Annotated in this window: 55 protein-coding genes (2 of these 55 running past the window's edge); 23 read left to right on the top strand and 32 right to left on the bottom strand. The window is 46.5% G+C overall.

Features of this window, described 5'->3' with window-relative positions:
* The 4 genes from ACW9SV_RS20475 to ACW9SV_RS20460 form a co-directional block, all read left to right on the top strand.
* Window positions 1–1,575: the 3' portion of an FUSC family membrane protein gene (locus tag ACW9SV_RS20475; protein WP_479558638.1), read on the top strand. The gene continues 585 nt to the left of window position 1, outside the view; the window shows 1,575 of its 2,160 coding nt (coding positions 586–2,160); its start codon lies beyond the left edge, outside the window; it ends in the stop codon at window positions 1,573–1,575.
* A 331-nt stretch (window positions 1,576–1,906) separates the two neighbouring features.
* Entirely contained in the window at window positions 1,907–2,437 is a 531-nt protein-coding gene (locus tag ACW9SV_RS20470; RefSeq protein WP_479558637.1) for a GAF domain-containing protein, read from the top strand.
* Between the two features lie 258 nt (window positions 2,438–2,695).
* The gene (locus ACW9SV_RS20465) at window positions 2,696–3,199 is read left to right on the top strand and encodes a Panacea domain-containing protein (protein WP_479558636.1); all 504 of its coding nucleotides are present in this window, start codon (window positions 2,696–2,698) and stop codon (window positions 3,197–3,199) included.
* The gene (locus ACW9SV_RS20460; protein ID WP_479558635.1) at window positions 3,180–3,572 is read left to right on the top strand and encodes a hypothetical protein; all 393 of its coding nucleotides are present in this window, start codon (window positions 3,180–3,182) and stop codon (window positions 3,570–3,572) included. Before ACW9SV_RS20465 ends, ACW9SV_RS20460 begins: the two co-directional genes overlap by 20 nt.
* A 121-nt stretch (window positions 3,573–3,693) precedes the next feature.
* On the opposite strand, the gene ACW9SV_RS20455 is transcribed toward ACW9SV_RS20460, so the two are convergent.
* The 5 genes from ACW9SV_RS20455 to ACW9SV_RS20435 form a co-directional block, all read right to left on the bottom strand.
* Window positions 3,694–5,274, bottom strand: a complete 1,581-nt coding sequence (locus ACW9SV_RS20455; RefSeq protein ID WP_479558634.1) for a DUF4394 domain-containing protein — start codon at window positions 5,272–5,274, stop codon at window positions 3,694–3,696.
* Between the two features lie 233 nt (window positions 5,275–5,507).
* Window positions 5,508–5,951 (bottom strand): SRPBCC family protein, encoded by a 444-nt coding sequence (locus ACW9SV_RS20450; protein WP_479558633.1) that lies wholly within the window; start codon window positions 5,949–5,951, stop codon window positions 5,508–5,510.
* 62 nt (window positions 5,952–6,013) lie between these two features.
* Window positions 6,014–7,009: a 23S rRNA (adenine(1618)-N(6))-methyltransferase RlmF gene (gene rlmF / locus ACW9SV_RS20445; protein WP_479558632.1), complete on the bottom strand. Its 996-nt coding sequence runs from the start codon at window positions 7,007–7,009 to the stop codon at window positions 6,014–6,016.
* A 121-nt stretch (window positions 7,010–7,130) separates the two neighbouring features.
* Window positions 7,131–7,547, bottom strand: coding sequence for an SRPBCC family protein (locus tag ACW9SV_RS20440; RefSeq protein ID WP_479558631.1), 417 nt, complete (start codon window positions 7,545–7,547; stop codon window positions 7,131–7,133).
* An 84-nt stretch (window positions 7,548–7,631) separates the two neighbouring features.
* Window positions 7,632–8,342 (bottom strand): class I SAM-dependent methyltransferase, encoded by a 711-nt coding sequence (locus ACW9SV_RS20435; protein WP_479558630.1) that lies wholly within the window; start codon window positions 8,340–8,342, stop codon window positions 7,632–7,634.
* A 236-nt stretch (window positions 8,343–8,578) separates the two neighbouring features.
* Between ACW9SV_RS20435 and ACW9SV_RS20430 the strand changes: the two genes are divergently transcribed.
* Window positions 8,579–9,649: a glycoside hydrolase family 43 protein gene (locus tag ACW9SV_RS20430; RefSeq protein ID WP_479558629.1), complete on the top strand. Its 1,071-nt coding sequence runs from the start codon at window positions 8,579–8,581 to the stop codon at window positions 9,647–9,649.
* Between the two features lie 187 nt (window positions 9,650–9,836).
* Here ACW9SV_RS20430 and ACW9SV_RS20425 read toward each other — a convergent pair whose 3' ends face one another.
* From ACW9SV_RS20425 to ACW9SV_RS20335, 19 genes are all read right to left on the bottom strand, one after another.
* Complete coding sequence (locus tag ACW9SV_RS20425; RefSeq protein ID WP_479558628.1) at window positions 9,837–10,880, bottom strand: alpha/beta hydrolase; 1,044 nt, start codon at window positions 10,878–10,880, stop codon at window positions 9,837–9,839.
* Between the two features lie 353 nt (window positions 10,881–11,233).
* Entirely contained in the window at window positions 11,234–11,755 is a 522-nt protein-coding gene (locus tag ACW9SV_RS20420) for a GNAT family N-acetyltransferase (RefSeq protein WP_479558627.1), read from the bottom strand.
* A gap of 50 nt (window positions 11,756–11,805) precedes the next feature.
* Window positions 11,806–12,675 (bottom strand): SRPBCC family protein, encoded by an 870-nt coding sequence (locus ACW9SV_RS20415; protein WP_479558626.1) that lies wholly within the window; start codon window positions 12,673–12,675, stop codon window positions 11,806–11,808.
* A gap of 195 nt (window positions 12,676–12,870) precedes the next feature.
* A complete protein-coding gene (locus tag ACW9SV_RS20410) occupies window positions 12,871–13,290 on the bottom strand; it encodes an SMI1/KNR4 family protein (RefSeq protein WP_479558625.1) in 420 nt (139 codons plus the stop codon).
* Window positions 13,291–13,385: 95 nt separating this feature from the next.
* A complete protein-coding gene (locus ACW9SV_RS20405) occupies window positions 13,386–14,105 on the bottom strand; it encodes a hypothetical protein (RefSeq protein ID WP_479558624.1) in 720 nt (239 codons plus the stop codon).
* A gap of 111 nt (window positions 14,106–14,216) precedes the next feature.
* Complete coding sequence (locus tag ACW9SV_RS20400) at window positions 14,217–14,768, bottom strand: hypothetical protein (RefSeq protein ID WP_479558623.1); 552 nt, start codon at window positions 14,766–14,768, stop codon at window positions 14,217–14,219.
* 104 nt (window positions 14,769–14,872) lie between these two features.
* Window positions 14,873–15,781 carry a class A beta-lactamase, subclass A2 gene (gene bla, locus ACW9SV_RS20395; protein WP_479558622.1) on the bottom strand — a complete coding sequence of 303 codons (909 nt, stop codon included), beginning with the start codon at window positions 15,779–15,781 and terminating at the stop codon, window positions 14,873–14,875.
* Window positions 15,782–15,892: 111 nt separating this feature from the next.
* Complete coding sequence (locus tag ACW9SV_RS20390) at window positions 15,893–16,675, bottom strand: fatty acid desaturase family protein (protein WP_479558621.1); 783 nt, start codon at window positions 16,673–16,675, stop codon at window positions 15,893–15,895.
* 159 nt (window positions 16,676–16,834) lie between these two features.
* The gene (locus ACW9SV_RS20385) at window positions 16,835–17,239 is read right to left on the bottom strand and encodes a hypothetical protein (RefSeq protein WP_479558620.1); all 405 of its coding nucleotides are present in this window, start codon (window positions 17,237–17,239) and stop codon (window positions 16,835–16,837) included.
* Window positions 17,240–17,325: 86 nt separating this feature from the next.
* Window positions 17,326–17,889: a hypothetical protein gene (locus tag ACW9SV_RS20380; protein WP_479558619.1), complete on the bottom strand. Its 564-nt coding sequence runs from the start codon at window positions 17,887–17,889 to the stop codon at window positions 17,326–17,328.
* A gap of 97 nt (window positions 17,890–17,986) precedes the next feature.
* A complete protein-coding gene (locus ACW9SV_RS20375) occupies window positions 17,987–18,331 on the bottom strand; it encodes a hypothetical protein (RefSeq protein WP_479558618.1) in 345 nt (114 codons plus the stop codon).
* A 95-nt stretch (window positions 18,332–18,426) separates the two neighbouring features.
* Entirely contained in the window at window positions 18,427–19,488 is a 1,062-nt protein-coding gene (locus ACW9SV_RS20370) for a hypothetical protein (protein ID WP_479558617.1), read from the bottom strand.
* Window positions 19,489–19,623: 135 nt separating this feature from the next.
* Window positions 19,624–20,082, bottom strand: a complete 459-nt coding sequence (locus tag ACW9SV_RS20365; RefSeq protein ID WP_479558616.1) for a hypothetical protein — start codon at window positions 20,080–20,082, stop codon at window positions 19,624–19,626.
* 674 nt (window positions 20,083–20,756) lie between these two features.
* The gene (locus ACW9SV_RS20360) at window positions 20,757–21,260 is read right to left on the bottom strand and encodes a YkgJ family cysteine cluster protein (RefSeq protein ID WP_479558615.1); all 504 of its coding nucleotides are present in this window, start codon (window positions 21,258–21,260) and stop codon (window positions 20,757–20,759) included.
* 320 nt (window positions 21,261–21,580) lie between these two features.
* Entirely contained in the window at window positions 21,581–23,146 is a 1,566-nt protein-coding gene (locus ACW9SV_RS20355; RefSeq protein ID WP_479558614.1) for an amidase family protein, read from the bottom strand.
* Between the two features lie 329 nt (window positions 23,147–23,475).
* Window positions 23,476–24,201: an aspartate/glutamate racemase family protein gene (locus ACW9SV_RS20350; protein WP_479558613.1), complete on the bottom strand. Its 726-nt coding sequence runs from the start codon at window positions 24,199–24,201 to the stop codon at window positions 23,476–23,478.
* Window positions 24,202–24,288: 87 nt separating this feature from the next.
* Complete coding sequence (locus tag ACW9SV_RS20345; protein ID WP_479558612.1) at window positions 24,289–24,900, bottom strand: DapH/DapD/GlmU-related protein; 612 nt, start codon at window positions 24,898–24,900, stop codon at window positions 24,289–24,291.
* Between the two features lie 122 nt (window positions 24,901–25,022).
* Window positions 25,023–25,469, bottom strand: coding sequence for a hypothetical protein (locus ACW9SV_RS20340; RefSeq protein ID WP_479558611.1), 447 nt, complete (start codon window positions 25,467–25,469; stop codon window positions 25,023–25,025).
* A 141-nt stretch (window positions 25,470–25,610) separates the two neighbouring features.
* Window positions 25,611–25,862 (bottom strand): hypothetical protein, encoded by a 252-nt coding sequence (locus tag ACW9SV_RS20335; protein WP_479558610.1) that lies wholly within the window; start codon window positions 25,860–25,862, stop codon window positions 25,611–25,613.
* 635 nt (window positions 25,863–26,497) lie between these two features.
* Here ACW9SV_RS20335 and ACW9SV_RS20330 point away from each other — a divergent pair.
* From ACW9SV_RS20330 to ACW9SV_RS20295, 8 genes are all read left to right on the top strand, one after another.
* A complete protein-coding gene (locus ACW9SV_RS20330) occupies window positions 26,498–27,412 on the top strand; it encodes a sugar phosphate isomerase/epimerase family protein (RefSeq protein ID WP_479558609.1) in 915 nt (304 codons plus the stop codon).
* A gap of 60 nt (window positions 27,413–27,472) precedes the next feature.
* A complete protein-coding gene (locus ACW9SV_RS20325; protein WP_479558608.1) occupies window positions 27,473–28,249 on the top strand; it encodes a 3-keto-disaccharide hydrolase in 777 nt (258 codons plus the stop codon).
* 51 nt (window positions 28,250–28,300) lie between these two features.
* A complete protein-coding gene (locus ACW9SV_RS20320) occupies window positions 28,301–28,771 on the top strand; it encodes a VOC family protein (RefSeq protein ID WP_479558607.1) in 471 nt (156 codons plus the stop codon).
* A 60-nt stretch (window positions 28,772–28,831) separates the two neighbouring features.
* On the top strand, window positions 28,832–30,184 hold the full coding sequence (locus ACW9SV_RS20315) for a Gfo/Idh/MocA family protein (protein WP_479558606.1): 1,353 nt from the start codon (window positions 28,832–28,834) through the stop codon (window positions 30,182–30,184).
* Between the two features lie 76 nt (window positions 30,185–30,260).
* Window positions 30,261–31,328: a DUF6807 domain-containing protein gene (locus tag ACW9SV_RS20310; protein WP_479558605.1), complete on the top strand. Its 1,068-nt coding sequence runs from the start codon at window positions 30,261–30,263 to the stop codon at window positions 31,326–31,328.
* Window positions 31,329–31,431: 103 nt separating this feature from the next.
* Complete coding sequence (locus ACW9SV_RS20305) at window positions 31,432–33,750, top strand: DUF7133 domain-containing protein (protein ID WP_479558604.1); 2,319 nt, start codon at window positions 31,432–31,434, stop codon at window positions 33,748–33,750.
* Window positions 33,751–34,076: 326 nt separating this feature from the next.
* A complete protein-coding gene (locus ACW9SV_RS20300; RefSeq protein WP_479558603.1) occupies window positions 34,077–34,703 on the top strand; it encodes an alpha-ketoglutarate-dependent dioxygenase AlkB in 627 nt (208 codons plus the stop codon).
* Window positions 34,704–34,838: 135 nt separating this feature from the next.
* Window positions 34,839–36,038: a porin gene (locus ACW9SV_RS20295; RefSeq protein ID WP_479558602.1), complete on the top strand. Its 1,200-nt coding sequence runs from the start codon at window positions 34,839–34,841 to the stop codon at window positions 36,036–36,038.
* Between the two features lie 201 nt (window positions 36,039–36,239).
* Here ACW9SV_RS20295 and ACW9SV_RS20290 read toward each other — a convergent pair whose 3' ends face one another.
* From ACW9SV_RS20290 to ACW9SV_RS20255, 8 genes are all read right to left on the bottom strand, one after another.
* The gene (locus ACW9SV_RS20290) at window positions 36,240–36,833 is read right to left on the bottom strand and encodes a hypothetical protein (protein WP_479558601.1); all 594 of its coding nucleotides are present in this window, start codon (window positions 36,831–36,833) and stop codon (window positions 36,240–36,242) included.
* A gap of 93 nt (window positions 36,834–36,926) precedes the next feature.
* The gene (locus ACW9SV_RS20285) at window positions 36,927–37,709 is read right to left on the bottom strand and encodes a hypothetical protein (protein ID WP_479558600.1); all 783 of its coding nucleotides are present in this window, start codon (window positions 37,707–37,709) and stop codon (window positions 36,927–36,929) included.
* A gap of 94 nt (window positions 37,710–37,803) precedes the next feature.
* Complete coding sequence (locus ACW9SV_RS20280; protein WP_479558599.1) at window positions 37,804–38,418, bottom strand: hypothetical protein; 615 nt, start codon at window positions 38,416–38,418, stop codon at window positions 37,804–37,806.
* A gap of 184 nt (window positions 38,419–38,602) precedes the next feature.
* A complete protein-coding gene (locus ACW9SV_RS20275; RefSeq protein WP_479558598.1) occupies window positions 38,603–39,154 on the bottom strand; it encodes a hypothetical protein in 552 nt (183 codons plus the stop codon).
* A gap of 124 nt (window positions 39,155–39,278) precedes the next feature.
* Window positions 39,279–39,617 carry a hypothetical protein gene (locus ACW9SV_RS20270; protein ID WP_479558597.1) on the bottom strand — a complete coding sequence of 113 codons (339 nt, stop codon included), beginning with the start codon at window positions 39,615–39,617 and terminating at the stop codon, window positions 39,279–39,281.
* A gap of 105 nt (window positions 39,618–39,722) precedes the next feature.
* The gene (locus ACW9SV_RS20265) at window positions 39,723–40,319 is read right to left on the bottom strand and encodes a hypothetical protein (RefSeq protein WP_479558596.1); all 597 of its coding nucleotides are present in this window, start codon (window positions 40,317–40,319) and stop codon (window positions 39,723–39,725) included.
* A 95-nt stretch (window positions 40,320–40,414) separates the two neighbouring features.
* Window positions 40,415–40,813 carry an energy transducer TonB gene (locus tag ACW9SV_RS20260; protein WP_479558595.1) on the bottom strand — a complete coding sequence of 133 codons (399 nt, stop codon included), beginning with the start codon at window positions 40,811–40,813 and terminating at the stop codon, window positions 40,415–40,417.
* Window positions 40,814–41,409: 596 nt separating this feature from the next.
* Window positions 41,410–42,957 carry a hypothetical protein gene (locus ACW9SV_RS20255; RefSeq protein WP_479558594.1) on the bottom strand — a complete coding sequence of 516 codons (1,548 nt, stop codon included), beginning with the start codon at window positions 42,955–42,957 and terminating at the stop codon, window positions 41,410–41,412.
* 146 nt (window positions 42,958–43,103) lie between these two features.
* Between ACW9SV_RS20255 and ACW9SV_RS20250 the strand changes: the two genes are divergently transcribed.
* The 10 genes from ACW9SV_RS20250 to ACW9SV_RS20205 all read left to right on the top strand — a co-directional run.
* Window positions 43,104–44,270, top strand: coding sequence for a 2-isopropylmalate synthase (locus tag ACW9SV_RS20250; protein WP_479558593.1), 1,167 nt, complete (start codon window positions 43,104–43,106; stop codon window positions 44,268–44,270).
* Window positions 44,271–44,297: 27 nt separating this feature from the next.
* The gene (gene leuC, locus ACW9SV_RS20245; RefSeq protein WP_479558592.1) at window positions 44,298–45,695 is read left to right on the top strand and encodes a 3-isopropylmalate dehydratase large subunit; all 1,398 of its coding nucleotides are present in this window, start codon (window positions 44,298–44,300) and stop codon (window positions 45,693–45,695) included.
* A complete protein-coding gene (gene leuD / locus ACW9SV_RS20240; RefSeq protein ID WP_479558591.1) occupies window positions 45,695–46,291 on the top strand; it encodes a 3-isopropylmalate dehydratase small subunit in 597 nt (198 codons plus the stop codon). Before leuC ends, leuD begins: the two co-directional genes overlap by 1 nt.
* On the top strand, window positions 46,279–47,397 hold the full coding sequence (gene leuB / locus ACW9SV_RS20235) for a 3-isopropylmalate dehydrogenase (protein WP_479558590.1): 1,119 nt from the start codon (window positions 46,279–46,281) through the stop codon (window positions 47,395–47,397). The genes leuD and leuB overlap by 13 nt, the downstream gene beginning before the upstream one ends.
* A 216-nt stretch (window positions 47,398–47,613) precedes the next feature.
* Window positions 47,614–49,335, top strand: a complete 1,722-nt coding sequence (gene ilvD / locus ACW9SV_RS20230) for a dihydroxy-acid dehydratase (RefSeq protein ID WP_479558589.1) — start codon at window positions 47,614–47,616, stop codon at window positions 49,333–49,335.
* Window positions 49,298–51,031: a biosynthetic-type acetolactate synthase large subunit gene (gene ilvB, locus ACW9SV_RS20225; protein ID WP_479558588.1), complete on the top strand. Its 1,734-nt coding sequence runs from the start codon at window positions 49,298–49,300 to the stop codon at window positions 51,029–51,031. Before ilvD ends, ilvB begins: the two co-directional genes overlap by 38 nt.
* A 21-nt stretch (window positions 51,032–51,052) precedes the next feature.
* Window positions 51,053–51,661 carry an acetolactate synthase small subunit gene (gene ilvN / locus ACW9SV_RS20220; RefSeq protein WP_479558587.1) on the top strand — a complete coding sequence of 203 codons (609 nt, stop codon included), beginning with the start codon at window positions 51,053–51,055 and terminating at the stop codon, window positions 51,659–51,661.
* A gap of 101 nt (window positions 51,662–51,762) precedes the next feature.
* On the top strand, window positions 51,763–52,824 hold the full coding sequence (ilvC, locus tag ACW9SV_RS20215; protein WP_479558586.1) for a ketol-acid reductoisomerase: 1,062 nt from the start codon (window positions 51,763–51,765) through the stop codon (window positions 52,822–52,824).
* A 133-nt stretch (window positions 52,825–52,957) separates the two neighbouring features.
* Window positions 52,958–54,229: a threonine ammonia-lyase IlvA gene (gene ilvA / locus ACW9SV_RS20210; RefSeq protein WP_479558585.1), complete on the top strand. Its 1,272-nt coding sequence runs from the start codon at window positions 52,958–52,960 to the stop codon at window positions 54,227–54,229.
* Window positions 54,230–54,964: 735 nt separating this feature from the next.
* A protein-coding gene (locus tag ACW9SV_RS20205) for a SusC/RagA family TonB-linked outer membrane protein (protein WP_479558584.1) crosses the window boundary here: on the top strand, window positions 54,965–57,671 show its 5' portion. Its footprint extends 653 nt past the window's final position; 2,707 of the gene's 3,360 nt are visible here — the first part of the coding sequence; the start codon lies at window positions 54,965–54,967; the stop codon falls past the right edge of the window.

Raw genomic sequence — 57,671 nt, 5'->3', positions numbered from 1 at the left:
CTGGAAGAAGGTTACCGTCAATTGATCTCGCAACAGGTGCTGGTAAGTGAAAAGCAGGATGGCCTGCGCGAGCTGCTCTTCAAAAGTCGGCAGCTGATGAAAGAATCTACCAATGTGGGCCGGGCTCTGGTAATGACGTTTGTAGACATGGTGGATCTCTACGAGCAGGTAACCGCCATCCATTATGACTACGCTACCATGCGGGAGAAATATGGACGCACAGGAATCTTGCCGGAATTTGCCCACTTGATTGAAGCCTTAGCCGATGAGCTTGATAACATTGGTTTTGCCATCCAGGCGAACCTACCCCACAAGAACATCCTGGATCTGACCCCCAAATTGGATCAGTTGAAAGCCCGCATTGACACCATTGAGGAGCAGGAAGGACAAACCAGCCATTTGGTTTTGAAGAAGGTGTTCGTGAACGTTAGAACCATTGGCCAGCGCCTTGCTGATATCAGGTCGTACTTCAAAGAAGACAAAGCCGAAGCTCTGAAAAAGACCCGGCTGCTGGATTCCTCCTTGTTTGTCTCGCACCAGACCCTGGACCCCAAGCTGTTTCTGAACAACCTAACGTTCAAGTCATCGGTGTTCCGGTTCTCCTTTAGGGTAGCCTTGGTGGCTTTGTTTGCCTATGTTTTGACCAAGTTGTTCCCGTACGGGCAGCACAGTTACTGGGTCCTGCTCACCGTTATCTTCCTCTTAAAACCGGCGTTCAGCTTAACCAAACAACGCAACAAAGAGCGGATTATAGGCACCGTAGTGGGTGGGGCGCTAGGGCTTTTGGTGCTGTATCTGGTGAAAGACCAGACCCTTCAGTTTGTGTTCATGCTCCTTTTCATGACCGGCTTCTACAGTGTGCAGCGCATCAATTATGTGTTGAGCGTAATTCTCATGACACCCTTCATGCTCATCTTGTTCAGTTTTCTGGGAGGCGGGGGCTTGACCATTGTGCAGGAACGGGTCATAGATACTGTGGTGGGCTGCGCCATCGCGTTTGCGGCTACCTACTTTGTGTTCCCCAACTGGGAGTCAAAGCAAGTGGGCCGCTTCCTGAAGCTGATGGTGCAGGCGAATCTACAATACCTGAAAGTCCTGGCAGACGGCCTTACCGGAAAAGAAGTCTCAGAGTTGCAGTACAAACTGGCGCGCAAGGAAGTGTACGTGAGTGCGGCGAACCTTTCGGCAGCGTTTCAACGCATGGCCGCCGAACCCAAAAGCAAGCAGCGCCACCGGCAGGAAATCTACCAGTTTGTGGTTTTGAACCATATCCTGTCCTCTTACATTGCCACCATCGTCTCGGCCAGGATGCGGCGTGAACCCATCACGTTTTCCAGGAGTATGCTCAAGCCCCTTCGCAGTGCCCTGTTCTCGCTCACCGAGGTGCTGCAAACCCTTGACCCGGCGTTCAAGGCGCCAGAAAGCAGCCTTCCCCTGTTAGAGGCGGAGGTGCCGGAAAAAAATGAGCTCTCCTCAGATGAACTGCTCTTGAAAGAACAGCTGGAGTTTATCCGGAAAGTGACCAGCGATATCTCCAAGATAACGTCGCAGTTGCAAGGGCAGGAGGTAGGTTGATTTCTGGGGACAAGCTTTTCCTTAGATCATTCGCAAGAGCAAGACAATTCGACTCTATGGTTTAAGTTTACTTTCCCTAATAAAGCCCTGAAACGAAAAAGCAGAGGTGTAAAAGGTGCTTTGTTGCCTAGTATGGGCTCATTTGGGAGTTGATTTGCAGTTCAGACGCCGAATAAAGCTTTTTGCTAATATTAAGCAGAGTCTTGAAAAAGAAGTGCTTATCATTATTCCGTTAGTTTATTTAAAATTTCAATTAACCTTAACATAAAGGTAACGTACTGTCCTAAACTGCTTATCATAAGCAGAGAGTAAAGCTATAGCGGGCATGGGAATGAATAATACTTTTGCGGTTGATCTTATACCTGAAAACGAGGCAGAACGGGTACAGAAACTGCGCGAATACCAGATTTTAGATACCGAGACCGACGGTCCATTTAAACACATAGCCGCCTTAACCGCCCACATCTTTAAGGTGCCTATTGCGTTGGTGTCTTTTGTAGACACAGAGCGGGTTTGGTTTAAAGGGAACGTGGGCATGGAAGACGTAACCCAGGTAGACAGGGGCGAGAGCTTGTGCTCCCTGTCCATTCTGCGCCAGGAAGCGACCGTATTTGAAGACGCCCGCCAAGAGCCCTGCCTGGTTTCCAATCCGCTGGTGGCCGGCGAATTTGGGTTGCGGTTTTATGCAGCGGTTCCAATCACCACCTATGATGGGTACAACCTGGGCTCCGTCTGCATTGTGGACCGGGTGCCCAGAACTTTTACCACCGATGATCAGATTACCCTGGAGTACATGGCCAAACTGGTCATGGATGAACTAAACCTCTGGAAGTGTCAACTTTACCTGAAAGCCATGGCCTGACTTAGGCCTCTTTTTATAAAAAGACCCTCTAAACGCCTGTGTCTCTCCTGAGCACAGGCGTTTTGCATTCCTGGGCATTAGAATGACAGGTCTTTGTGCATTCTTTCGTAAAAGGGGTAAGCTGCTATCCTGCTGCGTTTCAAGAAGTAAAGGAGAAAAGGCTCTTTGTTTTACCAGGATAAATGTTATATTTTTGTATGTCCTGAAAACAACTTTCCGCTGTGGCAGAATGTTGAAGAAGTAAGCTTACCTTAACACATGAACATGGAAAATGCCCTCGCCATTGCCAATTACTTTATCAAGAAGTCTTTTGACACCGGCGAACCTGTGACCAATATGAAACTGGTGAAACTGGTGTATATCGCGCATGGGTGGTATTTAGGTTTAGCGGGCGAACCGCTCCTCACAGAACCTGTGGAAGCCTGGAAATATGGGCCGGTGGTACCTTCGGTTTATTACAGTTTTAAGGATTTTGGCGGCGAAGCCATCCGGCAGATGGCCACTGGAGTTCAAGCAAATGATACTGCTCCGGTCACCCTTTCAGATCCTGACCTGGTGCCTTTCCTGGAGAAGATCTGGGAAGTGTACGGGCAGTTTTCCGGCATAGATCTCTCCGCCATGACCCATCAGGACAATACCCCCTGGAAGATGGTCTGGGACACGCAAGGCAAGCATAGTAACAATGTCATCATCCCCAACGATCTTATCAAAGAGTACTACCAGAAGCTAGTAAATGCCCCCCATGCAGCCCACTCCGCCTAAACCTTCCTCCAATCTTGATCTTGGTGCTATCAGGGCATCGCCGCCGCCGCAAGCAGCCTTAAGAAAAGCCAAAGAAGAAGACGAGTGGTTTGCAAGTGACCGGCGCAAGCGGGAGCATCAACGGGAACAAGGGGCCAGAACCATCATCCACTGGGCCATTCAGGGGAACATCATTGTGGCGGGCGTTATCATTGCCATTTGCATTGGGGTAAGGGGTTTTCACCTGATTGCCGCCGAAGAATGGAAATGGCTAGCCAAGGAGCAGATTGACTTACTGGATAACCTGGCCAAATATGCGGGTTCCGGAGCCGTGGGTAGTTTGTTAACCCGGTACCTTACCAAAAACATAGACAACACCTCTGGACATCAGTAAGAGATTCAAAGAGAACCCTACAAAAACTGCTTCTTTCCTGAAAACAGCTCTAACACAGAAACAGCAGGTCCGGCCTTATTACAAGGCCGAACCTGCTGTTTCTGTGTTGAGGTGATTTGTTCTAGAATCCTAACCCTAAGGCAAAGCTCATGGGCATTTTGGATAGGTCAGAGACTTTAGCCGCAGCTCCGGTACTCAGGTTGATTCTGTAAATAGCGGATTGGCCTCCGGTCTGGAGCAGGGCAAGAGCGGTGCCGCTAACCCCGCCTATGTCAAGGCCGTTATTAGGCCCGGTAGTTACGCCTAAGCTTCCCACCAAGAGCTGCGTTCCGTTATTAGGAGGGCTTTGCAGGTAAAGGGCATCAGTGCCGAAGTCAATGTTATACAGCGCCGTAGAAGTGGCCCCCGCAAAGTTGTTGGTGTAGGCACTGGCGTCCACCATGGATGTGCCGGGATTTAGCATTCCGTCTACCATGGCTACCATGCCGTTTGTGGGGTTCAGGCGCAGGTTCTGGCCGGTGTTGCTTACTACTCTGATTCTGTCTACCGTTGGGTTGAAATCAAAGCCGAAGAACTCGCCGGAAAGGGCAGGGGTAAACGGACCACCCACGGCCGTGAACGCCCCAGTCGCTAAGTTGACGGTGTAGATTCTATTGGTGCTGCCCAAGGCATACAGTTGCGAGGTGGCCGGACGCATGTCTATGCCTAACACTTTTTCGCCGGGTTGCAGGCCAGTGATGGGTTTAGAAAGGATGGTAGCTGCGTTATATGGGTTAAAGATGAGCAGGTTGTTGCTTGCATCTACCCCGTAGGCTACCGGGTTGGTAGGAATGGCTATCCCAATAATCATACGGTCGGTTTTACCCAGGTTCATGGCTTTACCGGTAGCCAGGTCGATGTTGTAAAAGCGGTATTTGTTTCCGTTAGAGTCTTCTTTCTGGTTTTCTGTGCCGCCGCCCCGGCCATATAAAGCGGCAATGGCTAAAGAATTATCCGGGGCTATGTCAAAGCCGCCTTCGCCCACTGCCTGCACATTCAAGCGCCCTACTTCTACCAGAGTACCGACATTAGGTGGACTTTGAATGTAGAGCTTGTCGGTGGCAACGTCAATATCATACAGGGTGGTAGTAGTGGCACCGGCCATGCTGTTGGTGTAGGCCACGGCTACCACTTCAGGGCTGCCCGGGTTCAGGTTTCCATCAATGGCTACCACCGCGCCGGTCTCGGGGTTCAGGCGCAGGTTCTGGGTTTCATTGGTGACTAGTCTTATGCGATCAACAGTGGGATTAAAGTCAAACCCTACTTGGGTGCCGTCTATGGCCGGGGAAAAAGGGGCTGAACCAACCCGGGTAGCTACGCCAGTATTCTGGTTGATGACATACAGATAACTCTGGTTACTTACCCCGTAAAGCTGCCCGGTAGCCGGACGGAAGTCAATGGCTAGTATCCTCTCGCCGCTTCCCAGCCCGGTAATCATTACCACATCTGTTTCCTGCACCTTGCCGCTGGTGCTGTATTCCACCAGTTGGTTGTCATTCGTCAACCCATAAAAAGTCAGGTCGCTTTTCACGGTAGCCTCAGCAATAGAGTTGGCGTTAAGTCCTTCTTTAGATTCCAGTGCGTCTTCTGAACAGGAAGTGAAAAGGGTGGAGAGGGAAAGCAGGCCAGTAGCCCATACTAAAAAGCGGTGGTTGTTTTTCATATCATCGTAGGGTTATTGGTTAGATGCAAGACCTACGACTGGGCTTCTACCGTGGATTTTACCTTTGGTAAATTATTTTGTTTCTAGATTTAAAGGATAAAGTGCAAGAACAAGGTCTGAAACATCTATCTACCAAAAGGTTCGCCCGTGCATCTCTGACTAGGCAAGAGATGCACGGGCGAACCCTGAAACTTCCTGAAACTGCCGTGAAAACAGGGCCCGGAATACAAAGATTACCTGGGCGCGATGGTGTTTTTCTCCAAGTACTCAGGAAGCAGTCGCCCGATGATCTCGTTCCAACCCGCTACAAAGTTCTTCTTGGCAAAGTCAGGGTTGTCTTCAGGAAAGGTCTCCAATCCCGTGTGGGTAAGGGTAAGCTGGGTGTTTTCGCCCTCGGGAGCAAGGTCAAACGTGACAAAGGAAATACCCGGGTACCCATCATATCGCCAACTATAGGTGAGCTTTTGGTTTTCTATCACTTCGGTGACTTCGCACAGGTGCAGGTAGCTGTTTTCTTCGGTGCCGCCCATAAACTGAAACTGAAAGCCAACCACAAGTTTGAACTCGGCCAAATCAAAGTACCATTCTTTCATCTGGTTTCGGTCTGAAATGGCTTTCCAGACGTTTTCAACTGGGGCGTTTAAGGTGCGGTTTACTACAATTGGTGCTTTCTCCATGGGTATGTTTTGTGATTTCTGCTTCTGGTCTGTTTTCTTAAAAGTAGCCTCAAAGAGTCCGGCTATGCTTTGGGATGAGAAACTGACCACCTGGTATTCGCCCAATCCAGCTGTTGGGCTGGGGTGAGGTAAGTCCAGGCAATGATGCGGCTAATCTTGTTTCCCTGGCTCATGGGGATCGTTCTGACCTCTGCCGCGCCCACCAATTCCAAGGCTTTATAAGCGCTTTTCAGGTTTTCGCTTTTTGACACCAAAGACGTAAACCAGAAGCAGGAATTAGCGAATTCTTTGCTCTCCCGGATCATGTTAGAAATAAACGTCGCTTCGCCGCCTGCGCACCACAGCTCATTGCTTTGGCCCCCAAAATTGAGGACGGGTTTCTTGATGTGTTGCTGTTTAAGGTTCCTCAGTTTCCGGATGGACCCTGACTGGGCCTCTGCGGCCGAGGAGTGGAAAGGCGGGTTGCACAGGGTAAGGTCAAAGCGTTCGCCTTTCTGAATAACACCCTTGAAAATTTGCATAGGGTTGGCTTGCAACCGGTATTCTATCTGCCCCTTCAAAGAAGAATTCATCTCCACAATCTTGCTTACTGAGGCAATAGAAACAGGGTCAATGTCAGCGCCCACAAATGACCAGCCGTACTCCCGGTTGCCAATAATAGGGTAGATGGCATTGGCGCCTACCCCAATGTCCAGGCATCTCACCTGAGGCCCTCTGGGGGTTTTGTTTCCATTGCCCTGGGTTTGGGTGCTGCCCAACAGATCAGCGATATGGTGAATGTAATCGGCCCGGCCCGGAATAGGCGGAGTCAGGTAACCGGGCGGAATGTCCCAGTACCTGATTCCGTAGAAATGCTGCAGCAAGGCCTTGTTCAAGGTTTTCACCGCCTCCGGATCAAAGAAATCAATGGATTCATCCTTAAAGTCATTCAGCTTTACAAAGCGTCCCAGCTGGGGACAACTCTTAATCAGTTGGGGAAAGTCATAGCGTTCCCGGTGCCGGTTACGAGGGTGTAAGGCTGCCTTCTCTTTTGGATGTTCTTTCTTTTTAGGAAGCATGAAAGGGGGTGACGAATCAATCTTGTTTTCTGGTGCGCAAGCTAGGTTCTTTCCTTGAAGAAAGTGGCAGCTTTAGTTTATTCTCAATCTGAGTCAATGAATTAACTCGCAAACTGATGGCCTATTTTGTCTCCGCGTACCTTTTGAAGTTATCAAGAATGGCTTGCCAACCGGCTCTTTGCATGTCTGCTGAGTGGCTGGCATCTGGGTCAAAACTTTCGGTTACCGTGGTTTGATCGCCTTGGCCTTCAAAGTCAACGGTCACTTGTCTCCCGTCTTCCAGAGAATACGCGATTCTCTTTTGGTCTACGACTTCGTCATAAGTGCCTTCGAAATCAAAACTCATGTCGCCTGCTTTGGCCGCCATGGTGGATCTGAATTTTCCGCCGGGTCTCAGGTCGTTTTCAGCACTTGGGCAATGCCAGTCATCAGAGGCAAAGTTCCAGTTCACTATGTGCTCCGGGGAAGTCCAACGCTCCCAAACTCGGTTAAGGTCCGCTGAAATGGTAGTCTGTACGGTGATTTTGTTACTTTCCATAGTAGTAAGTGGGTTTATGGTTTATTGTTGTTGATTTCGTGGAAGAAAGGGTAGAAGGACATGAAAGCAAAAAACGTCAATTTCTTAATTTCTGGGTACTGCCCTTATGCACATGAAAGCCGGAAACGCATTCAATTCTTTAAAATGCCTGGGGTCCAGCTTCTCAAATTCGGGCACAGGTTTGGGTTCTATCAGTTTATCTATGTAAAAGCCATTGTCTGTTAACGAAGCGAGGCAGACGCCCAAGGGTCTTCTGTAACTATGCACCTCCACAGGCTTCCCGAAACCTTGCCAGGTGCATTTCACAGCTTCTACCTCAAAATAGTGGGTAGACTTAAAGTAGTTGAATTCCTGGAACGGGTGCTCAATGGAGATAACCAGAAAGCCCTCGGGTTTCAGTACTCGCCGGAATTCCTGGATGGTCATAGTCCAGTCTTGCAGGTAGTGGAGGGCCAGGGCACAAAGGACTATGTCAAAGGAGGCGTCTTCCAGCATTACCATTGGCTGTGCCAGATCATGGACGAAGAACGTGCCGGCCCCTTTGTTGCGTTTTGTGGCCAATTCCACCATTTTGGGGCTTAAGTCAAACCCAGTTACATCGGCTCCGCGGGAGATAAGGACCTCGGCGTATTTGCCCGGTCCGCAGGCCGCGTCCAGCACTGACTTCCCTTTTACCTCGCCCACCAACCCCAGGGTGTTGGGGCGGTCGTAATAGGCATTGTGGGGTTTATGGTCAATCAGGTTATTATAGCTTTCGGCCAGTTCTTCGTAGGCTGAAAGAATCTTTTCTCTCATGTTTTCTTCCATACCTTCGTTAAGTAAATGCGCTTTCAAGTTACCCTACTCCTTTAGGTTAATCCGGAAGAAGCAGTGCTTTATTCTTATGAGAGATGGTGATTCCACAAATTAAATAAAATCATTTGAATGGCAGAATAGGTCCCCTGAGTGATTATAATTGTAAAAAATACGCTTATCTTCAAGGTGACAAGATTGGCAGGGCACTGCCGTTCTTATACTATCTCCAAAATCATATGAAATACAGAAACTTTCTAAAACTCCTCCTTGCGTTGACGCTCCTGGTTAGCGGAGGGAGTGGACACGCACAAAAGCTCAAAAAGAACCAATTTGACAACCCCATTGCAAGGCAAAGGGCAGACCCGCATGTCTGGAAAGCGGCCGACGGAACCTATTACTTCATTGCCACGGTGCCCGAGTATGACCGCATTGAGATGCGAAAAGCCAAGAGCATCAATGGTATAAAACAAGCGCAACCCGTGGTAGTATGGCGCAAGCACGAAAAAGGGGCCATGGGTAACCACATCTGGGCTCCCGAGCTGCACCAAATAGACGGTAAATGGTACATCTACTTTGCGGCCGGCTCGGTAGAAGACAAATGGGCCATCCGTAAGTACGCCTTGTCTAATGCCTCGGCAGATCCTACCAAAGGCGAATGGAAAGAGGAAGGTGAGATTGTTAGCAAACCGAACCAGTTTACCTTGGATGCTACCACCTTTGAGCACCGGGGACAGCGTTACATGATCTGGGTTGACCGGGCTCCAGCCAAGCAAACGAACACCAGCCTCTTTATCGCTAAGATGACCAGCCCTACCACTTTAGACGACAAACAGGTGGTCATCACCCAACCGGAATATGCCTGGGAAATACAAGGACACCGGGTGAACGAGGCCCCGGCGGTCATCATCCGCAACGGGAAAGTGTTTGTGACGTTCTCGGCCAGCGCTACGGATGCAAACTACTGCTTGGGCTTGCTTTGGGCAGAGGAGGGAGCCGATCTGCTGGATACGGCCTCTTGGCATAAACTACCCGAACCGGTTTTTTACACCAATGAACGCCTGAAGCGTTATGGACCCGGGCACAATAGCTTCATTATAGCCGAAGACGGGAAAACCGACGTGATGATCTATCATGCCCGCGACTACAAAGAAATCATTGGCGAACCCCTGTACGACCATAACCGCCACACCCGCGCGCGAGTCCTGAAATGGACAAAAGACGGCATGCCTGATTTTGGCCAGGAATTGGACGACAATGAAATGGCAGTGAAAAAACCAAAAAGGTCTAAAAAGGTGAAAAAGCAATAGTAAGCTAACCCTGCGCACTTTTGAGTTCAACTGAAAAAGCCGTGGCTTAGAAACATTTTCTAAGCCACGGCTTTTTGTTTATTCAGCTCCTGGTCTGTATTCTATTCGCCTATACAGCATTTTGAAAAGCGCTGCTTGCAGCTTTGAGAGGTTTGGTAGGTGGTAGAAACGACTTTGTCTACGTTAATTACTTTAGATTTAAGGCCTTTTTTACAGCTATATACAGGGCGTCAATGACGGCTTGGTCGTGTCCGTGCGCGGCTCCCGGCACCAACAGGAACTCTTTCTTAGGCGCTTTTACTTTGTCAAAATACGCTTTGGTAAGCTCCTTAGGAGTTAAGATATCTTCCTGCCCCTGTATAAAGTAAACCGGAATCTTGTAACGCAGACCATCTCGCATGAAATTGACGCCAGCTCCCATGGGCTTTATTCCCATTCCCTTGTGTCCGGCAAAGTAAAGGAACGAATAATCATCTCCGTCAAACCGGTTTTGGGCGTCTTTCTCATTGTCATAGGAGGGAGCCACTTTCCACCATGAGGCAGGTGCAGGAGTTGACTTTTCCCTTTCATACTTCTTGATGATGCGCATGAGTTGCCCTTCTTTTCTGGCGTCTTCATAGGGTGGGGGACCCAAGGACACCAACTTGTCTATAGATTCCTGGTCTTTAGCGGTTTGGGCTAGCTTGGAAACTGTTTGGTAGGCTTGACGGAAACCTTCCGTCAAGCCTACCACTTGGGAGTGGCCCACATACGCAGAGAAAAGATCTGGGCGTTTTAAGGCCATGCTAGCCCCAAGCACCGATCCCCAGGAGGTGCCAATCAGGGTTATTTTCCGCTTACCCAAGTGCTTGAGCAGGTACTCAGACAGCTCAATCCCGTCAGCGGTCATCCGCTCTACGGTCAATGGGTTCTCTATCCAGTACTCCTCGGTTACCGTTTCGGGGGCATTTTTGCCAAAGGTTCTCCCCGCGCCACGTTGGTCCCAATACACCAGTACAAATTCCTTTTTCCAGTGACCATAGATGGCATCGTCATACTGGCTCATGGTGCTGCCCGGGCCTCCATGCAGAAACAGGATAACGGGTTTGGTCTTGTCTTCCCCACTAATGGTTACCCACTGCTCAATGCCCCCAATAGGAATAAATCTTTCCTCCTGTATGGCGTTCGTTTGTGCGGCTATTCTGCCTGAAATCAAGGACAGGAGTAAAATGAATAGAAAATTGTGCTTCATAAGGGTTTAGTAAAGGAACATATTTTGGGTCTGACAGAGTAGGGGACGAAACAGCTTATACTTAGTTAAAGGCATTTCAATACGTTTAGAGCTTTTTAATCTCTGTAGTTAGTACCAAGTTTTAGAGCTTCTACAATCTCTTCAGGCAGCACGTGCCATTCTTGTTCGCCATGGATGCCAACACAGATTAGGTTACTTTTTTAATGCTGACACGAGGTCATGGTGGTATGCTGGCGATGAGATTATTTCTTTTTTTCCTGGCTACAACTGCTCCTTTGTTATTCATATCGGTTTTAAAGCAGTAGCGAGCTCCTCAAAATTACTTTGAAGATTGTAGCCCGGTAAGCCGTTGCCTATTTTAACTGAAGTTTCATCATGAGGTCGGTTTGTTCGTCATTGCCTAATTTGAAAATGTGCTTATCAAACACCACGAACCCATTTTTCTCATAAAACCGGATGGCTCTTGAGTTTTCTTCCCAAACCCCCAGCCAAACATAATCCACGTTTCTTTGATGTGCGATCTCTATTGCTTTCTCGTAAAGGATCTGACCAACCTTTTTCCCGTGGTATTCCTTTAAAACATAAATCCGTTCAATCTCCAGGGCATTTTCGTCTTTTACTTCGGTCTGCGATTGTCCACCGTTTACTTTCAAATACCCAATTGCCTTATGATCAAGAAGAGCAAAGTAAAACTCAGAGTTTGGATCAGAGAGTTCGGTTTCTAGTTTTTCGGTTGAAAATCCTTTATCCAAATACTCTTTCATATTTTCCTCGCTATTCACTGAGGAAAATGTTTCAGAAAAGGTTTGTCTACCAATGCTCTGTAGTGTTTCTAAATCTTTTAACGTTACTCTTCTTGTTTCAATATTTTCCATTCTTGGTGGGTGAATTTTAGGATTACTACTAACAACAGTGAAATAGCTTTTTACTGCTTTTTAGCTGTTGCCTGGGAATAAGAGTTTTCGCTTCTTTCTTTCACTACGTTGAGTATTACTACCTGAAAGTCGTCCATGATGTAGTCTGCCCAAAGCTTGGAGTAGATGTTAAAGTTTGTGGTCACTCGGTAGGTACAGCTTAGGGTTAACTTTGTAGTATTGTGGTCAATCCTTGTCATCTTGTACCCTCCATTTACCACGTCAAAGTATTTGCCGCCTACCTCCACATGCTTATCAATCGCTTCTGGCGGTATATGGTCTACCAGGATATCATAAGCGAAGGAGTCATACAACTTCCATTCGGTAATCTTTTCCCTGAACTTTATTCCTTTCTCCCAGGTGATGTGCCTGACACCTCCGATTCTTTCATCTGTTAGTTTTGACTGGATAGGTTTGGGGATGCCTATAAAGTGGGCAAAGCTCCATTTAAGTTCTTCGTCCTTTATAGTAGGAACACTTTTGATATTGTTCCACACGGTTTCTTTGTCTGCCTTGATAATTACTTCGGAGTTAACCGTACTGGTGGAAGTGGGGCTTTCAAATTGATATTCAATGGGGGCAAACAAGAATGGCAAAGCTAGAAAGATGTTCAGCGTCTGCTGTTTACTCTGCCAACGGTCAATCATTTTTCCCATGACCACGCCGCCAATACTAGCAGAAAGCATGAACGCTGGCAGCAGCAGCACCACACAGATGGTTGCCTCCAAATAGGTGATGATGGTAGTATACAAAAAAGCGAATACAGCTACCCAAGGCATACAAACCCTGAACAACCTTGATGCTTTCTGGCCTTCTGTTCCAAAATAAACGGTTATTGCCCCTATCACGGCAGGGATTCCGAATAGAAATGAAAGCGACATTGTCTTAAACTGGTTGACAACATCTGATTCGATTAGAAGCCGGGCAGCCAATCCGTAGATTGTCCCTAACACTAATCCTATTATAATTGACCTGTATTTCATTATTACTTTAACCGCTACGCTCTGGTGTTAACAGCGTGCGAGGCCTTTGGCTGAGGCATGATGTTTATGTAGTGTTGTGCTTAGTTTTTTTGTTTACACGTGTTCTCCAATCCAGCATTTCTCAACCCAATCTAGAAAATTTTCCCATTTTTCGTCTGTTGCCCCATGGTGGGTCCAGTATCTGACTTTATACTCAGGGGCTGTTGAGTTCAAGTCAAAACAGAAATAGTCGCCGTTATCTTCCAGAAATGGAAGTAGGTGCTTTGGCAATCCATACTCCCTCGCTTCATTCACTGATTTAATCAAGTCCGTGTAGCTACCGTCCTCTAACAATTGGTAAGGCTCGTAAGTACTGAAAAAGACATTGGAATACTCTAACTGATATTTCACATAGGAGGGAGGAAACTTTACACCTAATTTCTCCTCTGCGTTTTTTATGTCCTGTTCTGTTGGTAGGGCAGGAGGTTTAGGAACTGATTTGCTTAATGACTTTAGTCTTTCTAGAGTTTCCATTCTAATTTATTTAAATGCCTTCTAAAGCCTCCTCATGCATGAGGCGTTCTAAGCCGTCGGCCGCAGCATGGCTAATGCAACTTGTTACTTGAAGTTTATATTTTCTGAAAGATAAGCTGGGTCACAATTGTTTTATACACTATGTATTTCCCTTCTATTTTATTCTCAATAACTGCATACTGATTCATGATTAAGTTTTCTCCCTCTTTTCCAATCAGGGAAACATTGGCAGAAGCCAGATTGGAGCCATACAAAAGCAAGAACCTTCCGCTGTCAACTCTGTAGCTCTTGCTCAGTACTTTTTTGTAATTATCCCTTTGCTTCTGTTTCCCTATAATCTGGAACTTAGCCCCATCGACAATTAGGTTCACATCAGCCTCACGTTCATCATAAATCAGTTTCGAGCTTCTGTGAATGCTTTTAGTTGCATATACTGCCGAGTCGGTGAAACTAAACTTTCTGTTGGTAACAGCTCTCCAGTTCCCCAGCATCGCTTTTGGGTCCGTGATAATGGTGGCGGTGTCAAGTTGTACATGTGGTTTAGCCGAATTGCTGCAAATCCAGGTTTTAACCCCGTCTTTAGCATAGGACATCCCCATCTGAGTTCTTAGTACATCCTTCGTAAGGTATCTATTATACTGGCTGTAGTCCGAGTCCCACTTTTCAAATGTTGGAGTCGGGAAACTGTTAGCGTACTCTAAAGGCAGTTCAACATATCTTCTTTGGTGATCATTAAGGGCGGAGACAGTTTCTTTGGACACGGAACATGAAAAAGCAACTATCAACAGAATACTTAAAGGAATGTATTTTCTCATAATGATAGTTTCATAAAATGTTTTCCATTATGGAGGCAGGAACAATGAATTGTCAAATTATAATCAATGGGGCAGCCATGCATTATAGACCTTGTTGGCGGTAGTTTTATGTCACCAATTTGGTTTGTAATGTTCAATACTATCTACTTGAATTTTTTTCCAAAATGATTTCTGTCCGTCTCTTTCAAGTCCTCTAAATGAACCGTAATAAGTCTCTGGTCTTTGTTCGTAGAACATAATGTCTCCGGTTGCCTGAATTTTGCCAAAGTATTTTCCAGTCTGCCCACCATTTAAATTTTGGAACATATCTATTCTGATTCTGTCCCCATCAATAAAATAGTATCCAGGAGCTCCCTTTTTTGAGTTATTGATCAGTTTGGCATCTGGCATTCCCTCACATGAAATGAAAACCACCTGTCCGCCTGAGAAAAACCTACAAAATACATCACGTTTTTCCCGATTTGTTGAATACCTGCTGTTTGTACTGTCAATTAAATAAATGGCTGTGGTATCAATTGCCTCCTTATCCAACCTAGTGTATTTTGGTTTATTGTATAGAAAAACCTTTGGGTTATCCACTCTGTAACCACCCTCTTCTGTCAAATGATATGAAACACATGATGTGATCAAAATTATTATCATCAACAATACAGACCTTGTCATATGAAGCCCAAGTTTGGTTTAGTAGATTACCGCCATCGATTAGTATAAACAACGTGCGAGGTCTCAGGCCCTGGAAAGGTGTTTACACAATGTTGGTGGTGGTTTTAATTACTTTGTGTGTTGAAATAGTCCCAAGCGGCTTTAGAAATGTCAGCAATGATTTTTTCGTTCTTGTCAATGTCTTCTTTTGAGTTAGTTACAAAAACACTGATGAAAAAATAATTTCCATTCGGCAAAAAGACAATTCCAATATCGTTGACCGCTGCTGTTGTTCCTGTTATTTTATTTTTTCCGGACGAACCTGTTCTGTGAGCAACAACAGTGCTTTCAGGCAGTAGTCCTTTTAATCTGTTATTGCCTGGTACGGTTTCCCTCATCTCTTTCCAGACAAAGTCATAACTTCTTTGAGAAAGTAGCTTTTTCTTGTTGTGATAATAAGCTTCTAAAACATTAGTGGCAGCTTTGGGGGTTGTCCAGTTTTGGTATTGTAAATCCCAATTGTTCTGCATCACTTCTTCATTGATTTTTATTGAAACGTCTTTGAAGCCATTTCTCAATAAGTACTTCTCAACTGCCTGAGGCCCGCCAAGAAGCCTCAGCAAAGCGTCACACCCCACATTGTCGCTGTGGGAAACCGTATAACTTATGATTTCTGCAAGCGGCAGCGTTGCGCCGTTCGGGTACTTCTCCCGAAGGGGGCTGTGAAGACCAGGCAGCAGGTCTTTCGTCCCGATGGTAATTTTTTGGTCAAGCGACAACCTGCCTTTATCAACTTGGGATAAGGCTGCTAAAGCGATATGGAACTTAAACACACTCTGCATGGGAAAGTGGCTGTCTCCATTTATTGATAACGTATCTTTCCCATTGGTACCGATGATCGAAACACCAACGGTCGCATTCCTTGTTGAAATTATTTGTTGTATTTTTTGCCGCAAAGGATTTGACGTTTGTGCCAAGGTCTCACAAACAAGGAATAAAAAAAGCGCAGTAACTAAACTAAATGTTCGAATCATGTTTTGAATATGTGAAGGCTGTTGAATGTCTGTAATTTTACCACCAACAGATTGGGCAATGCGGCGGCAAAGCTGCCGTATGGGTGTGGTTAGCAGATGTTATTATGTTCTTTAGAATGTTTGTTTCTTTTCCATGTCGGGAAGCGCCCTGTCGATACGCTTTGCCAATTCTGGTAATTTAATTGTAGGTACCGCGGGAAATAGGTGATGTTCTAAATGATAGAACATACTAAATGTCACCTTATTTTTCCAACCGCCTCTTTGGGTTCTCGCATGCTCTGGGTTATCATGCGTATCATGGTGAACTGTCCAAACGGCGAAAAAGGCCATTAAGAATTCACCTATCACCATTATTGAAATATGATAAATGAGGAAATTAATTTTTAGGTAGAAAACCAGGGAAGCTAATAACCCTATTGAAACCAATTCAAAAATCACGTTCTTCTGGTAGTTGCTGTTGCCGAGCTGCAAGGTGACTTTATGGATCAAGAACATGTGGATTGGCCCATAAAGAATAGCCCCGTACCAAGTCATCCTAGCAGCCTTGCCTTCGTAATCCTCCTCGGATAGACAATATTTATGGTGCCTGATGTGGTTGAACTTCACAGCATGGATGGAAACCAGCATCAATAAACTGTTCAGGTAAAGCGAAAGCCAGGTCAAAAAACGGTTCGTACCGAGTGAGTTATGAAACCCATTGTGTACTTGCCGCAGTCCTGTCAGGAAGAAAAAGGCCGAAAACGGTAAAGCTAAAATATAATGCCCGAAATAGGCAAGTGACAAGGAGATGGCAAACCAAGGAATTGTCAGATTATTTTCAATCAACATTTCTTTTAAGGACAGGCTCCTTATATCCTTCCATTCAACTTTTTTGAGTTTTTCTTGATGTGTCAAAACCTTCTTGTTAAATATTTGCCAACCGGTTTGGCTAAGCTACGGGCTAGGCCTTCGGCCGAGTGTAGCGTTTACACAATGTTGGCAGACGTAATTTTCATTTAAAGCTTATCTATTTAATTCTTCTAATGATGATATATGCTCTTATTTTAGAAGTGATTAATCAAGGAAAGGATATTTATATTCACTTACTAACTTCCCTTCAGTTGAGTAGTACCTCCATATTCCTGAATGGTGTCCATTTACAAAAGTCCCTTCTTCTCTTAAAGTATTAGTGCCATAGTAATATTCACGGTAGTAAACTTTGTTTTTGTCTTTGAGTTCGTTGAATATTCTTGTCGAATTTAAGGATTTATAATATTTAGTCTCTATCACCGAAGAATCAGTCTGCTTTATTAATGATGGCTCTCGCTCAATAATTGGAAGAGGAAAAAATATTTCAGAACCATCATTCTCTAAGGCAGGAATTGAAGCCACATCTTTCAATAGTATTACCTGCTTTCCCAAATATATCATGAAAGCAAATAGTACCAAGAGAATAGCTGAAGCTGAGATTTCTTTCATAGTTTTTTATGACTGCCAACGGTCTCATATAAAAGACGTGCAAGGCCGTCGGTCGTAGCATGGCTTTTACACCTTGTTGGGTGACGTTATTTTTGGTTGAACTTTTCCCTCCCATTATAAAGGTTCTTAGGCGGATTTGCGGAAATGACTACCCCGACTGCTTTCCCATTTATATTGTAACTGCTACTCAATTCCTTACTTCCGATGATTTTGATTTCTTTTAGTAGGTCAGGAGTTATGCTGGCCAAGTCGCCTGCGTAGTTCCCTGTCAGGGGCTTCCCATTCAGGACATATTGAAAACTGCTGTCCCCACCGTCGGCCTCAAGTCGGCTCTTATACTCACTGCTTGCCTCTTTTAGCACCTTCTGGTACTTTTCTTTAGCAAATGCCCTAGTTTCAATCTCAACAGCACCGTCCTTGGCTTTGTCTCCGTATCGGTTCGTGGCATCTTTGCCGTAGTAAGCCGTCAGTGAAGCAACAGCTTCCGCATCCATTGTCTGCATTGCAGATTTATCAGATGCTTTTCCGTCTATGATGAAGTGCGGATTAGGCCCAAGCTTATTGGCGGCTTCAACAGGAGTTATTTTTTGAGCAGGTTTGCAGCCTATAATGGTTGCAGCTACGGCAACTACAAGTAAATATCTTTTCATTTATTAATTTATAATCACACCCAACGTACTGGTGTAAACGGCAGCGGAGGCCGTCGGCCGATGCTGGTGTTTACACGTTGTTAGGTGGATGCTTTTCTTAGTCTAATTGTACTGTTACAGTTCTTCTTTCTGTATTGATAGAGATCCAGTCTTTGGTTTCTTCACTTGGTATAGTGTCAATCAAGTTTCCTCCGCTGGAGAATTCAACTATTGCTTGTTCACCGAGCAAAATTGTCATTGAAAACTCCTCTTGTCCGTTTTTACCAATCCATGCTCTTGTCCGCATTCTTCTGGAATCAATCGGATTTTCGTTTGTCTCTATTGCTGGAGAAATTCCGTCACACCAAAGACTTCTAATTTCTTTATGGTCACTTTCTCTGAAAATTCGGGTCAGTCGGTATTCTAATGCACTACAGAAATCTTCATCAAGTGATTTTAACAAGGCTTTATTCTTTTAGTGTTTTTATTTAAGCTTGCACCTAACGGCTTGGCTAAAAAGCGTTTTAATGCTTATTAGGTCTTGTTAGGGGAAGTAATTTATTCTACTTCCTTCAACCAATAATTCAAATCATCTTTTTCATATTCTGTGAGTTGAATTTTTGATTGTATCCTACTGTATAACGGGTTAGGGTATTTTTCTATAGCTAGCCAAATATACTCTAAGTGATAAGGTCGTGCATCTTGGGTGGCTTTCGTGAAAGGTTTTTCCAACAGTTCAGCCGATTCCTTATTTTTAAACTGTACCATAGCCTGATACATTTCCCTATAAAGACTATAATCAAAACCTGTGTCTTTCATGATCTCCCTTGCCTGTATTTGCGCTATGGACTCTAAGAACTCAGGGGCAGGGAAAAATTTGACAGCTTTTATTCCATAGTATTCCTTTTCTGGGTCATTCAAGAAACTCAGTATAAAGGTCTTGTCCTCAGGTCTTCTGTATTTAGCCAATGCTATCAAAGCCGCTTCGTTACCTTCTTCCTGCAAAATCTGCTTTACTCTTGAATAGTAATGTTCATTGGGCTTTATTTTTTTGAGCAGGCTTGTTTTAGCACTAAGTTGAATTGTTTTGTCAAAGATTAGGAGACTATCTATTTGCTTTTGTTGAGCCTTATTCAACTTGTAGGAATCCAAGTCCACATAGTTTGGGGTTAGTAAGTCTAAATAAAAGTCGCCGATGGTTGTTGAGCTACCGATACATCCAAACTGTGTATCTACTCTAGAGGTATCCTGTAGATTCTCCTTAAGGATATCAAAGCAATCTGTGTCTTTTCTTAAACTCAATGCCCAGAAAGAATAGCATTTAACAGCATTATTGGGATATCTTAAAAGTGCCTTCAGTTCGGGAGTACTAGCCTTTGCGGTTAAAGCTTCGAAGTTATTATATTGCTCTGGTTTTACGCCAGCTTCATACACTGCCGAAGACATCACCTCATTTACTTTGGCTATTTTCTCTGCTAATCTCAAAGTTTCTTTCCCCACCAGGCTGTAGTCAAAACTTTTTGACTCGGAAGGTACATTTTGCGCTTCTTTTAGATTCTGCTTCCCATTCTTGCATGAGAGCACCAGAAAAAAGAGGAGTATGTATAAACTGACTTTCATGTATTGTTTTTAGTTATAGATTCTAAGCCATCCAGTTTTCCATAAATTTAATTTATTATTTCCCCTAACGTACTGGGCTAAACGACGGGCGAGGCCGTCGGCCGAAGGCTGGCGTTTAGGTGTTGTTGGCAGACGTTATTTTGTAACACTTACTACCTCATCCCAATCCATCTTTGTAGAGTCGATGAAGTTGATTAGTACAGAGTCCTTCACTTTTAAGTACACAGGTGAACCCTCATGATACATTGTGGTTGTGTCTCCTGATTCCTCTATGAAAATTTTGTTTGCATTGGCTTCAAGTTCGCTGTTTTTATCAGTACCATTGATGATGTACAACATGAACAGTGCGAAACCCAAACTCATCAAGAAGTTAGCAAGGATTATTCCGCGTAATACTTCTGTTCTTTTTCCATTTATGTATCGGATGGCTGCTGCTAACAACCATAAAAAACCAATAAAGAATGTAACGAGGGTTATTATGTGATGTAAGCCAGGGGCATGTATGTATTCATGTCCAATATTTAGATAACATAGCCACGCAGTAACTAGTCCGATTGTGTAGAATAGAAATGCAATTAAGAATCCTTTATACATGCTTCGCTTTGTTCTTTATAATTTATAATGACTGCCAACTACTGTTTATAAGGGACTGTTCCGGTTGTTGGCTCCTTGGGAGGGGCCAAAGTTCCGTTTACACGACTACCGTTGGTTGTGTAAACGGAACTGCACTGCGGAATATACTATATAGTTATTTCCTGATCATTAAGGAAAGTACAACCATTTTGGTTTTGGGTCTACTTTCCTTAAAATATCCCTTAAACACCTTTTCACATCAACCTGGCTTGCTCATGGCGCATGGTTTACTCCACCGTTACATTCTCAATCGTGCTTTTACACCAAGAGATAATTTCCATTTCCGTGAAGGGGCACAGAAATTATTCTTAGAAACTGAAGAAGCATTTGGGGTAAGGGTTATTCAATTTAGGTTTATACACAAAATGCCTGTTGCAAGGAATCTCCTAACAACAGGCATTTTGTTGTTGACTATAAAGCCAAGATTTGTTTTGAGTTTCTAATACTAACTCAAAAATAGTTATGCGCGAAGTCTACTCTGATGAAGTTGCAAATAAGTTGAAGCGTGCACCGAACTTCAAATTACATTTGTATAGGCTTTTATTGGAGATTAAGGGTTAGAAGCTTTTATGGCTTTGTTTTTCCACTATTATCAACAAAAGCGGTTTTGAGGAATTTTGGCAAAAACCTTCAATTTAAAAGATTGAATCTCCAAATTTATTTAACAGCAGACTGTCTAATTGTTTGAGTTCCGTTAGTAAATCTAGATGGCTTTGGGTTAATGAAGCTTCAGCTTTATCATTTTGTAACAACTTTTTGATTTCACTCATTTCAAAGTAAAAAGATTGAGATTGTAGTTCAAGCTGAAGTAGTGAAACCTTCCTTTTAATGTCGTCCTTTTTTTGTTTAACTACATTAATAATTTCAATAGCCGATTCAAAATCAACTTCCTTTTGTTCGATAGATTTTAAAAGCCCGCATTCAAATTTGGCACATTGTTTCGGCCTTTTAGAATAGATAGTGCAACCATCACAATATTTTTTACAGGGTTGAAGAAAGAAACCTTCCCCATTTGTATTCTCAATATCTATCAAATCTCTCAATAAAGGCAACTCTTCACGCTCAAGCTGGACAAAACCAATCACGGTACCATCACAACAAAGCCCACAAGACAAACAGATATTAGTTGAATCATTCATGTTTTCTGATTAAAACCTTTTAGTGATGTACTCCTGCAAAGTACACCTTAAAATCGTGCTTCCGTACTTGCTACATGGGTTTTACTGCTGTTATGTAAAATGATCTGCAACTGACCTTCTTTTACAACTATCAATTCTTCCCGATCTGTCAGTGCACGTGGTGGATGAATGATTCGTTGGGGAACAAGGATTGATCCATGGTCGCGAAAGCCTAAAAGGGTTGTGGTAATAACCTTTAGCTTTGGAAGAGCTCCCAAAAAGTTTTTATTAACCCTAACATGTTGTTTCGAGCCTATGGACAAAGGTCCATAGGCTCGAAACTAATTACTAAAGCGTACTGGCGGCTTGCGGTGCTTGGTGCCCTGCTCATACGAATACGTGAGCTTGATGAGCGTGGGTTCAGCGAACATGTCGCCCAGAAACTGCAGGCCGGCAGGCAGGTTGTCGTAGGTATACCCCATTGGCACCGTAAAGGCGGGTAAGCCCGTATGCGGCGCGATGATCTGGCTGTTGTCGCCTTTGTAGCCCTTGAAATCGCCCACCTTAGCGGGAGGGTGGTTCCAGGTGGGATAAATGACCGCATCCAGCCGGTGCTTTTTCATGGCCCCTGTCACGGCTTCCCGGAATGCGATTCGGCGGGTATCGTGGTAGGCATCGCCGCAGGTTTTGGCATCAGGAGCCGGTGCGGCCGTCTGGCTCAGTTCGTATTTCAGGTTCTCTTCAATGTAGGCCGAATACTTGCCCGACGCTGCCACTTCCTGCAAATTTTTCACCGGTGCTTTGGGTCCCAGAGAAGCCAGGTACTGGTTTATATCGTGCTGGAAAACGGAACACCACTGGTCCTCGCTTACCTCCGCAAATTTCGGGACTTCAAAAGGATCCACGATTTCGGCGCCCAAGCGTTTAAGGTCCGCAATGGCTTTCTCAAATAGCGCTTTTACCTGCGGGTCGGGATCTTTGTCACTCAGTATTCGCAGTACGCCAATACGGGCACCTTTCAGGCCGTTATTGTCCAGAAACTGGCGGTAGTTGGCCGGTACCTTGCCTCGGCTGTGTTCGGTTAAAGGATCAGCCGGGTCGTGCCCCGCGATTACCTCCAATATCCGGGTGGCGTCTTCTACCGTCCGGGCCATGGGGCCGCCCACATCGTTGCGCAAATAAAGCGGGGCGATGCCCGCACGGCTAGTAAGACCTAAGGTGGAGCGGAAGCCCACCAGGGCATTGTGCGAAGAAGGACCCCGAATGGAATTGCCGGTGTCTGAACCTAATCCCACGGAGCCCAGGTTGGCTGCCACCGCCGCGGCCGTGCCGCCGCTCGATCCGGCCGGCACATGTCCCAGGTTGTAGGGGTTCAGCGTTTCGCCGGCAATGGAACTGATGGAAACCATAGGACTGAAGGCCCACTCGGCCATGTTGGATTTTGCCAGCACCAACGCGCCGGCCTCCTGCAACACGCGCACCTGGTAGGCATCGGTCTCCGGCTCAAAGCCTTTCATTGCCAGAGAGCCCGCGGCGGTTTGCAGGCCTTTGGTATTGAAGTTGTCTTTCACAATGAGCGGTATGCAGTGCAACGGCCGCAGCTTCTTCGTTCTCCGATGTTCTGCATCCAGGTCCCGAGCCAGCCGGAGCGCCTCTGGGTTGGTGAGTACAATGGCGTTCAATTTGGTAGGCTGGTCGTACTTCTCTATCCGTTGCAGGTAGGTGGTCACCAATTGCTCACAGGAACAGGTGCCTTTTCTGAAAGCCGTGTGGATGTCAGCAATCGTCGCTTCCTCCACGTTGAATTGTCCGCCCGCTCCGTTTCCTACCTTGCCGGTTCGGGTGCAGGCACTAAACAGGGCCACTAAAATCAAAATGCTAAGTGCCCTGAAGAAGTAAAGTCGCATAATATTGTCTATAAATTAGTGACACTTGGTAACGCAGTATGACTCATACACCATGTTAGCCGAAGATTTTCTTTTTAATTACAAGTTGTATATGCCTTAGCACATTGCATATTTGGTTCTAGCCAACCTTGTTTTACATTACTCTTGAGCTCAACTTTAACATTTACTCGGCTTCGATCGATGAAGGTTAAAATGGTCTGTTTGCTTGTTGCGTTTTGCACATTTATGAAGTGGCAGCCTTTGAAAACCGATCTTTCATTTTAGCACTTAACTTTCTTTGATGCACAAAGTTTCACTTTAGCACCGACCCGCATTTCATGAATATGCTGTTAGCGGTAGTTATTTTGTCCGCCAGTTAAGTCATTTAGAGATAGTTCTACTGCTTTTTTTGCGTGTATGTCCGTCGTGTCAAATAAAATATGCTTGGTATTGTCCGAGGTAACCAATAAACTGATTTCCGTGCAGCCAAGTATAATTCCTTCTGCACCTTTAGCAATCAAATTGTCTATAATTTCCAAATAGGCTTCTCTTGATTGGTCCGTAATTATTCCTTTTACTAATTCATCATAGATGATTTTGTGAACAACTTCTCTCTGTTCTTCATTAGGAATTAGGGTTTCGATAGCGTGGTTGTCAGAGAGCCGTCCTTTTAGAAAGTCCTGCTCCATAGTAAATTTTGTGCCAAGTAGTCCGACTTTTTTGATTTTACTTCTTTTGATTGCCTCTGCGGTAGCGTCTGCAATGTGTATAAATGGGATCTTTACTGTCGAAGTTATTTTATCAGCTAATTTGTGCATCGTGTTGGTACACAAAATTATAAAGTCAGCACCACCGTTTTCTAACTTTTGTGCTGCTTCGCTCATCATTTCGCCAAGTTTATCCCAATCTCCATTATGTTGTAAAGTTGCGATTTCTCCAAAGTCAACGGAATACATTAAAGACTGGCAAGAATGAACACCTCCAAGAGATTTTTTGACTTCTTGATTTATGATTTTGTAGTAAACCGTAGAACTTTCCCAAGACATTCCTCCAATCAGTCCAATAGTTTTTTGCATAGGTTGTATCTTTTATAATTACCGCCAACGGTTAGGCTAAAAAGCGTTTTAATGCTTTTTAGCTGATGTTATAGTCAGTATTTTTATTTATTCAGTTTTGCACTGTTCTATTAGTTCAAGCCTTTTTACAACACTATTTTTCTTTAGTATGGTACCAGGGGATAAGACTGCATTTGCGCCTATTCTGGAGTTGTCGCCAACTAGAGAACCGAATTTCTCTGTACCTGTTTCAATTATATTAGAGTCATGTACAACTGATATTTTCTTTGAAGCCCTTTCATTGTAGTGGTTGGCGGCAATGGAACCAGCTTCAAAATTTATGTATTTACCTAGGATACTGTTGCCAATGTAATTGAAATGCGCAACAGCAGTTTCTGAGCAAATAATACTACTTTTTATTTCACAGCCAGGTCCAACTTTAACAGCGCTATCAAGGTAAACACCTTCTCTGAAATAAGCGTTAGCCCCGATATAGCAGTCTTTGTTTACTATAACTGGGCTTTTCATTACAACTCCTGTTTCAATTATAGCTGTTTTATGCACAGCTATTCCACCCTCTATATTATAATCCTCGCCAAGATGTGAAATCATCTTATGCAGAATTTCTTTAAGATTGTCTGTTATCTCCCATGGCTGTAAGTCCTTTTGGTTGGGGAAAGTATCAGAAAATCCTTGTATAAAATCGTCTATGAGAATCATGAATATTAAATTGTTGATAAAGGATGAAAAACTGATTACATATTATAGTATCAAAATTGGCTATAACGGCCTCGTGTAAAAAACGTGCTAGGCCGACGGCCTAGCACGTTTTTTACACAATGTTAGCTGGTGCTATTTTTTTTTCTTAAGTAGTTCATCTCAAGTCCATGTATGTGATTCAATTCTACTGAATCGGTTATCACTTTCTTTAAACCATTCCAAGCTTTTTTACCCTTTTCTATAATACTTATCCATTCTGGGTCATTTAATATTTCGGAATCACTTTTACCAGTAGATTCATATCTATCTAAGTCCATGTGAAATTCCTTAATCACACCAAATTCTTCATTTGATATGTAATCATTAGCAAGTTGCGATGCGTAATTATTGTCAACTGCCAAGTCATCAAAATATTGACACATGTCCTCTCCGAACCAGCCTACTTCATTAGGGTATTTGTGCTCAATCCATAATCCTTTTTGATATTCTAAATGGGAAAATTCAAATAACATCGCAATCCAGCGTAATCGCCAGTTTCTTCGTTGCTCTATTTTTTCTTCTTCGGCCATTTATTAATACCAGCTAACGTCTAGTGCATGAGGTGTGCGAGGCCGTCGGCCGAAGCATGGCTTATGCACCTTGTTAGCACAAGTAATTTTACTTATATGTTTTATTTTATCATTTGACAGGGTTGCTTCGATTTCCATCCCTTATGCAGCCAAATAGAGAGTTAGTATCCCAACAACGAAAATTCCAACAGCTGATGCAATTTTTAGATTTTTGCTTTTCTCTTTAATGAGGTAGTAAACAACTGCACCAACCAATGCACCAGCACCGCTAAAAAGGGCGGCATACAGAAGTCCCGTGTTATCATCTGTTGCTATTACATTTGCTAAATTGTATCCGAGAAAAGTTGGTATTATTAGAAAAACCACTCGCCAATTTTGTTCTTCTTTATTCATTTTTATTTGTGCTAACTACTGTGTATAAGTAACTGTTCCAGTTATTGGCGCTTTGGCTGGAGCCAAACTTCCGTTTACACGTCTACCGTTGGTCGGATAAACGGAACTGCACTGCCGAATATACTATATAGTTCTTTCCTGATCATTAAGGGAGCAGCTACCTGTTCTGTTTCCAGTCTACTTTCTTAAAAACAACACCAAAAAATATTCCTACTTCAACCGGCCTTGCTTGCGGCGCATACTTTCCTGCACCGGTACATTCTCAATCTTGCTTCCCAGCCAGTAGATGATCTTTAGGAAAGGATTCTAAAATCTGCCCGTCGTACGGAGCATCACCAAGGAAAAATTGTTGATTTCGTCACTTCTTTTCAGCTTTCCGGCTTCTTCCACACTAGTCCGCTGCCAACCGTTTGTGGCTCAAGATAGCAAACTCTCTTTCGGGTAGAAGCATGTACAGGATTCTACAGGATGATTAGGATAAAGAATTTTTACCTCTTGGGTAACCTATTGATTCTCAAAGATGGTTACTACCTGTTGGTGGTTCCTGTTGTTTTGCTATATTCAAGGGCATTACTGCAGTCTGTGGCTGTAACCGCTTTTCTTTTTCGCTCACGAAACTATTTCCTTAACATTTTATGGCTTCAGAAATCTCACGCAGGGAGTTTATTGTCAAAGCAGGAGTGGCAGCGTTAGCCCTTCCGGCTCTGTCCTTTATAGGCAGTACCGTAGCCGTTTCGGTGCCGGGTATGAAAGTAGGGTACGCCTCTATCACCTGGGGCGGAAATGATGTACAGGCCATCAAAGATATTTCCTCTCTGGGTTTTAAAGGCATACAGTTACGTGCGAACACCTTTAGAGAATACGGGACAAGACCTGAGGCTCTGCTGGATCTTCTAAAAACGCATAAACTGGACCTGTGCATGTTCTCCAGCGGGAATGCAAACATCAACACAGGCAACGACAAAGCGGTGATTGAACAGCACCTGGAGAATGCTGGCTTCATTAAAAAACTAGGTGGCCAGTTGCTTCAGGTCACCAATTCCTCACGCCCCAAAGAGGGTGCCCCCAGCACAGCCGACCTGAAAAGCTACGGCCGCCTACTAAACGAAATAGGCAAGCGCACGCTCGATCTTGGGGTACAAACAGTCTACCATAACCACATGCACCAACTAGGGGAAACACCCGAGGAGATAGCGGTGATCATGGAGAACTGCGACGAAAAGAATGTGAACCTGCTGCTGGATATCGCCCATTACCAACAGGGGGGAGGTAGTCCTGATGCAGCCATTAGACAATACAAAAGCAGGATAAAGGCATTACACCTGAAAGACGTGCGGCAGACCCCGGAAGCGGGACCCAAGGCGTACAAATTTGTAGAGCTTGGGCTGGGAGAGGTAAACCTCCCAAATGTTCTGGCGGCTCTTCAGGAAATCAAATTCAAAGGCTGGGGAATAATCGAGTTAGATGCAGTGCCTGATAAAGACAAGACTCCGCTGGAGTGTGCTAAAATCAGCCATACGTACCTGAAGTCCAAAGGAGTAAAAGTGTAATGATTTCTGTAAAATAGGCCATAAATGAAAAACTTAAGAATAAACATATTAATGGGCGCTATGGCAATTGGAACGGTAGTAGCCTGTAACAGCCAGCAACAGATGACAGCAAGTGCAACGTCTACCGCTGAAGGAATTACAGCACCTGAAAGCCATAACACCATGACCGAAAAAGAGAAAAAGGCAGGCTGGAAGTTACTCTTCGACGGTAAATCCACCACCGGTTGGCGGGGAGCCTACAAAGATGCGTTCCCCGAGCAAGGCTGGAAGATAGAAAACGGAGAGCTGGTCGTGCTCAAATCGGGGGGTGGTGAATCCAGAAACGGGGGCGACATTATCACAGAGCAGCAGTACGACAACTTTGAATTGACCTTGGAGGCTAAATTAACCCCCGGTGCCAACAGCGGCGTCAAGTATTTTGTAACGGAGCGCCTTCCTAAAAGTCCGGGCTCTGCCATTGGCCTGGAGTTCCAGATTTTGGACGACGAGCTGCACCCCGATGCTAAAATGGGAAAAGACGGCAACCGCACCATTGGCTCGCTCTATGACCTGATTACTGCTCGAAACAAAAAAGTAATGCCCATTGGCGAGTGGAACAAGGTGCGCATTGTGTCTAACAACAAACACGTGGAGCACTGGCTGAATGGGGTAAAGGTAGTGGAATATGAGCGGGGGAGTCCGGAGTTCAGAAAGTTGGTAGCGGCAAGCAAGTACCAAAACTTCGAAGCATTCGGGGAAGCTCCGCAAGGCCACATCCTGCTCCAGGACCACGGCGATGAGGTGCGATACCGCAACATCAAACTGCTTGATCTGAATCAAAAGCAAAACAAACTCTAAAAGAACTTCAGAATAGGGCTTACCTGAATGGAAGCCCGCAACTTCTGCCACATGAAAACAATTCTTAAGTTCTTATTCATCTGCATCTTCATGACCCAACTAGATCCTGCGCAGGCACAGACCTCTGCTGCTACAGAGAAACCCATCAAATTCAATCATCTTGCTTTGCACGTGCATGATTTGAAAAAGAGCTCTGCATTTTATGAGCAGGTGATGCAGTTCAAGAAGATTCCGGAGCCTTTCAAAGACGGCCTGCACGACTGGTTCAGCATAGGGGATCCCTTCCAGCTGCACCTGATACAGGGAGCACCCAAAGAAATTTACCAGGATATCACCCGCCATTTTTGTTTCAGTGTGCCCTCGCTTGAAGCTTTCATGGAGCGCTTAAGCAAGCACAACATCAAGTACTATAACTCTAAAGGGAAGCTGGGGGAAATAAATGTGCGGGTGGATGGAATAAAGCAGATTTACATTCAGGACCCTGATGGGTACTGGTTGGAAGTAAACAACGAATATCTATAAGGAAAAAACGTCTTACCACGCTCTAACAAACTTAGAGTTTTAACCAAACTAACAATACCTATGGAACACAATGATAGTAACTCCCGCAGAGATTTTATCAAAAAAGCTGCGCTGGGAACATTAGGTATCTCCCTCATGGGAATGGGCATAAGTGCCAAAAGCTACGGAAGAATTCTTGGTGCAAATGACCGCGTGCAGGTAGGAATTGTAGGGTTTTCCAACCGGTTTAAGCATTCGTTGTACCCGTCCTTTATGAATCATGCCAAAGAACTGAATTTTGAGTTTGTAGGAGTATCTGATATTTGGAACCGTCGGCGCGATGAAGCAGAGGCTTTTATAAAACAAAATTCAGGGGGTAAGATCAAGAAATACCGCAACAACGACGAGCTGTATGCTTCTAAAAACTTGGATGCGGTCATTATCAGTACCGCCGATTTTCAGCATGCCCTCATGGGGGTAGAGGCGGTACGGAACGGGAAAGATGCCTACATAGAGAAACCGCTGGCAGAAACCATGGAAGATGCCCGCGCGGTCTTAAAGGCAGTAGAGGAAACTGGTAAAATTGTACAGATCGGTTCTCAGCGCCGTAGTGCTCCCAATTACATTGCCGCCAATGAGTACTTGAAGTCCGGCAAGTTCGGTAACATCAACATGGTGGAAATGAGCTGGAACGTGAACCAGCCGGGCCGCTGGCGTTTACCTCAACTAGTAAAAGAAATTCGGAAGGAAGACACGGACTGGGACCGCTTCTTAATGAACCGCCCTAAAGTTGCCTGGGACCCACGCAAGTACCTGGAGTACCGTTTGTTCTGGCCTTATTCTTCCGGTATACCAGGCCAGTGGATGTCGCACCAGATTGATACTGTGCATTGGTTCACCGACCTTGCGCATCCGCGCAGTGTGGTCGCCAATGGGGGGACCTACCTGTGGCAGGATGGCCGCGAAAACCCGGATACTTTGACAGCAGTTTTCGATTATGGGCCATTAAACGACCCTAAGAAGGGCTTCCAGGTAGTGTACACTTCCAGATTCACCAACAGTGCCGGCGGCATAAAAGAGCTGTACTACTCTAACGGCGGCATGCTGAACCTTGACACGAACAAGGTTACCCCAGAAGGCGGCCTTACGCAGAATTTAGCCGATGAAATGGGCATGAAGGCAAACCTACTGACAGAGTATACCCTGCCAACCAATGCTGCAAAAGTATCTACTGATGCCAACACCGGGGGCGACCCCATGACCTCGCTGCACATGCGCAACTGGATGGAGTGCGTGCGCAGCCGCCAAACGCCAAACGCTTCTGTACGTGCCGGGTACAACCACTCCCTTGCTACCATCATGACCCGCGTAGCCCTGCAAACCGGCAAACGCGTCACTTTTGACGATGCCAAACAGGAGGTAGTGGTTAGCTAAGTCATTCCTAGACAAGAGGCATTAAATTCCCGGCTCCTGAGACAGGGCCGGGATTAATTTTCATAACTGATTAGACATGAGAACCAACCCAATACGACTCTTTGTAGCCCCCTTGGTAGCAATGGCGTTGCTGATGAGCAACAACCTGCCAGTTGCCGCGCAGAGCAAAGCCAAACGCTTTGTACTTACTGAAAACAAGCAGGACAAACGGGTAGACGTAACCGTAGAGGGTAAGCCCTTTACCTCCTATGTGTACCCAGACGTTCTTAAAAAGCCGGTGCTGTATCCTATCCGCACCGCCAGAGGGAACTTCATTACGCGTGGCTGGCCCATGGATCCCAGACCGGGCGAAAGGGTAGACCACCCGCACCATGTGGGCCTGTGGTTTAACTTCGGTGATGTAAACGGACATGACTTCTGGAACAACTCCAATGATACCGGCAGCCACAAAGGACCGTTTGGCACCATCCGTCATACCGCTGTAAAGAAAATGACCAACGGAGATGCCAAGGCAGAGCTGGAGGTAAGCTCCGCGTGGCAGAAACCCGACGGTACGGCCTTAATCAAAGAAGATACAAAGTACATCTTCAGCGGTGAAGGCGATACCCGCATCATTGACCGGATCACGACCCTGACCGCGCAAAAGGAAGATATCCTGTTCAAGGATAACAAAGAAGGGGTGATCGCGATTCGCCTGGCACGTGAACTGGAGCATCCTTCCACCAAACCAGAGGTGTTCACTGATGCCAGCGGCAAAGCAACGCCGGTGCCTGTCATGAACAACGAAGGCGTTTCCGGACTTTACCGGAGCAGCGAAGGCAAAGCAGGCGACGATGTATGGGGCACCCGGGCAAAATGGGTGAACCTGATCGGTCGGGTGGGTGATGAGCCGGTATCTGTGGTATTGATGGACAACCCGCAAAACGTGGGTTTCCCCACCTACTGGCATGCCCGCGGGTATGGGTTGTTTGGTGCCAATCCGTTTGGCCAGGAAGTGATGAGCGACAGCAAGGAAGAGCTGAATTACAAGCTTCCTGCCGGTAAGTCAGTTACCTTCCGGCACCGGGTGGTCATCCAGTCGGGCAGCAACCTATCAGATGAGCAGGTAAATGCGCAGTACCAGAAGTTTACCGGTAAAAAGTAAAGATTAAGTACCAGTATCGAGTTTCAAACCAGATGGTGCGGTGTCTGCTAAGTGCAATTTAGCAGACACCGCACCATCCTTATTAGGAATGTAGCAGTACCGCATGAAGAGTTTTATGTATAGTGCCTTGTTGGTCATATCCTGTGCAGGCATGCTGCAGGCTTGTCAGCCGAACAGTAATACCCAAACGGTGCAGGAAGAGGGAGAGCAGTTGGAAACAGACTCGGTTAAAATAAGGGAAATGTACGCTTCCTCGCCTGTATTATCGCCTGAAGAATCGCTCAAGAAGATGCAGGTAGAGGAAGGATTTAGCGTGGAACTGGTTGCCGCGGAGCCACTGATCAATTCGCCCGTAGCCATGACCTTTGATGAGAAGGGCCGCATGTGGGTGGCAGAAATGCAGAACTACATGCCTGACACGGCAGGCACCGGCGAAGAGCTGCCCACGGGCAAAATTGTCATCCTGGAAGACAAAAACGGGGATGGTACATTTGACGACCGCAAGGTATTCCTGGATTCGCTTGTGTTGCCACGGGCGCTCTGCCTGGTAGAAGATGGCTTGCTGGTGGCCATGCCGCCCCACCTGTGGTATTATGAAATAACGCAGGACAAACCCGTCAAAAAAATCTTGGTAGATAATACCTATACCCAGGGCGGTAATGTGGAGCATGAGCCGAACGGGCTGTTGCGTGCCATGGATAACTGGATTTACAGCGCAAAGTTCACCAAGCGCTACCGTAAAAAAGAAGATAAGTGGCTTATTGAGAAAACGCATTTTAGGGGACAGTGGGGCATAGCCCAGGACAATCATGGCAGGCTTTATTACAACAACAACTCCCAAAACCTGTTAGGCGATTATTTCGCCCCGGGTATGGGAGCCACCAACGCAAACCAACAGCATGTAGCAGGCTTTGATGTGGACTTGGTAGGCAACAACAGGGTATATCCGGCCAGGGCTACTTCCGGGGTAAACCGGGGGTACCAGGAAGGCATTTTAGATAAAGACTTGCGCCTGGTCAACTTTACAGCGGCCTGCGGACCGGTTATCTACCGGGGTGGGTTGTTTGGCGAAAAATACTCCCAAAATGCTTTTGTAGCTGAACCGGCCGCTAACCTGATCAAGCGCAACATTCTAACGGAAAAAGGATACCAAATGCAGGGCGCTCAGGCGTACGCAGGGCGGGAGTTCCTGGCAAGCACAGATGAGCGTTTCAGGCCCGTCAACCTGTACAACGGTCCCGATGGTGGTTTGTATGTGCTGGATATGTACCGGGGCGTGATACAACATAAATTCTACTTAACTGACTACCTGGCCAAAGAGATTGCCCAAAGGCAACTGGAACAGCCCATCACTTGTGGGCGCATCTACAGGGTAGTCCCTGCCAAAAAAGATGCTAAACCGGTGGTTGTGCTGCAGGAGCCACTGCAACTGGTAAAGCTACTGCAGCATCAAAACGGATGGGTGCGTGACAAAGCGCAGCAGCAGTTGGTAGATAAAAAGTATCCAGAGGCTATCCCTGCCCTGCGCCAGCTCCTAAAAAAGAAGGAGCAACCTGTAGCGGCCGTTCATGCGCTGTGGGCACTGGAAGGAATGAATGCCTTGTCTCCGGAAGACGTTCTGCCCCTGCTTTCGCAACCACAATGGCCTATCCGCATGCAGGCCCTGAGTGTAGTACCTTCCATAATAACGGAGAAGAATCATGCCTCTTTTGTGCAGAAGCTTGAGCAACTGGTAGCAAAACGTGATTCGCTGGCGGCTCCGTATGTAGCGTTTCTGGCACCTAGTATCCGTCAATTTAATAGGCCTGCTGCCGACAGACTGGTGCAGGCGGTGGTTAAGCAGTATCCTGAAAACAAATATGTGGCAGATGCCGCCATCAGCAGTATGCAGGGCAGGGAAGAAGTGTTCTACAAGAAAGCAATGGCTGCCAAGGATACAAGTTCTGTGCTACACGGGCGAATCAGAGAAGTGCTGGAGGATATGCGTAAAGCAAAGCGCAGCAAAAATACTGAATTGCTGGCAAAAGAATTTCCTGTGGGCGCCAAGCTGTACAACTCCACCTGCCAGTCCTGCCACGGGGCAGATGGAAATGGCGTAAAGCGTCTGGCGCCGCCGCTGAATAACTCAAACTGGGTAACCGGTGACAAAAGCAGACTTATCCCCATTGTCCTTTATGGCATGACTGGCCCTGTCAAAGTAAATGGACTATTGTATCAAACCCCAGACATTATCGGCGAAATGCCGGGCATTGGCTACAACAAGGATCTGTCTGATGAAGACATTGCCGAACTGTTAAGCTTTATCCGGAAGTCCTGGAACAACAATGCCGGTAAAATAGAGGCAGCAGATGTGGAGCAGGCCCGCAAAGCGTACAAAGGCAGGCAGAAAGCATTCACCATGGGAGAGCTGAATGCCTTATAAATGGGTTAATGCTTGGTTACTACAGTCCATTGCCAATAGGCGTCTATAGGCAATGGACTGTTTTGTTTCACTGGTATTCAGTTATTCCATTGGTTACTATCTTATCAAGGAGGTTGAAAGAAGTATTTAGCAAAAGGGTAGGGAATGTGGAAGTGTAGATAGGTTTATTTCAGTTGATTCCACAACGTTTGCGAACCAGAGAGCCACTGTCATTTCCTGCCAAAGGGTTGTTGTTGACCTATCTAAACTTAAGTTGAAATGACCCGTTACCTTGTGAAAGTCCTTAGCAGGTTATTTTTTTCTACAGGCACTTAAACGGTTTAAAAATGGAGACAGCAGTACCAGGGTTGCTACTATACCACGATTTTATCAGTGAATCAATGGAGGAGGAATTGATAAAGGAACTTGACAGCCAAACTTGGGTCGTTGATTACGACAGGAGGCTACAATATTATGGGTACAGGAACGAATTGGAATCACCTTATGATCTGATTGAATTTCCAGTTCCTATGCCTCCGCTGATTCACAAACTGGCAGAACAGTTAACGGAACAGAAGGTCGTATCTCTCCTGCCAGACCAGGTCATCATCAATGAATACTTTCCGGGAGAAGGGCTTAGACCACATAAGGATAGGAATTATTTCGAAAATCAGATCTGTGGTGTAAATCTTGGAAGTGGTTGCATCATGAAATTCATCCATATCAAAAATAAAGAAGTGGTGGATGTGGAGGTTCCCAAACGTTCCGTGTATGTCATGCAGGATGATGCCAGATATAAATGGAATCACTCCATCCCCTCTAGAAAAAAAGATGTGGTGGATGGAAACGTGAAGCACAGGGAAAGAAGGCTCTCTATCACGTACCGCAAGGTGATCATGAAGAAAGTGAAACCCATCAACCCTGAAGGTAAAGTAGCGAAGATGTTACGCGATCACTTCAATATCACAACATAACTTCTGCTGCCGTACGTGTTGAACCAAAGCAGTTAAAAGCAAAAGCCTCTCAGCCTGACTAACTGACGAGCTTTCATGGGCTATAGGGCTTTACCACCATACAAGGCTTATTTCTCACCTAAACCTTATATTACTGTGACTATTAAGTTCACCAGAGTAGTATGTCTGCTCACTATGGCCTTGTTCTTTGTGTATGATGCGCAGGCACAAAGTGTAAACAAAACAAAGTTTGGGAAAGGACTTCAATTTGTAGCCGAAGATTCCTCCTTTAGTGTAAAGTTTGGAATACGGTTCCAGACGCTTTACCAAGGCGTGCATACCAGAGGCACCAAGGGCTGGGATGATCGTTTCCTAATACGAAGAGCCCGTCTTAAGTTTGATGGCTTCGCCTTCACGCCAAGGTTGGAATACAAAATTGAGCTGGGATTAAGCAACAGCGATATAGGTGCCGGTGGTGGGGGAGACATCAGCCAGACAAATAATGCAGATAACATCATTCTTGATGCCGTAGCTAAGTACCAGCTAACACCAACGCTGTCGCTATGGGTTGGGCAGACAAAGTTGCCTGGTAACCGTGAGCGTGTCATCTCCTCCCAAAAGCTTCAGTTTGTAGACAGGAGTTTGCTGAATGCGCGTATCAATCTTGACCGCGATGCCGGTTTCCAGCTACGTAATGAACATGAAGTTGGTAAAGTATTGCTACGAGAAATGGCATCCATATCAATGGGGGAAGGCCGCGATATAACTGTAAATAATGCCGGAGGGTATGACTATACCGGCCGAGTAGAAATATTGCCACTTGGCGAATTCCAGGGTGACGGAGACTATGTGGGGGGAGATATGGCAAGGGAAGAAACCCCAAAATTAGCCTTGGCCATGTCTTATGATTTTAACCATAATGCCTCTCGTTCGCGTGGACAGTTAGGGGACTTTCTGAGTGGGCAGCGCAGCTTAAGCACTTGGTTTGCAGATGCTATGTTTAAGTACAGAGGCTTTTCTGCCATGGGTGAGTACGCAGACCGTAAGGTGCCCAATGGAACTCCTGTTGTAAGTTACAAACCCGATGGTACCGTAAACGAAACATTTGTAACAGGTAAAGCCCTTAACCTGCAGGCAGGTTACCTGCTTCCATCTGACTGGGAGCTGGCAGGCCGATATTCAACCTTCGATCCTACTGCTGTAACCGGTATAGGTGAGCAAGAACAATATACTGCCGGAGTATCAAAATACATTGTAGACCATAGCCTGAAGGTGCAGAGCGATCTCACCTTAATCAAAGAGCAGGGGAGAAGCGACAGGGTACAGTTCAGGATGCAAATGGAAATCGCCCTTTGATAGCAGTTTATTTTAAAAGCTAACTGGTACTAATAACAGTAGCGGCTCGCAAAGTACAATTAGACAGGTTTTTCAGTTTTCGACCTGATTTTCAGAAACGAGCCCGAAAACAACAATCCTTTTACTGCTAACGTACTTGTGTAAACGGCGGCGACGGCCGTCGGCCTAGCTGGGGTTTACACGTTGTTGTGCGGAGTGCTTCTACCTTTTTGCTCTTCTACTTTTAGGCACATTTATAACGCCTGCCCCGTCAACCAACCAGCCGCTGTCCTTTTGTATTACCTTTACAACGACCGTGAACTCTGGCCAGTCTTTACCTTGCAGGGTTATGTATCCCTCTTTATCAAAATCTACCAGTTTAAGCCCTTTCTCAGGATAATCTTGGGCATCAAAGATGGGGTCGAAACCTAAGCCCAATTCGGGGTCATCTTTCCTTGCCTCCTCAAGTAGGTTTTTATGTTCAATCTTAAAGCTACTTGTTACGTACTGGCTGCTGTCAACCCATTCAATCGAATTTGTTTTCCGTCCATTCCAGAATTCCACATAGCTTTCCATGAATGTGAGCGCAACGCCCCCGCCTGGAACTTTGCTTGGGTCTATAGCCTGTCTCTCGGGGGCTCCTGCATTGGCAGGCTTGTCATCCGTCACTTCAACCACAGGTGATAATTCGGGAGCCTTGTGAGCACTTTCAATTGTATTCTCTTGATTTGCTTCATTCACCTTTTCCTGAGGACTTTTTTCGCTGTCGCACGAAGAAAGCAATACTAGTAAAACTATTATGCGATTTAATTTCATATTCTATTTTTATTGCATTGCGCACAACGGTTAGTATATACGGAGCCCGCAGCGTAGTAAGGGTTTTGTATATACATTGTTGTATGCAGTTTTTTATTCATATCGATGGTGGTGTACACTCAAATCAAAATCATAATTACTATCCTCAGCAATTATTTTGAAGAATGTGCATCCATATTTAACATTTGTTTTTAACAACTCCTTATCATGTCTGCTAATTGAAAGTAACAATCCTCCTTTATCATGTGATAAATCAAAAGTCAATTGATATTCTTGATCTTCATAATCTTCATGTAGTACAAAGGTTTCATCAGGTATAACATCTCCTACTTTGTTGAATGAAGCAATTTGTAATTTGCTTTCTCCAATTCTTTTAAACAGTCTAACCTTTTCAGTCGCAGTGCTTTCAGAGTCAAGGTGATCGTAACTGTGACTAAAGAGTATTAATAAGCTCCAATCTTTTGAGTTCCCAAGCGGCTTAATTTTAAAAACATTACCTGATCGCATTGATGAAATTACTCCTGAACTCCTTTTTCCTTGATTTGTAAAATTATAATTGTAGTCAAATTGATAATCTCTTATACCAAAAGTAGCCTTTAAAATAAAGATTATAATCATCAAAATTAGCTTTCTGTTAACCAATAGAAGAATGCCTATCACTAATGCAAAAACTAAATTCCAATTGCTGATAGTTCTTTTATGATCTAGAAAGGTTTGTAAATCTGTATAGGCCTGATTAAAAGAAATTGATAATGTAAGCTTTTGATAGGTTAAATAAATCAAGGTGCCAAGTCCAAGAATTAGAACCCATAAAAGGTTTGCAATCACCTTACTTCCTACCGGGTCTTTCCAAACTTTTATGATCGTGTCTTTCATTTTTAAAATTGCATACAACGGTTAGTATAAACGACGTGCGAGGCCGTCGGCCAAAGGGTGACGTTTATACAGTGTTAGGTGCTGTTCTTTATTTTTACTTAAACAGATTTCTTATTTTAGAAATAAAGCCAACTTTAGAAGTGTCGGGTTTAAATTCTGCTGTTGCTCTATCATTTTTTAGCATCTGCCTTATATGTAGGTTGTTTTGCTTCAATATCTCTTCTGGAGCATTAACCATGTAAACCCACTCTCTTGACGGCATTGGTGCCTTATCTTTTGAGAAATGAAGAATGACATTATCTGCAAATAAGGATTCAGGCTTTTTTCTATTTGCCGTTTCTTCGTCCACCCAAGTAAAAATCCCTTTGATGACAGGCTCTTTCATTGGGTAAAAGACAAACTGAACATCGGTGACAATATCATAGGTATTGTAATGTTTACGTCGCTGTAATGCTAGTTTATCCAGATATTGGAATGGTACTCTGAATTCTTTCCCGCTTAAGCTTATCCAGTCCAACTTTCCAGTGTTATCAACTGCGACAAGAGTCTTTTCTAGCCCAAGCTTAGAATCTATTACAAACCTGCTTTGATTAACACCATCGCTGAATTCTTCGAAACCTGCTATACGGCCTAAACTGAGAGCTATTTCATTAGGAGACTTTCCAGCTTTTACTAAATCTAGAATAGCATTTATTATTTCTTCACCCATATTATGAATTGCACCTAACGGACTTGTGTAAACGACGGCGAGGCCGTCGGCCGAGGTGACGTTTACACGTTGTTGGGCTTAGTAATTCTTTTAAGTAGCCCCGCCTTTTATATGGTTGAGTTAGTTTACAAATACTTTAACAAGTAAAGTCGAAACACTAATTCAAAAAGATGATTCTAAAAAATCAATGTAATATATCACTCTCATATTTTTTGTAGAGCCAATTTTCATCCAATACCTGAAGGTTATTATTTATAATCAGACTTTCTAAATTATTTTGGGGAAGGTCCTTGATATAGTATAAGATTACATCATCTGCGTACTGGAAAACAACATATGGCTTTGAGTTTATTCCTTTCACCAGACTTGCTCCTATTTTACGGTAAGAAGTAACTTTGTCATGTATGAAAGGCAGCAATTCTTGCTGTGAGATGTGGTAAGTTCTACAGACTATATCTATTTCTTTATGAATTGATGTAGCTGAATGATAAAACTTGAGCTTGTGGGGCTTATCAGGTTCATAATCTTTAATTGTCAATTGAATATAACCAATTCTATTGTCTGACGGGAAATTAACCATCAGAAGGTCGCCTCTTGGCTTAATGTTGATGTTAATAAAGGTTTTAGGAGGAACAGTTAAGAATTTTTCTTTTACTATGGCTTCAGCTTTTTCTTTTACACAGCTAGTTAAAGTTACAACACATATAAGAAATATAATTAATAAGTTGTTTTTCATCTTTAAATGTGTTTTGACTTTGCCTTAAAAGTTCATAGCTTTTATTAAGCCCAACGGACTTGTGTAAACGGCGGCGAAGGCCGTCGGCCGAGATGCCGTTTACACCTTGTTGGGCATAGTTTTTTTATTCTATTAACCCGTACTCTTTTAATGCATCTTGCCAAATATGTTCTTTATTTATTCTTATTGTATTAGTAACCAAATCGGTTAAAGCTTCTTGATTTAATTGGTCATACTTATAAATATCTATGAATAGCTGAGATTCTTCTTTTGACATTGGGAGGATTTCGTTACTCAGATTGCAGCAACCATAACCATTGAATGATATTCTCCTAAGGTTTATACAACTGTTCTTGTCCAAATCGAAGTCAAGAAAAACACTCCCATCTAAACATCCTAAATAGTAGTCAGCCATTCTTGTGTCTGGCATACTAGTTTTGAAGAAACCAAAGTCTTGATTCATTTAATGGAAATCATTTTTAAAATTATGCCCAACGTACTTGTGCATAAGGCGTGCAAGGCCATCGGCCGTAGCATGGATTTTGCACCTTGTTGGGCTTTCGTAGTATTAATCGTTAACTGCAAAATGGTAGAATTCTTTATCAAGCTTCTCTAATAAATCGAATCGAGTTAAATCTTTGTTTATTACTTTATTGGTGAAAATCACACCTTCCTCTCCGTACATTGCTGAGGTTCTCCAGCGATATACTATCTCCTCTTCATTGATAACAATATCGCTGATTTTAGTATATCTCATTTTCTCTACTATAGAAACTATCTGCACACCGTCCATTTTTATTCTGTGAGCAATCAAAAGACTATCTAGTGAGGTATAATGTGTTTTGTCGCCTTCATCATAATAGCTATGATAGAACCCTAATTCTGGTTCTTGTCCGAAGGTTTTCTTTTTCAAATTTATAACTGTTCCATTAATTACAATATAACTTCTGTCAGGCAAAACTGCGATGTTCTTTATACTATCGAGAGCGACTGTCAGTTGGTGCAGTCTATTAAATTCAGGACTCTGGACCAACTCAGCACTATCTACTTCTTCCTCATTGGAACTGAACATGAAATTCACCAAACACGCCAGCCCGATATAGCTTACAGCTAAAACCAAGAAGGTAATCACTAAGACATTTACTATTTTCTTGAATATTTTCATTTCTTACTATGAAGCCCAACGGCCTCGTGCAAACAGCGTGAGAGGCCGTCGGCCGAAGCATGGTGTTTGCACAATGTTAGGCATAGTGATTTTTCTTACATGTTGCTAAACCTTATTGGTAGCGCCATTCTTTTTGCTACTGGCTTTCCTTTTTCTATTGCTGGAATCCAGTTTGGCATATTTTCGATTAGGCGGACTGCTTCTTTATCGCAAGTCGGGTAAAGCTTCTTAAGTACTTTAATGTCGCTTATTTCTCCTTTTTCATTTACAACAAATCCGACTACTACAGTACCAGAAACAGTAGTTCGCTTTTCATACCATTGGTTATTTCTATTGATGTAGGCATATACTGAATCCAATCCACCTGGGAATGATGGCATCGGTTCAATAGGGTCAACAATCACTTCTTCTTTCAGTCGGCTATCTTGGGCATTTGAAGTTAAAAGAAGGATGAAAGCGAACAGTATAGAAAGAAGCTTTTTCATTTTATTCATTATGCCTAACGTACTAAGCTAAACGACGGGCGAGGCCGTCGGCCGAAGGCTGACGTTTAGGTGTTGTTGGCACGAGTTTTTTTACTGGCCAATTCCATTTAGAAGGTTTCAGTAGGCTTTAATTATAGCCTACTGAAACCTTCCATATTGAATATATTGGTTTGTTATTACCATTTAATTTTCCATAAGATATGTAGTTGTTCGTCGATGAGTCATAAATCACAATGTTATTGCCATTGATATTTCCATAAGCAACATAATTATTGCTTTGACTATCATAAATGTTGAATCTGTTATTTGGACTATCAGTCAACATTAAGTAAGCGACATAATTATTTGAACTAGCGCTGTAGATATTTGCTCTTTTCATTATATAAATTTTATGTTTAAAATTAGTGCCAACTACCGTATAAACGGAACTGTTCCGCTTATTGGCTCTATGTGCGGAGATAAACTTCCGGTTATCCGACTACCGTTAGTCGGATAACCGGAACTGCACTGCCGAATATACTATATAGTTTACTACTAATTATTAGATTAAAAAACTCTATCATCGTTTTTAGCCTGTTCTATCAAACCAGCCCTAAAGCCATAACCTACTTCAATCGTCCTTGCTTCCGGCGCATGATCTCCTGCACGGGAACATTCTCTATCTTGCTTTCCAGCCAGGAGATGATATCCAAGTACATGAAGGGACGCCGCTCGTAGGGATTTTGGGAAATGGCGATCAGTTTTTCTTTGAGAGTGATGAAGGCGTCCTTCAACTGGTAAGGCGCAATGTTGCCTACGGTTCGCAGGAACTTGAAGATCTCAACCTGCATTTGCTGCTGGTTGTCCATTTTGCCCAGGAAATGGTACACCGTCCGGATCTGGTAATCCAGCGTGTCGTCATCGTAACCGGCTTCGTAGTGGGCAATCAGGTTCAGGATACGGGCGAAGCATTGCAGGTCTTCGCGCAGGCTGGTGTTTTGGTGATGGATGACCTTGTTCAGGTACTCAATGGCTTTCTTGAAATCACCGGAGCCAAAGTACAGGCTGGCAATTTTGTAGTAGAACACCAGCATGCGGTGCGGGTCCAGCTGGGCCTGAAAGCCTTCCAGGTTCTTGAGTACACCCGGAATTACCTGCAAGCCCTCAGTGAACTTGCCTTCCAGAAAGTAGCCGTTGATCTTGTTCGTGTAGATGTACAGGAACAGCAGCGTGTCCACGTTGGGGTTTGACCTCCGCGAGGGGTCTGCCGCATATTCTTCCAATTGCTGCAGCACCTTCACAAATTTGGAGTGGTACAGAATGTTGTACAACGAATTGAGCAGGTTGTGCATGCCCTTGATGTACAGCACCTGCCGCCGCTCCTTCATGTGTGGGTACTCATCAAACAAGTCTACCCACTTTTGCGCTGCCCGGTAACAATTCTTGAAGTCCTGAGTCATGAGGTAATACCACACGTGCGACTGGTGGTAGTACAGTTTCTCATAGAACCCTGCCCGCCTGATATCTATTTCGGGCAGGTTTTCCTGAAAGAAGCTTGAAATGTAATTGTAATCTTCCTGGTTTCGAGCCAAACCCACTTTTAAATACAGCCCATACAAGCGCAACGCCACGTTTGACAGTTGGTGCATCTGGGAGATGTGGGTGGAGACAGCAGTGGCTTCCTGGGTCAGACTTTCGGCCCGGCCGCTCAGACTACGGGTAATGTATTGGCTCTCAATCAGCTTTTCAAAGTCAATGGCCGTGAGCGCGATGTGCGGTAACTCATATTCCAAGGCCGCCACTTTCACTTTATCCAGCATCTTCAGGCTCTGCTGGTAAAACCCTTTATTATAAAGCACGCGGGCGTAGTCCAGTTGCTCGTGTAATTGAATGTCCAGGTTCTGTGGCGCGTGAAAGGCCCTCAAGCTGGAGAGCAGATGCTTGTACAGGTTGTTCTTCAGGTTAGCCAGCTGCGCCTTCTTGATACTGGGCACTTGCTTCAGAATCTGAGTCTCATTTAGGGTGTCCTGCTGGTCCAGGGCATCAAACAACTGCAGAAACTTAAGGTCCTCGCTGGAGCCGCTTCGGTTGGTAAAAAGCCGGAAGTGCCGCTTTTCTGAAGGGGTAAGTGATTTTATTAACTGAAAAATGGGATCAATATTTTGGTTAGGCATTGTAATAGAAAGTGGATTAAAATATTGATTTTCAGCTACTTGTACTTAAAATTAAGTCGATTAGAAATAGTAGATAGGGCAAAAATAGTTTTTTGGTTCCGTATTAGTACGCGCTTCTTTGTAAAGAATAAGTAGCCAAAATAACCATGTCAGCCCAGAAGATACAAATATTCGATACAACGTTGCGCGACGGCGAGCAAGTGCCTGGTTGCAAATTAAACATGGACGAGAAGTTGGTCATTGCACGGCAACTGGAGCTTCTGGGCGTTGACGTGATAGAGGCTGGCTTCGCAGTTTCCAGTCCCGGCGATTTTGAGGCGATTCGGGCAATTGCAGCCCAAACCAAAGAAGCCACTGTGTGTGGTCTTTCACGCGCCGTGGAAAACGACATTAAGGTAGCCGCTGAAGCCTTGAAACAGGCACGTTACCCAAGAATCCATACCGGTATTGGTACGTCAGAGTCACACGTGAAATACAAGCTGCGCACTACCCAGGCCGATGTCATTGAGCGCGCCGTATGGGCCGTGAAATACGCCAAAAGCTTTGTGGAAGACGTGGAGTTCTACGCCGAAGACGCCGGCCGTACTGATAATGAGTTCCTGGCGATGGTCTGCGAAGCCGCTATTAAAGCCGGCGCTACGGTCTTGAACATTCCAGACACCACCGGGTATTGCCTGCCGGAAGAATACGGCGCGAAGATCAAATACCTGTATGAAAACGTGCGCGGCGTACAGAACGTGACTCTTTCTACGCACTGTCACAATGATCTGGGCTTGGCAACCGCTAACTCCATTTCTGGGGTGGTGAACGGAGCTCGCCAGATTGAGTGTACCATCAACGGGGTAGGGGAGCGTGCCGGTAATACCGCTCTGGAGGAAGTCGTCATGATTCTCCGCCAGCACCCGTACCTGAACCTGAATACCAACATCAACACGAAGTTGCTTACTGAAACTTCACACCTGGTATCGCACATGATGCGCATGCACGTGCAGCCCAACAAAGCCATCGTGGGGGCCAACGCCTTTGCGCACTCCAGCGGCATTCACCAGGACGGCGTTATCAAGCACCGCGAAACCTATGAGATCATTGACCCCAAAGAAGTAGGCGCCGAGGATTCTTCCATTGTATTGACTGCCCGTTCTGGCCGTGCCGCCCTGGCGTACCGGTTACAGAAAATAGGGTATGCCTTTGATAAATTCACCTTAGACAAGGCTTACGCCTCCTTTTTAGCAGTAGCAGACAAAAAGAAAGAAGTAGTAGACGAAGACCTTCACCAATTAGTGGAGCAGGATAACCTGGTTTCTGCCAATTAAAACCACCTTATCCTCCAGAAAAGCACCATGGCAAAGACGTTATTAGATAAGATATGGGACGCCCACGTAGTGAAATCCATTCCGGGGGCAGGATTAGACGTGTTTTACATTGACAAACACCTGATACATGAAGTTACCAGCCCGCAGGCCTTCGATGAGATTGAAGCGCGTGGTTTGCCATTGTTCCGCAAAGAGCAGATGGTGGCTACCGCTGACCATAACGTACCCACCAAGAACCAACATCTTCCTATTCAGGAACCACTTTCACGCTTCCAGGTTGATAAGCTAACGGAGAATTGCGCCAAGCACAACATTGAACTATACGGTTTAGGCCACCAGAACCAGGGCATTGTGCACGTGATTGGGCCAGAGTTAGGCTTAACCCAACCGGGCATGACCATTGTATGCGGCGACAGTCATACGTCTACCCACGGGGCTTTCGGCGCCATCGCCTTTGGCATTGGCACAAGCCAGGTAGCGCAGGTAATGGCGTCTCAATGCTTGCTGCTGAGCAAACCCAAGAGCATGCGCATCACAGTAGAGGGCAATGTAAGAAATGGCGTTACCGCCAAAGACATTATCCTGTACGTGATCTCTAAATTGGGTACCGGCGGTGCCACGGGCTATTTTGTAGAGTACGCCGGCAGCGCGTTCCGGGCCCTGAGCATGGAAGGCCGCATGACGGTCTGCAACATGAGCATTGAGATGGGTGCCCGCGGTGGCATGATTGCCCCAGACCAAACCACTTTTGAGTACTTAAAAGGCCGTCCGTTCGCACCGCAGGGAGAGCGTTGGGAGCAGGCCGTAAATTATTGGTCCACCTTGTACACCGAGGAAGGTGCTTCTTTTGAGAAGGAATACTTCTTTGATGCGCAGGACATTGCCCCAATGATCACCTTCGGGACCAACCCGGGCATGGGCATGGCAATTGATGCCGTGATTCCAACAGATGTTCCGGCGAGTGAACAGGCTAGCTACAGCAAATCGTTGAATTACATGGGCTTTTTGCCAGGTGAGTCTTTGCTGGGCAAGCAGATTGATTACGTGTTCATCGGGTCCTGCACCAACTCCCGCATTGAAGATTTGCGCCAGGTAGCCAAGTATGTGCAGGGCAAACACAAAGCCCCGCACGTGGAGGCCATTATTGTACCGGGCTCTAAACTGGTGGAGAAGCAAGCCATAGAAGAAGGAATTGACAAAGTATTGGCCGAAGCTGGTTTTGAGTTACGCGAGCCTGGCTGCAGTGCCTGTCTGGCCATGAACGAAGACAAGATTCCAGCCGGGGCGTACTGCGTATCTACCTCTAACCGCAACTTTGAAGGCCGGCAGGGGCCAGGTTCCCGCACCTTGTTGGCTAGTCCGCTGGTAGCCGCTATTACCGCGGTTGAAGGAAAGATTGTGGACATTACCCAATACCTGAACTAATGGAAAAGTTTGAGATACTTCAATCAACGGCGGTTCCGCTCCCGATTGAGAATATAGATACCGATCAGATTATACCGGCCCGTTTCTTGAAGGCTACTTCCCGCGAGGGATTCGGGGAGAACTTATTCCGCGACTGGCGCTTTGACAACTCAGGTCAGCCCAAGGCAGATTTCGTGCTGAACAACGGCCGTTACGCAGGGCAGATTCTGGTAGCCGGTAAAAACTTTGGCTGCGGGTCAAGCAGAGAGCACGCGGCCTGGGCAATCCATGATGCCGGGTTCAAAGTAGTGATCTCCAGCTTCTTCGCCGATATCTTCAAGGGCAATGCCTTGAACAACGGTTTGTTACCGCTACAGGTAACCGATGAAGTGCTGGAACGCTTGTTTTCTCAGATAGAGGCAGACCCACAAACCAAGCTGGTAGTGAACCTGGTGAATCAGGAACTGGAAGTGCCAGTGTGGGAAGAGCGCGTACCGTTTGCCATTGACGCCTACAAAAAAGAATGCATGATCAATGGCTACGATGACATTGATTTCTTAGTGAACCAGAAAGAAGCGATAGAAAACTACGAAAAAAGCAGACCATGGGCGTATTAACGAAAAGAATAGCCGTTTTACCCGGCGACGGAATTGGACCGGAGGTTTGTACCGAGGCCATCAAAGTATTAGAGGCTGTATCGGAACGTTTTGGGCACCAGTTTGAATTGGACGTGCAGTTGATGGGTGCCTGCGCCATTGACGCCACCGGCGATCCGCTACCCGAGTCAACCCTGCAAGCCTGTTTTGAGGCCGATGCTATTCTTTTAGGCGCCATTGGTGATCCTAAATACGATAACAACCCAGCGGCCAAAGTGCGCCCCGAGCAAGGGCTGTTGCGCCTGAGAAAGTCTCTGGGCTTGTTCGCCAATATTCGTCCGGTGACCGCGTATGACGTGTTGCTGGAGCATTCCCCGTTGAAGGCAGATCGTATCCAGGGCGCTGACATGCTCATTTACCGCGAGTTGACAGGTGGCATTTACTTCGGGGAGAAAGGCCGCACCCAGAACGGAGCGTATGACCATTGCACCTACACCAAAGAAGAGATCGTGCGCATCACGCACTTGGCGTTCCAGTCCGCCACTACCCGCCGCAACAAACTGACGCTGGTAGACAAAGCCAACGTGCTGGAAACCTCCCGTCTGTGGCGTGAAGTAGTGCAGCAGATTGCCCCAGAATACCCATCCGTGGAAGTAGATTACCTGTTCGTGGACAACGCCGCCATGCAGATGATCCTTAACCCGAAACAGTTTGACGTGATCTTAACCGAGAACATGTTCGGGGATATCATCTCAGACGAAGCTTCGGTGATTGCCGGTTCCTTGGGCTTGCTGCCATCAGCTTCGGTAGGTGAGACGGCTGCGTTGTTTGAGCCCATCCACGGCTCTTTCCCGCAGGCCAAAGGAAAAGGCATTGCCAACCCCATCGCTACCATTCTTTCCGTGGCCATGATGCTGGAGCATTTCGGGTTGCAGGAAGAAGCCGATCTGGTGAAGGAAGCGGTAGACTATACCTTGGAGAAAAACGTGCTGACCCCCGAGTTGAGAAAGGACCATCCGTTCACAACCGAGCAGGTGGGCGCTTTCATTGCCAATTATGTGCAGGAAGGCGGCGAGAGCTTTCGGCACCTGAAAAATATAGAAATAGGGTTAAGCACCATCATTTAAAAACAACGCGTTTGAGGCCTGTTTTGCAGAAAACAGGCTTAAAACAAAACCAGACAGATAGATGCGACACCGGTCGGTCATTCTTCTTTTCGTCATTATTCCTCTGCCGCAAGGTGGGTAGGAACGGCCTCTTACAACCATACAGAGCCTTTCTCACCACCCGGTAGAAAGGCTCTTTTTTTGCAAAAACACCTTAGAAACACCGCATTACAAACCATGGCTTTAAATAAATACAGCAGCATCTACACCAAAGACGACAGCCTGCCGGCTTCCCAGGCTATGCTCATCGGTTCGGGTATTCCGGAAGCCGATCTGCGCAAACCGTTTGTGGGCATCTGCTCCACGGGCTTTGAGGGAAACACCTGTAATATGCACCTCAATGGTTTGGCCGATGCCGTGAAAATGGGCGTGCAGGCCAATGGCATGGTAGGGCTCCGTTTCAACACCATTGGCGTGAGCGACGGCATCACCAACGGCAATGCCGGGATGCGCTTCTCGCTGGTCTCCAGAGAGCTGATCGCTGACTCTATTGAAGCCATGGCCGGTGCGCATTACTATGATGCCGTAGCTACTGTGGTAGGCTGCGACAAAAACATGCCGGGTGCCTTGATCGCCATGGCGCGCCTGAACCGTCCGTCACTGATGGTGTACGGCGGGACCATCAAAGGAGGGGAGTACAAAGGCCAAAAGCTGAACATTGTGTCATGCTTTGAGGCCTACGGTAAAAAATTGAACGGTGCTATCTCTGACGAAGATTACAGAGGGATTATCAGGAACGCGTGTCCGGGTCCGGGTGCTTGTGGTGGCATGTACACCGCTAACACCATGGCCGCAGCTATTGAGACTCTGGGTATGAGCCTTCCGTTCTCTTCGTCCTCCACAGCGGTAAGCGCCGAGAAAAACCAGGAAGCCCTGGATGCCGGAGCCTACATCCTGCAACTGTTAGAAAAAGACATTAAGCCCCGCGACATTCTGGTGCGCGAGGCATTTGAGAATGCCTTGGTCATGATTACCGTATTGGGAGGTTCTACCAATGCTGTGCTTCACCTGATCGCCATTGCTCACGCAGCCGGCGTGAAACTGACCATGGAAGATTTCCAGGAGGTAAGTAACCGGGTTCCGGTACTCGCCGACCTAAAACCAAGTGGCAAATACTTGATGGAAGACCTTTCCGCTTTAGGGGGAGTGCCCGCCGTGCAGAAGACCTTGTTGGAAGCCGGTTTGCTCAAAGGCGATTTAATGACGGTTACTGGTAAAACACTTGCCGAAAACTTGGCAGACGTGAAACATTTGGGCGAGGAACAGGACCTGTTAAGACCACTTTCCAATCCCATTAAAGCAGACGGGCATATACAGATCTTGTATGGCAACCTGGCCAGCAAAGGCGCGGTGGCGAAAATCTCCGGGAAAGAAGGCCTCCGGTTTGAAGGCCCTGCCATTGTCTTTAACTCAGAGGAAGAACTGAATGAGGGCATTACAGCAGGCAAGATTCAACCCGGCCAGGTGGTAGTGATTCGCTACGTGGGCCCTAAAGGCGGACCAGGCATGCCGGAAATGCTAAAACCAACTTCCGCGATCATGGGTGCTGGCTTAGGTGATAAAGTAGCCCTCATCACGGACGGAAGGTTCTCTGGTGGTACGCACGGGTTCGTCATCGGCCACGTCTGTCCAGAAGCCTATGATGGCGGAACCATTGCCCTGGTAGAAAACGGCGACTGGATTGTGCTGGATGCCACTACCAATACCATAGATGTGCAGCTAGACGATGCTGAGTTAGCCCTTAGAAGAAGCCAATGGGAAAGACCCAAGCCCAATGTGCAAGGAGGAGTGCTATTGAAATATATCAGAACAGTAAGTGATGCCAGCCACGGTTGTATCACCGATTTACAGGAAGAAGCCTATGTTAACGCAAGAGAAACAAGCCCCAGCCTTGCCTGAAACAGACACCATGATTAGCGGTAGTCAGGCGCTGCTGCACGCCCTTTCCGTGGAAGGGGTGGACACGATCTTTGGCTATCCCGGTGGCGCTATCATGCCCATCTACGATGCCCTGTTCGATTTCCCCGGCAACATGAAGCACGTGCTGGTACGCCACGAACAAGGCGGTATCCACGCGGGCCAGGGCTATGCCCGCTCCTCCGGCAAAGTAGGCGTGGTGTTCGCCACTAGCGGTCCCGGCGCCACCAACCTCATCACCGGTCTTGCCGATGCCCTCATTGACAGCACGCCGCTGGTGTGCATCACGGGCCAGGTGTTCGCGCACCTGCTGGGTACCGATGCTTTCCAGGAAGCTGACGTGATCGGTATCACCACTCCGGTGACCAAGTGGAACTACCAGGTAACCGATGCCACGGAGATTCCTGAGGTATTGGCTAAGGCGTTTCATATTGCCAGCACCGGCCGACCCGGTCCGGTTTTAATTGACATCACCAAGAACGCCCAGTTGCAGAAGTTTGCTTTCAAGGGTTATGAAAGATGCGTGCATATCCGCAGCTACCGGCCTAAGCCAATTGTGCGAAAAGAATATATAGAACGCGCCGCGGAACTGATCAACAGGGCCAAAAAGCCTTTCGTGCTATGGGGGCAGGGCGTGATGCTGGGCTCAGCGGAGCAGGAGTTCCGGGAGTTTCTGGAGAAATCCGGTATTCCGGCGGCCTGGACCATCATGGGTGCCGGTGCCTTGCCTTCTGACCACCCGCAGAACGTGGGCATGTTGGGCATGCACGGCAACTACGGCCCCAACGTGATGACGAACGAGTGCGATGTCTTGATCGCCATTGGCATGCGCTTTGATGACCGCGTGACGGGCCGTTTGGACAAATACGCCAAACAAGCCAAGATCATCCACCTGGACATTGACCCCGCCGAGATTGACAAAAATGTGAAAACCACCGTGCCGGTGTGGGGCGATTGCAAAGAAACCTTGCCGTTGCTGACCCAACTGGTGGAAGCCAAACAGCACACCGAGTGGCTGGAGAAGTTCCGGGAGTTTGAGCAGCGGGAAATCGACGCGGTCATCCGGGAAGAACTGTTCCCGAGCTCCGGCGAGATGACCATGGGCGAGGTGATTCAGCAATTAAATGAATTGACCAAAGGCGAAGCCATTGTAGTAAGCGATGTAGGGCAGCATCAAATGGTGGCTTGCCGTTATGCTAAACTGAACCATACCCGCAGCAACATTACCAGCGGCGGATTAGGAACCATGGGCTTCGCTTTGCCGGCTGCCATTGGCGCCAAATACGGAGCGCCTAACAGAACCGTGGTGGCCGTGATTGGCGACGGCGGTATCCAAATGACCATTCAGGAACTGGGCACCATCATGCAGAGCGGCGTGGACGTGAAAATCATGATCCTGAACAACCAGTTCCTGGGCATGGTGCGGCAGTGGCAGGAGCTTTTCCATGAGCGCCGCTACTCCTTCGTGGACATCCAAAGCCCCGATTACGTGCAGGTGGCCAAAGGTTACGGAATCTCCGGCCGCAGTGTGAACGAACGCGCCGACCTCACCGATGCCCTAAAAGAAATGCTGGCGCACCCCGGTTCCTATTTGTTGGAAGTAATGGTGACCAAAGAGAACAACGTGTTCCCCATGGTGCCGCAGGGCTGCAGCGTGAGCGAAATCAGATTGAAATAACGGTGCCTAACCAAACAGAATATGAGTGAGCAAGCGCCCATAGAAAAGCAGGAATACAACATCACGGTGTACACCGAGAACCATGTGGGGTTGCTGAACCGCATCGCCATGATTTTCACCCGCCGTAAGATCAATATTGATAGTCTGAACGTGTCGCCTAGTGAGATCGAAGGCATCCACCGCTTCAACATCGTAATCAACGAGACTGAGGAGGTGGTGAGCAAAATCGCCCGGCAGATTGAGAAGCAAGTGGAGGTTTTGAAGGTGTACTACAACACGAACGAAGACGTGATCTGGCAGGAAATGGCTCTCTACAAAGTGCCCACCGACATCATCGCTGAGAAAGCAAAGGTGGAACGCCTGCTCCGCGAGAACGGCGCTCGGGCGGTGGTGATCCGGAAGGACTACACCGTTTTTGAAACCACCGGCCACCGCGAAGAGACTGACAACCTGATCAAAGTCTTGCAGCCTTTCGGCTTGATTGAGTTTGTGCGCAGCGCCCGCATCGCCATTATCAAAGGCAGTGACGGCTTCAACCGCAAACTCCGCGAATTTGAACGCGCCGAGCCGGGCCAGGAAGCTATTGAAAACGAGTTCCTGAACAGCCGCGACAAAGTCTTTAGCATGTAAGCCTTCGGGCCTTCATCAGTTAAGTTTAGGGCTTGTTTTTAGGAAAACAGGCCAGAACCAACCTTAAGTAAATTAATTAATAACCAATAACAAACAGTACAATGGCAAAGATTAATTTCGGCGGTGTAGAAGAAACCGTTGTTACCCGCGAAGAATACCCGTTGGCAAAAGCCCTGGATTTTCTAAAGAATGAAACCATTGCCGTGATTGGCTACGGGGTGCAAGGCCCAGGTCAGGCATTGAACATGCGCGACAATGGCTTCAACGTAATTGTGGGCCAGCGCCAGGATTCTCCTTCTTGGGAGCGCGCAAAGCAAGATGGTTTTGAAGAAGGCGTTAGCTTGTTCTCCATTGAGGAAGCGGCCGAGCGCGGCACCATCATCTGCAACCTGTTGTCAGATGCCGGTCAGATTGCTGTTTGGCCAACCCTGAAAGAGAAACTCACTCCTGGTAAAACCCTGTATTTCTCCCACGGTTTCGGGATCACCTTCAAGGAGCAAACGAACATTGTGCCGCCGGCCGATGTGGACGTGATCTTAGTAGCGCCTAAAGGAAGCGGGACCAGCCTTCGTCGCCTATTCTTGGCTGGGGGTGGCTTGAACTCTTCGTTCGCCGTGTTCCAGGATGCCACGGGCAAGGCTTATGAGAAAGCTGTTGCCATGGGAATCGGGGTGGGATCAGGTTACCTTTTTGAGACCGATTTCCAGAAAGAAGTGTACTCTGACCTAACCGGTGAGCGTGGTGTGTTGATGGGTGCCTTAGCCGGTATCATCGAGGCGCAGTACCAAGTATTGCGTCAGCGCGGCCACTCGCCGTCTGAAGCCTTCAACGAGACCGTGGAAGAATTGACCCAAAGCCTGGTGCCGCTGGTAGGCGAGAACGGCATGGACTGGATGTTCAGCAACTGCTCGGTTACTGCCCAACGCGGCGCCCTTGACTGGAAAGGCAGATTCCGTGAGGCAACTCTTCCGGTTTTGAATGAACTCTATGACAGCGTAGCCTCTGGCAAAGAAGCCGAGCGTACCATTCAGCGTGGTTCTACTCCAGGCTACCGTCAGGAATTAGAAGCCGAACTGAAAGAAGTTCGCGAGTCAGAATTATGGCAAACCGGTGCCGTGGTGCGTCAGCTCCGCAGCAAAGCCGAAGTAGCCGAGGAAGTTTAATAAGAAGGTGATTTAAAAGATTCCTCTCTAGGAAATGATTCTCCCCTCGAGGGGAGAATCCAAAAATACCAATAACCTGTTTACAGGCTGGTTCTACTAAAACAGCCTGTAAACAGCCTTTTCACCCAATACCATGCAGAAAGAGACAGCTCCCCTGGAAACCGTTGTGGCGTTAGGGAACGTGGAGAAAGCCGCCAAGAACCTGAAAGGAGTCATTTACAAGACACCTTTGATGAAGAACCTGTGGCTTTCCCAAACCTACGGCGCCGACATTCACCTGAAGCGCGAAGACCTGCAGATTGTGCGTTCCTACAAGATCAGGGGGGCGTACAACAAGATGTCTACGCTGCCGCTGGAGGACCGCGAGAAGGAGATTGTTTGCTCCAGCGCTGGGAACCATGCCCAGGGCGTAGCCTATGCCTGTCAGCTGCTTGGGGTAAAAGGTTATATCTTCATGCCCGCCCAAACACCTGCTCAAAAAGTAAGCAAGGTGCGGCTGTTCGGGAAGGAGTGGGTAGAGGTGGTGCTCACCGGCGCTACGTATGACGACACCTTCAAAGCCGCCCGGGAATTCTGCGATGAACGAGGCAGTACCTTCATTCCGCCCTTTGATGACTTGGCTATTATTGAGGGACAGGCTACCGTGGGATTGGAAATTTTCAAGGACGCCGATTTCGCCATTGATTACCTGTTCATGCCCATTGGCGGGGGCGGGTTGGCCTCGGGTGTTTCCAGCGTGTTTAAACAATTGAGCCCCCAAACCAAACTCATCGGGGTACAGCCGCAAGGCGCGCCGTCTATGTACAACTCCATCAAAGAAAACCAACGCCAAGTGTTGACCAGCATTGACTCTTTTGTGGATGGGGCGGCGGTGAAATGCCCCGGCGAACTGACCTTTGAGATTTGCCGGGAGTTGCTAGACCAAGTAGTGCTGGTGCCCGAAGGCCAGATCTGCGAAGACATCCTGAAGATGTACAACGAGGAAGGGGTGGTACTGGAACCAGCCGGTACGCTAACCATTTCGGCGCTGAAAAGCTTTACAGAGGAAATCAAAGGCAAAAATGTGGTCTGCGTCATCAGCGGCAGTAACAATGATATCACCCGCATGGAGGATATCAAAGAGCGTGCCCTGCAGCACCAAGGCTTAAAGCACTACTTTATGGTGACCTTTAACCAGAAGCCCGGCGCGCTGCGCACCTTCGTGAACCGTGTGCTGCACCCCGAGGATGACATCATCCACTTTCAGTACATCAAGAAAAACAACAAAGAAAAAGGCCCCGTGTTCATTGGGGTGGAAGTAAAGCAGCCGCAGGATGTGGAGAACATCAAACTGCGGATGTTGGAGGAAGGCTTCGCCTATGAGTACCTCAACGGCAAGCAAGACTTCCTCAACCTATTTGTGTGAGCGTTAATTTTAGTTTGTTTATAGTTCGTTTCGTTTGTGTTGTGTAATGCCCCGCTCCCGCCATAGAGTGGGGCATTCTCATTTTAGGCCCTTCCGTCTTAACTCAATTTTTGGGAAAGGCACTGCACACGGAAGAGGAGTGAAACAACAACTTAAGCTCAGTTCTAAACCGCCAAGTTTACTTCATCATCTTCCTGCCTGTCGCACGCACATTCCGTCCCCCTTCAAAGGAGGTAGGGGGATGATCACTCTTCCAAATAGAGCATCAGGAGTATCTTTTATGGTTGCCTTTGTCTTGTAGGAAAGCTATAGGTTCTTGAAACGGCTTTGTGTCATCCCCCTACCCTCTTCAAAGGGGGACATTCAAATAATGCCTTTTTCTTTCTCTGCAAGAAAAAACCAAATTTGAGCATCATCATCCTCTCTCAGCAGCCTGACGCTTTTGGCCTGTTTTCCTAAAACTGACTATAAAACAGACCTTTATTCCCCTCTAAACATTGCGGTAACGAAAGGTTTACAATAAGGTAACGGCTCATTTGCCGCGTCTCAGAACCGGACAAACTACTTTTGAACAGCGAAAAAATGGTCTATGCTAAAAGGTGCCAAGGCACGCAGAGTAGACCGATGAATTCCTGAACAGACTCAAAAGTATACCTAATGCCTCCATCAGTTCTGGTGGTTTTTCAAACTTCTTACCCGCTCCCAGTCCGAATCCAATTTACCGTCAACTAAACCATGAGAAACCCTTTACTTCCTCCAAGTAAGAGTCAATTGCCTAAGAAGATGCTTCTCGGCTTTTCGTTGCTGGCGCTGGCGCCCCTGACAGAAGCGCGGCCGCTGCTCATTCCGCAAGTAGTTCAAAACATGCAGCAGGCCCCTGCCACGACATTGGTGCAGGCCTTTCCTGAAAGAAAAAGTAACCCAACCGGACAAACTAGTTTAATGCCCGTTTTGGCAAAAAACACCGGAAACCCGGCTTCGCAGCAAACCGAGCGGGTGAGCATCTCTGGTACGGTAACCTCCGCAGAACTGGGTACCATGCCTGGGGTGGTGATTACTTCCAACGGAACGGCTCTGGGCGCCACCAGCACCGACGGTTCTTTTACCATACAGGTACCTAAGGGCGCAGAAGTGGTGTTCTCGTTTGTAGGCTACACCTCGCTAAAAAGAACCTTCGCCCAGAACGAAACCAATGTCTCTATCTCTTTGGTGCAGGACAGCCAGCAACTGAATGAAGTGGTGGTAACTGCCTTGGGTATTAAGCGGGAGCAGAAAGCGCTGGGATACGCTACGCAGACGGTGACGAGCGAAGCCTTAACCGATGCCATGCCCAATAACTTCGCGCAGGCTTTGTCTGGGAAAGTAGCCGGTCTGAATTTGATTTCTCCGGGTTCGGGCCCCGTGAACTCCACCCGTATCAGCTTACGTGGCGATAACTCCCTGAACCCGGGCGGGAACAATGCCTTGATCGTGTTAGACGGGGTGCCGATGAGCAGCGATATGACCAGTTCTGGGGTAGACAACGCCTATGGCGCCGGTTCCGGAAATGATATTCCGGTGGACTTCGGGAACGGCATCGCCGACATCAACCCGAACGACATTGAAAGCATTACCGTCTTGAAAGGCCCCAGCGCCGCCGCCCTTTACGGAAGCCGCGCTGCGAACGGTGCCTTGATCATCACCACTAAATCTGGAAGTCGCAAAGACAAGGGCATTGGGGTTACGGTGAATACCAATATCAGCTTCAATGACGTGCTCAAATGGCCCGATTACCAATATGAATATGGTCAGGGAACCGGTAAATCCTTCAATGCCGCCGGGGAGCCTTATTACTCGTATGGCGCTTCGGCCGATGGAGCCAATACCGGGGGAACAAGCAGCGCCTTCGGACCGAAGTTCAATGGTCAGTCTTATTACCAGTATGATCCAACCCGCGAAGGGCAGTCGGCGGAAAGACAGCTTTGGAGACCGTACAAAGACAACATCAAAGGCTTCTTCAGAACCGGGTACACCCTCACCAACAATGTGGCTTTAGAGGGAGGGGGAGAGAATGGCTCGGTGCGGGCTTCCCTCACGCACTCTAAAAACGAGTGGATCATGCCAAACACCGGCTTTGAGCGTTTAACGGCTGCTTTGAGCATCAACCAAAACATCTCTAAAAGATTAAAGCTTTCGTCTAAAGTCAACTTCACCAACAAGAAGAGCGATAACCTGCCAGGCACAGGCTACAGCAACCAATCTATTGCCTACTTCATGATTTTCCAGAATCCTAACGTGGATCTCGCTTGGTATGAGCCAAGATGGAAAGCCGGGCAAGAGCAAGTGCAGCAGATTCACCCATTCAGTTCTTTCATAGACAACCCATATGTGATTGCCTATGAGATGACCAATTCCCTGAACAACTATTCTTTGGTGGGGAACCTGGCGGCGACCTATGAGTTCTCGCCCAAACTGGACATCATGGTGCGCTCTGGTATAGATTTAACTGCTGAGGACCGTGCCATGCGCCGCCCTTTCAACACGGCCAACTTCCCTTATGGCTATTTCAAGGAGCAGAACATTTTTGATTACGAGATTAACACAGACGCCTTGCTGACCTATAAAGAGCAGTTAGGAAGCAAGATTGACGTGAGAACCTCAGTGGGGGGTAACCTCAGAAACCAGCGGTACCGCGCCACGGATGGTGTGGTGGATGGATTAGTGATTCCGGGAGTTTACAAACTGTCAAACGGAATTGGCAACGCTATGATGACCACTCGTCACAGAAACCGGGAAGTGAACAGCTTGTACGCCTTGGCCGCTTTCTCTTATGAAGACAAGATCTTTGTAGACCTGACCGCCCGTAATGACTGGTCCAGCACGCTGCCAGTGCAAAACAGCTCGTTCTTCTATCCTTCTATAAGTACCAGCTTTATCTTAACCGATCTGTTCAGGCTGCCGACGGAGATCTCTTTTGCCAAGCTAAGGGTATCTGCCGCCCAGGTGGGAAGTGACACTGATCCGTACAGAACCAGAAAATACTACGGTCAAAGCGATTTCGCTGGCTCGGGCTCCGTGCCCACTACGCTCCACAACATCAACTTCAAGCCCGAGATCACTACCAGCTATGAGGCCGGCATGGAGTTTATGCTCTTCAATGGCCGTATTGGTTTAGATGCCACGGTGTACAGAAACTTCACCAAAAACCAGATTCTGGAGATTCCGGTTGACCCAACCACCGGATATACCCGGGCTGTCTTAAACGCGGGTAAAGTACGGAACCAAGGTTTGGAACTGGTCTTGAACGCCAAACCCATTGATTTGGCCAACTTCAAATGGAGATCAACGGTCACCTGGTCTAAAAACGATAACAAGGTGCTGCGACTGGCCGATGGCATTGAAGACCAGCAGGTGTTGGGCGTGGGTGGCAACGCCTCTATCATTGCCAAGGTGGGTGGTACCA

It is taken from the genome of Rufibacter sp. JT20002 (genome assembly GCF_056491185.1).
The sequence above is the reverse complement of the archived record's forward strand: the minus strand, read 5'-3'. Positions and strand labels throughout refer to the sequence as shown.

Coding starts and splice junctions, on each gene's coding strand:
- ACW9SV_RS20360 (WP_479558615.1), bottom strand. CDS start 21,260: ATGAATGATTCAACTAATATCTGTTTGTCTTGTGGGCTTTGTTGTGAT.
- ACW9SV_RS20460 (WP_479558635.1), top strand. CDS start 3,180: ATGCAGCCCACTCCGCCTAAACCTTCCTCCAATCTTGATCTTGGTGCT.
- ACW9SV_RS20335 (WP_479558610.1), bottom strand. CDS start 25,862: ATGAATAAAGAAGAACAAAATTGGCGAGTGGTTTTTCTAATAATACCA.
- bla (WP_479558622.1), bottom strand. CDS start 15,781: ATGATTCGAACATTTAGTTTAGTTACTGCGCTTTTTTTATTCCTTGTT.
- ACW9SV_RS20320 (WP_479558607.1), top strand. CDS start 28,301: ATGAAAACAATTCTTAAGTTCTTATTCATCTGCATCTTCATGACCCAA.
- ilvA (WP_479558585.1), top strand. CDS start 52,958: ATGCAGAAAGAGACAGCTCCCCTGGAAACCGTTGTGGCGTTAGGGAAC.
- leuC (WP_479558592.1), top strand. CDS start 44,298: ATGGCAAAGACGTTATTAGATAAGATATGGGACGCCCACGTAGTGAAA.
- ACW9SV_RS20440 (WP_479558631.1), bottom strand. CDS start 7,547: ATGGAAAGTAACAAAATCACCGTACAGACTACCATTTCAGCGGACCTT.
- ACW9SV_RS20455 (WP_479558634.1), bottom strand. CDS start 5,274: ATGAAAAACAACCACCGCTTTTTAGTATGGGCTACTGGCCTGCTTTCC.
- ilvD (WP_479558589.1), top strand. CDS start 47,614: ATGGCTTTAAATAAATACAGCAGCATCTACACCAAAGACGACAGCCTG.
- ilvC (WP_479558586.1), top strand. CDS start 51,763: ATGGCAAAGATTAATTTCGGCGGTGTAGAAGAAACCGTTGTTACCCGC.
- ACW9SV_RS20355 (WP_479558614.1), bottom strand. CDS start 23,146: ATGCGACTTTACTTCTTCAGGGCACTTAGCATTTTGATTTTAGTGGCC.
- ACW9SV_RS20250 (WP_479558593.1), top strand. CDS start 43,104: ATGTCAGCCCAGAAGATACAAATATTCGATACAACGTTGCGCGACGGC.
- ACW9SV_RS20315 (WP_479558606.1), top strand. CDS start 28,832: ATGGAACACAATGATAGTAACTCCCGCAGAGATTTTATCAAAAAAGCT.
- ACW9SV_RS20435 (WP_479558630.1), bottom strand. CDS start 8,342: ATGAGAGAAAAGATTCTTTCAGCCTACGAAGAACTGGCCGAAAGCTAT.
- ACW9SV_RS20370 (WP_479558617.1), bottom strand. CDS start 19,488: ATGAAAGTCAGTTTATACATACTCCTCTTTTTTCTGGTGCTCTCATGC.
- ACW9SV_RS20465 (WP_479558636.1), top strand. CDS start 2,696: ATGAACATGGAAAATGCCCTCGCCATTGCCAATTACTTTATCAAGAAG.
- ACW9SV_RS20325 (WP_479558608.1), top strand. CDS start 27,473: ATGGCAATTGGAACGGTAGTAGCCTGTAACAGCCAGCAACAGATGACA.
- ACW9SV_RS20305 (WP_479558604.1), top strand. CDS start 31,432: ATGAAGAGTTTTATGTATAGTGCCTTGTTGGTCATATCCTGTGCAGGC.
- ilvN (WP_479558587.1), top strand. CDS start 51,053: ATGAGTGAGCAAGCGCCCATAGAAAAGCAGGAATACAACATCACGGTG.
- ACW9SV_RS20255 (WP_479558594.1), bottom strand. CDS start 42,957: ATGCCTAACCAAAATATTGATCCCATTTTTCAGTTAATAAAATCACTT.
- ACW9SV_RS20260 (WP_479558595.1), bottom strand. CDS start 40,813: ATGAATAAAATGAAAAAGCTTCTTTCTATACTGTTCGCTTTCATCCTT.
- ACW9SV_RS20450 (WP_479558633.1), bottom strand. CDS start 5,951: ATGGAGAAAGCACCAATTGTAGTAAACCGCACCTTAAACGCCCCAGTT.
- ACW9SV_RS20270 (WP_479558597.1), bottom strand. CDS start 39,617: ATGAATCAAGACTTTGGTTTCTTCAAAACTAGTATGCCAGACACAAGA.
- ACW9SV_RS20415 (WP_479558626.1), bottom strand. CDS start 12,675: ATGTCGCTTTCATTTCTATTCGGAATCCCTGCCGTGATAGGGGCAATA.
- ACW9SV_RS20470 (WP_479558637.1), top strand. CDS start 1,907: ATGAATAATACTTTTGCGGTTGATCTTATACCTGAAAACGAGGCAGAA.
- ACW9SV_RS20285 (WP_479558600.1), bottom strand. CDS start 37,709: ATGAAAGACACGATCATAAAAGTTTGGAAAGACCCGGTAGGAAGTAAG.
- ACW9SV_RS20420 (WP_479558627.1), bottom strand. CDS start 11,755: ATGGAAAATATTGAAACAAGAAGAGTAACGTTAAAAGATTTAGAAACA.
- ACW9SV_RS20425 (WP_479558628.1), bottom strand. CDS start 10,880: ATGAAGCACAATTTTCTATTCATTTTACTCCTGTCCTTGATTTCAGGC.
- ACW9SV_RS20300 (WP_479558603.1), top strand. CDS start 34,077: ATGGAGACAGCAGTACCAGGGTTGCTACTATACCACGATTTTATCAGT.
- leuB (WP_479558590.1), top strand. CDS start 46,279: ATGGGCGTATTAACGAAAAGAATAGCCGTTTTACCCGGCGACGGAATT.
- ACW9SV_RS20400 (WP_479558623.1), bottom strand. CDS start 14,768: ATGACAAGGTCTGTATTGTTGATGATAATAATTTTGATCACATCATGT.
- ACW9SV_RS20430 (WP_479558629.1), top strand. CDS start 8,579: ATGAAATACAGAAACTTTCTAAAACTCCTCCTTGCGTTGACGCTCCTG.
- ilvB (WP_479558588.1), top strand. CDS start 49,298: ATGTTAACGCAAGAGAAACAAGCCCCAGCCTTGCCTGAAACAGACACC.
- ACW9SV_RS20340 (WP_479558611.1), bottom strand. CDS start 25,469: ATGGCCGAAGAAGAAAAAATAGAGCAACGAAGAAACTGGCGATTACGC.
- leuD (WP_479558591.1), top strand. CDS start 45,695: ATGGAAAAGTTTGAGATACTTCAATCAACGGCGGTTCCGCTCCCGATT.
- ACW9SV_RS20365 (WP_479558616.1), bottom strand. CDS start 20,082: ATGTATAAAGGATTCTTAATTGCATTTCTATTCTACACAATCGGACTA.
- ACW9SV_RS20310 (WP_479558605.1), top strand. CDS start 30,261: ATGAGAACCAACCCAATACGACTCTTTGTAGCCCCCTTGGTAGCAATG.
- ACW9SV_RS20385 (WP_479558620.1), bottom strand. CDS start 17,239: ATGAAAGAAATCTCAGCTTCAGCTATTCTCTTGGTACTATTTGCTTTC.
- ACW9SV_RS20265 (WP_479558596.1), bottom strand. CDS start 40,319: ATGAAAATATTCAAGAAAATAGTAAATGTCTTAGTGATTACCTTCTTG.
- ACW9SV_RS20275 (WP_479558598.1), bottom strand. CDS start 39,154: ATGAAAAACAACTTATTAATTATATTTCTTATATGTGTTGTAACTTTA.
- ACW9SV_RS20405 (WP_479558624.1), bottom strand. CDS start 14,105: ATGAGAAAATACATTCCTTTAAGTATTCTGTTGATAGTTGCTTTTTCA.
- ACW9SV_RS20380 (WP_479558619.1), bottom strand. CDS start 17,889: ATGAAAAGATATTTACTTGTAGTTGCCGTAGCTGCAACCATTATAGGC.
- ACW9SV_RS20330 (WP_479558609.1), top strand. CDS start 26,498: ATGGCTTCAGAAATCTCACGCAGGGAGTTTATTGTCAAAGCAGGAGTG.
- ACW9SV_RS20410 (WP_479558625.1), bottom strand. CDS start 13,290: ATGGAAACTCTAGAAAGACTAAAGTCATTAAGCAAATCAGTTCCTAAA.
- ACW9SV_RS20350 (WP_479558613.1), bottom strand. CDS start 24,201: ATGCAAAAAACTATTGGACTGATTGGAGGAATGTCTTGGGAAAGTTCT.
- ACW9SV_RS20345 (WP_479558612.1), bottom strand. CDS start 24,900: ATGATTCTCATAGACGATTTTATACAAGGATTTTCTGATACTTTCCCC.
- ACW9SV_RS20290 (WP_479558601.1), bottom strand. CDS start 36,833: ATGAAATTAAATCGCATAATAGTTTTACTAGTATTGCTTTCTTCGTGC.
- ACW9SV_RS20280 (WP_479558599.1), bottom strand. CDS start 38,418: ATGGGTGAAGAAATAATAAATGCTATTCTAGATTTAGTAAAAGCTGGA.
- rlmF (WP_479558632.1), bottom strand. CDS start 7,009: ATGCTTCCTAAAAAGAAAGAACATCCAAAAGAGAAGGCAGCCTTACAC.